Annotated in this window: 49 protein-coding genes and 1 tRNA gene (2 of these 50 only partly in view); 42 read left to right on the forward strand and 8 right to left on the reverse strand. The window is 53.3% G+C overall.

What is annotated here, in order from left to right; genetic code table 11:
• The 17 genes from KCG48_RS02410 to KCG48_RS02490 form a co-directional block, all read left to right on the forward strand.
• Positions 1–1,762: the 3' portion of a putative bifunctional diguanylate cyclase/phosphodiesterase gene (locus tag KCG48_RS02410; protein WP_211799699.1), read on the forward strand. It extends 512 nt beyond the left edge of the window; the window shows 1,762 of its 2,274 coding nt (coding positions 513–2,274); the start codon falls outside the window, past its left edge; its stop codon occupies positions 1,760–1,762.
• 150 nt (positions 1,763–1,912) lie between these two features.
• Entirely contained in the window at positions 1,913–4,189 is a 2,277-nt protein-coding gene (locus KCG48_RS14965; protein WP_211799700.1) for a putative bifunctional diguanylate cyclase/phosphodiesterase, read from the forward strand.
• A gap of 37 nt (positions 4,190–4,226) precedes the next feature.
• On the forward strand, positions 4,227–6,308 hold the full coding sequence (locus KCG48_RS02420; RefSeq protein WP_211799701.1) for a diguanylate cyclase: 2,082 nt from the start codon (positions 4,227–4,229) through the stop codon (positions 6,306–6,308).
• A gap of 222 nt (positions 6,309–6,530) precedes the next feature.
• Complete coding sequence (locus KCG48_RS02425; RefSeq protein WP_211799702.1) at positions 6,531–8,714, forward strand: putative bifunctional diguanylate cyclase/phosphodiesterase; 2,184 nt, start codon at positions 6,531–6,533, stop codon at positions 8,712–8,714.
• Between the two features lie 23 nt (positions 8,715–8,737).
• Complete coding sequence (locus KCG48_RS02430; RefSeq protein ID WP_230976962.1) at positions 8,738–9,820, forward strand: type IV pilus twitching motility protein PilT; 1,083 nt, start codon at positions 8,738–8,740, stop codon at positions 9,818–9,820.
• Positions 9,817–10,566, forward strand: coding sequence for a prepilin peptidase (locus KCG48_RS02435; protein WP_211799703.1), 750 nt, complete (start codon positions 9,817–9,819; stop codon positions 10,564–10,566). The genes KCG48_RS02430 and KCG48_RS02435 overlap by 4 nt, the downstream gene beginning before the upstream one ends.
• Before the next feature lie 416 nt (positions 10,567–10,982).
• Positions 10,983–11,411: a type II secretion system protein gene (locus KCG48_RS02440; RefSeq protein ID WP_230976963.1), complete on the forward strand. Its 429-nt coding sequence runs from the start codon at positions 10,983–10,985 to the stop codon at positions 11,409–11,411.
• Positions 11,412–11,514: 103 nt separating this feature from the next.
• On the forward strand, positions 11,515–11,913 hold the full coding sequence (locus KCG48_RS02445; RefSeq protein ID WP_211799705.1) for a PulJ/GspJ family protein: 399 nt from the start codon (positions 11,515–11,517) through the stop codon (positions 11,911–11,913).
• Positions 11,914–11,934: 21 nt separating this feature from the next.
• A complete protein-coding gene (locus KCG48_RS02450; RefSeq protein WP_211799706.1) occupies positions 11,935–12,357 on the forward strand; it encodes a hypothetical protein in 423 nt (140 codons plus the stop codon).
• Positions 12,354–13,343, forward strand: coding sequence for a PulJ/GspJ family protein (locus tag KCG48_RS02455; RefSeq protein ID WP_211799707.1), 990 nt, complete (start codon positions 12,354–12,356; stop codon positions 13,341–13,343). The genes KCG48_RS02450 and KCG48_RS02455 overlap by 4 nt, the downstream gene beginning before the upstream one ends.
• A gap of 2 nt (positions 13,344–13,345) precedes the next feature.
• On the forward strand, positions 13,346–15,010 hold the full coding sequence (locus KCG48_RS02460) for a GspE/PulE family protein (protein WP_211799708.1): 1,665 nt from the start codon (positions 13,346–13,348) through the stop codon (positions 15,008–15,010).
• A 12-nt stretch (positions 15,011–15,022) separates the two neighbouring features.
• Positions 15,023–16,219, forward strand: a complete 1,197-nt coding sequence (locus tag KCG48_RS02465) for a type II secretion system F family protein (protein WP_211799709.1) — start codon at positions 15,023–15,025, stop codon at positions 16,217–16,219.
• A 13-nt stretch (positions 16,220–16,232) separates the two neighbouring features.
• Complete coding sequence (locus tag KCG48_RS02470; RefSeq protein WP_211799710.1) at positions 16,233–17,624, forward strand: type IV pilus biogenesis protein PilM; 1,392 nt, start codon at positions 16,233–16,235, stop codon at positions 17,622–17,624.
• A gap of 26 nt (positions 17,625–17,650) precedes the next feature.
• A complete protein-coding gene (locus KCG48_RS02475; protein WP_211799711.1) occupies positions 17,651–18,355 on the forward strand; it encodes a hypothetical protein in 705 nt (234 codons plus the stop codon).
• A gap of 130 nt (positions 18,356–18,485) precedes the next feature.
• Entirely contained in the window at positions 18,486–21,551 is a 3,066-nt protein-coding gene (locus KCG48_RS02480; protein ID WP_211799712.1) for a PAS domain S-box protein, read from the forward strand.
• A 186-nt stretch (positions 21,552–21,737) separates the two neighbouring features.
• A complete protein-coding gene (locus KCG48_RS02485; RefSeq protein ID WP_230976964.1) occupies positions 21,738–22,535 on the forward strand; it encodes a tryptophan-rich sensory protein in 798 nt (265 codons plus the stop codon).
• A gap of 291 nt (positions 22,536–22,826) precedes the next feature.
• Positions 22,827–23,897, forward strand: a complete 1,071-nt coding sequence (locus tag KCG48_RS02490) for a branched-chain amino acid aminotransferase (RefSeq protein WP_211799828.1) — start codon at positions 22,827–22,829, stop codon at positions 23,895–23,897.
• 74 nt (positions 23,898–23,971) lie between these two features.
• Here KCG48_RS02490 and KCG48_RS02495 read toward each other — a convergent pair whose 3' ends face one another.
• Together KCG48_RS02495 and KCG48_RS02500 are read right to left on the reverse strand one after the other, a co-directional pair.
• The gene (locus tag KCG48_RS02495) at positions 23,972–24,529 is read right to left on the reverse strand and encodes a hypothetical protein (RefSeq protein ID WP_211799713.1); all 558 of its coding nucleotides are present in this window, start codon (positions 24,527–24,529) and stop codon (positions 23,972–23,974) included.
• A 163-nt stretch (positions 24,530–24,692) separates the two neighbouring features.
• Positions 24,693–25,385, reverse strand: coding sequence for a hypothetical protein (locus KCG48_RS02500; RefSeq protein ID WP_211799714.1), 693 nt, complete (start codon positions 25,383–25,385; stop codon positions 24,693–24,695).
• Positions 25,386–25,579: 194 nt separating this feature from the next.
• On the opposite strand from KCG48_RS02500, the gene KCG48_RS02505 reads away from it, so the two are divergent.
• A complete protein-coding gene (locus KCG48_RS02505) occupies positions 25,580–26,479 on the forward strand; it encodes an NYN domain-containing protein (protein ID WP_211799715.1) in 900 nt (299 codons plus the stop codon).
• Positions 26,480–26,529: 50 nt separating this feature from the next.
• On the opposite strand, the gene KCG48_RS02510 is transcribed toward KCG48_RS02505, so the two are convergent.
• The 3 genes from KCG48_RS02510 to KCG48_RS02520 are packed head-to-tail and all read right to left on the reverse strand — an operon-like array spanning position 26,530 to position 27,769.
• Complete coding sequence (locus KCG48_RS02510; protein WP_211799716.1) at positions 26,530–27,057, reverse strand: chromate transporter; 528 nt, start codon at positions 27,055–27,057, stop codon at positions 26,530–26,532.
• On the reverse strand, positions 27,044–27,604 hold the full coding sequence (locus KCG48_RS02515; protein ID WP_211799717.1) for a chromate transporter: 561 nt from the start codon (positions 27,602–27,604) through the stop codon (positions 27,044–27,046). Before KCG48_RS02515 ends, KCG48_RS02510 begins: the two co-directional genes overlap by 14 nt.
• 3 nt (positions 27,605–27,607) lie before the next feature.
• Positions 27,608–27,769 (reverse strand): hypothetical protein, encoded by a 162-nt coding sequence (locus tag KCG48_RS02520; protein WP_211799718.1) that lies wholly within the window; start codon positions 27,767–27,769, stop codon positions 27,608–27,610.
• 56 nt (positions 27,770–27,825) lie between these two features.
• Here KCG48_RS02520 and KCG48_RS02525 point away from each other — a divergent pair, with 56 nt between their 5' ends.
• The 8 genes from KCG48_RS02525 to KCG48_RS02560 all read left to right on the forward strand — a co-directional run bounded on the left by KCG48_RS02525 (position 27,826) and on the right by KCG48_RS02560 (position 34,832).
• The gene (locus tag KCG48_RS02525) at positions 27,826–29,139 is read left to right on the forward strand and encodes a DUF1576 domain-containing protein (protein ID WP_211799719.1); all 1,314 of its coding nucleotides are present in this window, start codon (positions 27,826–27,828) and stop codon (positions 29,137–29,139) included.
• Positions 29,140–29,194: 55 nt separating this feature from the next.
• The gene (locus KCG48_RS02530) at positions 29,195–30,406 is read left to right on the forward strand and encodes a DNA glycosylase AlkZ-like family protein (protein ID WP_211799720.1); all 1,212 of its coding nucleotides are present in this window, start codon (positions 29,195–29,197) and stop codon (positions 30,404–30,406) included.
• A 129-nt stretch (positions 30,407–30,535) separates the two neighbouring features.
• A tRNA-Val gene (locus KCG48_RS02535) sits at positions 30,536–30,611 on the forward strand.
• A gap of 103 nt (positions 30,612–30,714) precedes the next feature.
• Positions 30,715–31,182 (forward strand): methylated-DNA--[protein]-cysteine S-methyltransferase, encoded by a 468-nt coding sequence (locus tag KCG48_RS02540; protein ID WP_230976965.1) that lies wholly within the window; start codon positions 30,715–30,717, stop codon positions 31,180–31,182.
• Between the two features lie 132 nt (positions 31,183–31,314).
• Positions 31,315–32,466 (forward strand): hypothetical protein, encoded by a 1,152-nt coding sequence (locus KCG48_RS02545; protein WP_211799722.1) that lies wholly within the window; start codon positions 31,315–31,317, stop codon positions 32,464–32,466.
• Positions 32,467–32,488: 22 nt separating this feature from the next.
• Positions 32,489–33,376 (forward strand): hypothetical protein, encoded by an 888-nt coding sequence (locus KCG48_RS02550; protein WP_211799723.1) that lies wholly within the window; start codon positions 32,489–32,491, stop codon positions 33,374–33,376.
• A 74-nt stretch (positions 33,377–33,450) separates the two neighbouring features.
• Positions 33,451–34,356, forward strand: a complete 906-nt coding sequence (locus tag KCG48_RS02555) for a radical SAM protein (protein WP_211799724.1) — start codon at positions 33,451–33,453, stop codon at positions 34,354–34,356.
• Positions 34,357–34,376: 20 nt separating this feature from the next.
• Positions 34,377–34,832, forward strand: coding sequence for a hypothetical protein (locus KCG48_RS02560; RefSeq protein WP_211799725.1), 456 nt, complete (start codon positions 34,377–34,379; stop codon positions 34,830–34,832).
• 123 nt (positions 34,833–34,955) lie between these two features.
• On the opposite strand, the gene KCG48_RS02565 is transcribed toward KCG48_RS02560, so the two are convergent.
• A complete protein-coding gene (locus KCG48_RS02565; RefSeq protein WP_211799726.1) occupies positions 34,956–36,059 on the reverse strand; it encodes a cation diffusion facilitator family transporter in 1,104 nt (367 codons plus the stop codon).
• Between the two features lie 18 nt (positions 36,060–36,077).
• Positions 36,078–36,377, reverse strand: coding sequence for an ArsR/SmtB family transcription factor (locus KCG48_RS02570; protein WP_211799727.1), 300 nt, complete (start codon positions 36,375–36,377; stop codon positions 36,078–36,080).
• A gap of 314 nt (positions 36,378–36,691) precedes the next feature.
• Here KCG48_RS02570 and KCG48_RS02575 point away from each other — a divergent pair, with 314 nt between their 5' ends.
• From KCG48_RS02575 to KCG48_RS02585, 3 genes are all read left to right on the forward strand, one after another.
• Complete coding sequence (locus KCG48_RS02575; protein ID WP_211799728.1) at positions 36,692–37,804, forward strand: sugar ABC transporter substrate-binding protein; 1,113 nt, start codon at positions 36,692–36,694, stop codon at positions 37,802–37,804.
• Between the two features lie 135 nt (positions 37,805–37,939).
• Positions 37,940–39,475 (forward strand): sugar ABC transporter ATP-binding protein, encoded by a 1,536-nt coding sequence (locus KCG48_RS02580; RefSeq protein WP_211799729.1) that lies wholly within the window; start codon positions 37,940–37,942, stop codon positions 39,473–39,475.
• A 24-nt stretch (positions 39,476–39,499) separates the two neighbouring features.
• A complete protein-coding gene (locus KCG48_RS02585; protein WP_211799730.1) occupies positions 39,500–40,672 on the forward strand; it encodes a sugar ABC transporter permease in 1,173 nt (390 codons plus the stop codon).
• 31 nt (positions 40,673–40,703) lie between these two features.
• Here KCG48_RS02585 and KCG48_RS02590 read toward each other — a convergent pair whose 3' ends face one another.
• Positions 40,704–41,369, reverse strand: coding sequence for an aspartate/glutamate racemase family protein (locus KCG48_RS02590; protein ID WP_211799731.1), 666 nt, complete (start codon positions 41,367–41,369; stop codon positions 40,704–40,706).
• Between the two features lie 168 nt (positions 41,370–41,537).
• On the opposite strand from KCG48_RS02590, the gene KCG48_RS02595 reads away from it, so the two are divergent.
• The 13 genes from KCG48_RS02595 to KCG48_RS02655 all read left to right on the forward strand — a co-directional run.
• Positions 41,538–42,032, forward strand: coding sequence for an HD domain-containing protein (locus KCG48_RS02595; RefSeq protein ID WP_211799732.1), 495 nt, complete (start codon positions 41,538–41,540; stop codon positions 42,030–42,032).
• Between the two features lie 2 nt (positions 42,033–42,034).
• Positions 42,035–43,123, forward strand: coding sequence for an A/G-specific adenine glycosylase (gene mutY / locus KCG48_RS02600; RefSeq protein WP_211799733.1), 1,089 nt, complete (start codon positions 42,035–42,037; stop codon positions 43,121–43,123).
• Entirely contained in the window at positions 43,114–44,088 is a 975-nt protein-coding gene (locus KCG48_RS02605) for a macro domain-containing protein (protein ID WP_211799734.1), read from the forward strand. Before mutY ends, KCG48_RS02605 begins: the two co-directional genes overlap by 10 nt.
• Before the next feature lie 168 nt (positions 44,089–44,256).
• On the forward strand, positions 44,257–46,050 hold the full coding sequence (locus tag KCG48_RS02610) for a thiamine pyrophosphate-dependent enzyme (RefSeq protein ID WP_211799735.1): 1,794 nt from the start codon (positions 44,257–44,259) through the stop codon (positions 46,048–46,050).
• 1 nt (position 46,051) lies between these two features.
• On the forward strand, positions 46,052–46,627 hold the full coding sequence (locus KCG48_RS02615; protein ID WP_211799736.1) for an indolepyruvate oxidoreductase subunit beta: 576 nt from the start codon (positions 46,052–46,054) through the stop codon (positions 46,625–46,627).
• Positions 46,617–47,177, forward strand: a complete 561-nt coding sequence (gene thpR, locus KCG48_RS02620) for an RNA 2',3'-cyclic phosphodiesterase (protein ID WP_211799737.1) — start codon at positions 46,617–46,619, stop codon at positions 47,175–47,177. Before KCG48_RS02615 ends, thpR begins: the two co-directional genes overlap by 11 nt.
• Before the next feature lie 432 nt (positions 47,178–47,609).
• Positions 47,610–53,420, forward strand: coding sequence for a CehA/McbA family metallohydrolase (locus KCG48_RS02625; RefSeq protein ID WP_211799738.1), 5,811 nt, complete (start codon positions 47,610–47,612; stop codon positions 53,418–53,420).
• A gap of 165 nt (positions 53,421–53,585) precedes the next feature.
• A complete protein-coding gene (locus tag KCG48_RS02630) occupies positions 53,586–53,786 on the forward strand; it encodes a helix-turn-helix transcriptional regulator (protein ID WP_211799739.1) in 201 nt (66 codons plus the stop codon).
• Positions 53,783–54,256 carry a hypothetical protein gene (locus KCG48_RS02635; protein ID WP_211799740.1) on the forward strand — a complete coding sequence of 158 codons (474 nt, stop codon included), beginning with the start codon at positions 53,783–53,785 and terminating at the stop codon, positions 54,254–54,256. The genes KCG48_RS02630 and KCG48_RS02635 overlap by 4 nt, the downstream gene beginning before the upstream one ends.
• 96 nt (positions 54,257–54,352) lie before the next feature.
• Positions 54,353–54,775: a VOC family protein gene (locus tag KCG48_RS02640; protein WP_211799741.1), complete on the forward strand. Its 423-nt coding sequence runs from the start codon at positions 54,353–54,355 to the stop codon at positions 54,773–54,775.
• A gap of 162 nt (positions 54,776–54,937) precedes the next feature.
• Complete coding sequence (locus KCG48_RS02645) at positions 54,938–56,074, forward strand: AI-2E family transporter (protein WP_211799742.1); 1,137 nt, start codon at positions 54,938–54,940, stop codon at positions 56,072–56,074.
• Between the two features lie 117 nt (positions 56,075–56,191).
• Positions 56,192–56,899: a response regulator transcription factor gene (locus KCG48_RS02650; RefSeq protein WP_211799743.1), complete on the forward strand. Its 708-nt coding sequence runs from the start codon at positions 56,192–56,194 to the stop codon at positions 56,897–56,899.
• Positions 56,883–57,671, forward strand: the 5' portion of a protein-coding gene (locus KCG48_RS02655) for a sensor histidine kinase (RefSeq protein WP_211799744.1). Its footprint extends 573 nt past the window's final position; 789 of the gene's 1,362 nt are visible here — the first part of the coding sequence; its start codon is at positions 56,883–56,885; the stop codon falls past the right edge of the window. Before KCG48_RS02650 ends, KCG48_RS02655 begins: the two co-directional genes overlap by 17 nt.

Here is a 57,671-nt window from a genome sequence, read left to right on the forward strand (position 1 = left end):
CTTTCTTCAGCTGGGGATTCGGGCGGAGAAGGTTCGGGATCAGCTCAATGAGTTTGAACTCCAGCAGATCCTCGAAGAGATGAAAGCCGGAGGTGCCAAGGATGAGTTCAGTCTCCTCAATGCGGAGGGGCTGATTCTGGGCAGCACCGTTCCTGATCGCATTGGAGCCCGCATCGAGGATCCGGCCGTTCTTGCGGCCATGGACCAGAATGAAAGCTTCAACCAGCTTTTGGAATATGGGGATCAGCCCATGTACCTTACCTATATCCCACTTTACGTAAAAGGGGAAAAGTACGGAACCCTGGGGATTCTTCAGGATATGAAGGACCTCAATGCCATCTACCGGGACACCCGCATCTATGGCGCCGTGGCTCTGGTAGCGGTCCTGATGTCCTTTCTGGCCGTGCTCTTCTTCACCTATCGAAGAAATGCAAAACAGCTGCGGCCGGTCTACTATGATTCCCTCACGGGCCTTCCCAACCAGGCCTATCTGAAAGAAACCCTGGCCTTATCTTCACCGGGGATCTCCGGAAAGCGCGCTTTACTTCTCATCAACTGCAGTAATCTGAAGACGATCAATCTGTCCTACGGATTTGATTATGCCAATGAAGCGCTAAAATATCAGGCTGGGAAACTGGCCCGAGATCTTTCCGGAAAGGGCGAGCTCTTCCAGTTTACCCCGGATAAGTTTGTGTTCGTGGTGGATGGATATCATGATAGTGAGGTGCTGAAGGATCTGGCTCGCCGGGTAACGAAGAGTTTCCATCAGGAGGATCAGAAAGATGGGGAGCACCAGTTCATCAAACCGGAGATCGGCATTGCCGAACTTTCGGGAAGAGACTGGACCTCCGACGAACTCTTGACCAATGCAGCCTTGGCCCTGAGTCATGTGGATCCCTTTGGTGCAGAAAACTTTGCCTTTTTCACCGAGGAAATGCAAAAGAGCATCGCCCGGGAAGATCTTCTGGAACGGGAGATCCGGGAAGATCTCCAGCACCCGGAGAAAAACCTGATCTATATGGAATACATGCCCATGATTCAGGTGAAAACCGGCCGGATTCTGGCCTTTGAGGCCCTGGCGCGGATGAGTTCCAACTACTTTGGCGCCGTTTCCCCCGTGGAGTTCATCGACATTGCCGAGAAGAAACAGCTCATCGTTCCCCTGGGTTACCATATCCTTCGAAAGGTCTGCCAGTTCGTCAAGAAACTCCAGAATGAGGGTTTCCCGGAGCTTCGGGTGTCCTTCAATATCTCCGCGCTGCAGCTTTTCCGGGAAGATTTCGTCAGCACGGTTCTGGATATCCTTCGAGAATGTGGGGTGAAACCCCAGAGCCTTTCCATGGAAATCACGGAGTCGGTCCTCATGGAGAATCTGCGGGAACTGACCGGAAAGCTGAAGATTCTCCGGGAGGCGGGAATCCATATTGTCATCGATGACTTTGGCACCGGATATTCCTCTTTTTATCAGCTCCATGAGCTGCCCATTGATGCCCTGAAAATTGATCGCTACTTTATCAAGCGGATCACGTACACCCATGAGCAGGAAATCCTCACGGGGGATATTATCTCCATGGCCCACCGCCTAGGATACCGGGTGGTGGCAGAAGGGGTGGAAGACGAGATCCAGTATACCTATATCCGGGACAAGGGATGCGATGTTCTCCAGGGACATCTCTTCAGCCAGGCGCTCCATGAGGATGTGGCCCTGGAACGGATCAAGAGGACTCTGATTTTCCAGCCCCATGACGGGGATCAGCCTTAGCGAAAACGCCCTCAGAAGCCCAGTCTTCCGGGGGTGTTTTCATGAGAGAAGAAAGAAAAGCGGGGGCAGCCCAGGGTTTTCCTGTTAAGAATGAGGAATTTCAGCCGATAAAAAGAGCAAATGAATCTCTGGAGTAAAGGAGGTTAGACCGTGCGAAAACGCCGATACAAGGAAATATCCGTCAGCACCTTTCTGGTGCCGTTCCTGGCCATTACCCTGTCTTTTGTCGTCCTCAGCAGTCTCACGGTCCAGGCCATCCGAAACTATTTTGAACAGCATGTGGTACAGGATGCCCGGGGCTTGGCCCTAAGCTATAAAAGCAACCTTCAGAAGGCTGTGGAAGCCAAGGAGATGACCAACAGTCTCCTGGAGGATAAGCTTCTCATGGCCGGGCGAACGGTTCTCTCCACCGGAAGAGTCATGGATAATCTCGAACTGGAAAGCTTCGCCCGGATGCTGGATGTGGACGTCATCTACTACTATGACCAGACCGGGACACTCCTCAGTGCCAGCGACAGCAAAAATATCGGTTGGAAGGCCCCCGAGGGCCATCCCGTGGATCGGTTCAACCGCAGCGGGCTGGAAAAGCATGTAGAAAAGATCCGGAAAAACACGATCACTCATCTCTACTATAAGTTCTCCTATTTTCGCCGCACCGACGGAACCTTTGTCCAGGTGGGGATCCTGGCGGATAAGGTTGTGGCGTTTCTTACCTCCTTCGAGACTGAACGAATTCTTCTGGAACTGGATACTCTGAATGGAAAACGGATCGTTTCTTTTCTCGGGGATGACCTCCACGTCAGCAGCAGCACCGACAACACTCAGGTGGGCCTTCGGATCACTGATCCTGAGGCTGTAAAGGCACTGAAAGCCGGGGATGAGTACCATTCGTATCAGAAGATTCGAGGGGAATCCTATCTCCAGGTTTTTGTCCCCGTTTATGTGGATGGGTTAAAGTTAGGTTTCTTGTCGGTGATGGAGTCCATGACCAAGAATTCGGAGGTCGTGGGCGGTGTCACCACCATGAGCCTGGCCGCCATGGTGGTGGTGTACCTGTCTGTGGTATTTTCCATGCTGTCTTCTTTCCGAAAAACCCGCAGCCTTGTGCAGACGGCATATTTTGACTCCGTGAGCGGACTGCCCAACCAGGCCTATCTTCTGGAGTTCCTGGAGGAGAAAATCCTCCACGGACGAAATCGGAAAAAAGCAGTGGTCATGGTTACTGTCACGGGGATGAAGGTGATCAACCTGACCTATGGGTTGGAAGAAGCGGATCGGATCATCCGGAACATCGGTGCACATCTCAAATTGCAGGAAAAAGAAAATCTGCGGTTTTTCCGCTTCTCCGCCAGCCAGTTCATCGTCTATCTTGAGGGCTATCGGGACAAGGACGAGCTTCTTTCACAGCTTTTCGAGATTCAGCTGCGGGGCTTAGGCTATCTGCAGGACAAGAGCTGGGAACATGAGCTCTCCTTTCAAATGGGGATCGTGGAGCTCACCGGCCATTCCTCATCGGCGGATCATCTGCTAAAGGATGCGCTACTTGCGCTGGATCAGGCGAAGAGAAATCACGACCAGCTTTATGCCTTCTTTGATGAGGCCATGGAGAAGCAGCTGGAGCGAGAAAACCAGGTGGAAAAGGAAATTCGAAACGCGCTTTTTGGACATAAGCTGGCACAGCTTCATCTTCACTATCAGCCCCAGGTGGAGCTTTCCACTGGACGCATCATCGCTTTCGAGGCCCTGGCCCGGATGGAATCGGAAAAATTGGGGGCAATTTCACCCCAGGAGTTCATCGCCATCGCTGAGAAAAAAGGGCTGATCATTGACTTGGGCTACGCCGTGACCGCTCTGGCCTGCCGGTTCATTCAATCCCTGGATGATGCCGGGTATGGCGAGGTGAGGGTGGGGATTAACGTTTCCGTCATGCAGCTTCTGCGGGATGACTTTTTAGGCAAAACCCTGGAAGTGATCAAAGATTATGGCGTGGAATGCTGGCGGCTGAAATTGGAAATCACGGAATCCATCCTCATGGAGAATTATGCCCGTATCAACGAAAAGCTGGCGCAGATCCGCCAGCTGGGAATGCAGGTGGAGCTGGATGACTTCGGTACCGGATATTCCTCCTTCGCCCGGCTGGAGGAGCTGGCCATTGATGCGCTGAAGATCGATAAGTCCTTCATCGACCGTATCGCCGATGGAAGGAAGAGCAGCCTCATCTTGGCGGATCTTATCTCCATGGCCCACAAACAGGGACTGGTGGTGGTGGCAGAAGGGGTGGAAACCCCACTTCAGGAAGAATACTTAAGGGAAAACTGCTGTGACTATCTTCAAGGCTATGTCTATAGCCGACCCTTGCCCGAGGCAGAAGCTTTAGCGCTTCTGGATAAAACCGGGCTGAAGGAAAAATGGAAAATGGATGCCTGAACTTGAAGAGAAAACGACGAAAAGGAGGAAGTGAAAAATGACCCTGGAACTGTCCATTCCCTGGATTCTTGCCATCTTAAGCCTTTGCAGCCTGGGCTTTATTTTTCTTGTCCGCATTTTCTGGGGATCCTCTAGGACGGATATCAAAGCCGGGAACGGGCAGGGGGAAGATCCCCGACGCCAACGCTGTGAAATTTTGGACCAGGCGGAGGATCCCGAGAATGCCAAGGCCATCCTTCGGAACCAAATCCTTCTCGAAGCCTTCAGCCGGGATTTTGCCTCCTCCCACGATCAGCTGGACTATGTCCTGACCCAGGCTCTGGAGATCACAGGCAGCGCCTATGGCTATCTCTATCTCTATGACGAGGATAAGAAGCTCCTGACCCTGGAAAACTGGATTCGGGAAGGACAGACGGTGATGAACTCCGCCGACCAGAAGCGCACCTATCGCGGGGACCGCATGGGTCAGTGGAGTCAGGTGCTCCAGTCAAAAAAACCCATGATCATCAATGCGCTTTCCCATGGGGGCGTCGTTTCCAAAACCCCTGACGGCAATGTTTTTCGCCTTCTCACCATCCCCATTCTCATTGATGAGGTCATTGTTGGGGTAGCTGGACTGGCGAACAAACCCAAGGACTATGATGATGCGGACGTTCATCAGTTTTCTCTGCTCATGACAGGAGTCTGGAATGCGAAAATGCGTCGAGAACGGACGCTGGAACTGAAAGAGAGCAAGGAGAAGCTGGAGCTGATCCTGGATTCCGTGGCCGAAGGAATTTTCGGCATGGATGAAGAGGCGAGATTTACCTTCGTCAATGCATCCTGTCTGAAGATTTTCGGATATTCCTCTTCGGAACCGCTCATCGGAAAGTCGGTCCATGATCTTATTCACCACACCCGGCCGGATCAGTCGGCATTCTCCGCGCAAGACTGCCCTCTTCTTCGTCCCATACGGACGGGAGAAGTGATACTCACCCAGGAAAGCACATTTCTTCGGGCGGACGGCAGTTTCTTCCCCGCCCAGTTCTCCGTCCATCCCCAGTGTCGGGAAGGAAAGATCATCGGAGCGGTGGTGACATTTTTGGACATCACCGACCGAAAAAAAGCTGAGGAAAACCTGAACTATCTCAGCCGTCACGATGTGCTCACGGGCCTCTATAACCGGGCCCATTTCGAGAGCATTCTCCCTGAGGTGGATCAGCCCGAGAACTTGCCCTTATCGATCATCGTAGGGGATGTGAACGGCTTGAAGCTCAGCAATGATATCTTTGGCCATGCTGCAGGAGATGACCTCCTGCAAAGATGTGCAGAGATCCTTCAGCGGGTTGCAAAGCCCCAGGATCTTCTCTTTCGGATCGGCGGGGATGAATTCTATCTGCTTTTGAAAAACACATCAGAAGAAGAAGCGCACCGGCGAATGGAGTCCATCCGCCAAGCCATGGCTGGGGAAACCTTTCAATGCGGGAAGGGAAGCATTTCCCTGGGGAGCGACACCAAAGAAAGGATCTCGGAGTCCTTCTACGATGTGCTCAGCCGAGCCGATGAAGCCATGTACCAGGAAAAGGTTCTGGGCAAGGAGAAGACCACCAAAGCCCAGCTGGACTTTCTCCGGCAGTGGTATCGCTCGCTGCCGGGCGTGGAAGAACACGCCTTGGCCGTGGCGGATCTGGCCGCAAGCCTAGGCCAAAAGCTTTATCTCAGCCATGAGGAGCAGCTACGGCTGAAAGAAGCCGCATTTTACCACGGCATTGGGAAAATCGCCATCCGAGGAGAAGGAAGAAAAGCAAAGTCTTCCCTCACGGGATGGAAAGAGCATCCGGTCATCGGTTACCGAATTCTCCATGCTTTTGAAGAAACCATGGAGCTGGCCGATCTAGTCCTCTCCCAGAGGGAAAACTGGGATGGGTCGGGCTACCCCAAGGGGCTCAGCCAAAGCGCCATACCCCTTCTCGCTCGGGTTATTTCGGCATCAAAAGCCTACGTGGATGCCCTGGTTCCGGATTATGATGTGGAGAAAGCCCGGAAGGCGCTTCTTGACGCCCGGGGAAAAGAGCTGGATCCCTATTTGGTGGACCTCCTGCTGGATACTCTCTCCCTAAATCCGCTTCATAGCGGTTAATAGGATGAAATCCCTGGAGATCAGGCGTTGCAATTCTTCGCCGGCCTTACTATAATAATATTGAAATATTCGTACAAAGATGAATTTATGAGGAGCGGCCAGGGAGGCCTTTCTTCCGAAACCATCAGGAAAGGAAAAGACACCATGGAAGCCTACAGGACAAAACGCGATGCCCTACCCGATTTCCGGATCCGGCTTTTCCTCATTACGCTGGGATTTTTTATGGCCAGCGTTTTTTTCGTTCATCAGGCAGAAAAGCTGGTCATTCAACAAGCTGTTCGACAGTACGCCGGGATCGCGCAGCAGTATTCCCATAGCCTTCGAAAATCCGGGGAGGCCCGGGAAGCCCTGGAGTCCCTCCTGAAGGAGCGCATGCACAGTGTGGCCTGGAGCCTAGGAGATACCCCGGAAGCCCTCAGTGCCGGGGAACTGGACGAGACCGCGAAGAATTGGGATATTTACCTCATCGATGTGTTCAGCGATGAGGGTCTTTCGCTGGCGTCCAATAACAGCCGCCGCGTCGGCTGGAACGTGCCTGCAGAACATCCGCTGAAGGCATTTTTGGCAGGGGAAGAAGATCAGCAGCTTCCAAACATCCTTCGGGACGATCTCTCCGGGATGAGAATGCAGGTGGGGTTTTTCCGCTTGCCCCAGGGAAGGGTGATTCAGGTGGGCATCCTGGCGGATACCATGGAGGAGTTCCTTGAAGGTTTTGATCTGCGCCAAATTCTTCAGGAGATGAGGACGGAGGAAGGTTTGGCTGTGGCGGTCTATGCCGCCAGCGATGGAAAAGTCACCAACAGTGCTCCAGTGCTTTTGGAGGGGCGAAATCTTCCGGTGATCAACCGATTTATTGCGGAGGATCCTCTGGCTGTCCAGGGAGGGATCGGGAACAGCTTTGGCACGAAGCTCTTCCAGGTGTTTATTCCCGTTATTGCGGAAGGACAACGTGTGGGGACCTTGGGTGTCGGCTTGTCTGCGGATCCCATCCTCCACAAGGTGACACAAGTCCGTGTAGCGGGGGGCCTGGGGCTCTTTCTTCTCTTCGGGCTGACCCTGTACTTCAGCCAGAGGATCCATCGGCAGCGAAGACACAAGCAGGATCAAATCAGCCGGGATCCGGGAACGGGGCTTTACCATAGTCAGACCCTCCGGAAGGTGCTTCCCCGAAAGCTTCAAGGAAGTAAGGAGAAGCCCAAGGCGCTGCTTCTCCTCACCAGTCCCCAGGTGAAGATGGTGAACATGATCCTGGGGTACGATGCTGGGGAAGCGGTGCTGAGAGATATGGGGCAAAAGCTTGCTTTGCGCCAGAGTGCAACCCTGATTCCTTACCGGTTCACCTCAGACAGCTTTGTACTCTATGCGGAAAATTACGGAGACCGTACGGCGTTGGAAGAAGAAGCCCATTACCTCATCGGCGAACTGTCGCAGCCCTATCGGCTGAAGAACAGTCTGAAATCCCTGGATCTCCATATCGGCATTGCGGAGCAGGGGCCCGAGGAGCAGTCCTTGGAGACCCTTCTTCAGGAGGCAGCCGTGGCGCTGCACAGTCTATCCGGCACCGATTCCTCAGGTTTTGCCTTTTATGGGCGGGAGATGGCCATAAAGCTCCAGCGCATGGCGGATGTGGAGGGAGCCCTTCAAGGGGCTCTTGCGGGAAATCCGGAAATGGACTTTCATCTCGTGTACCAGCCTCTCTATTCCTTGAAGGAAGACCGAATCATGGGCTTTGAAGCCTTGGCTAGGCTTCGTTCACCCATGCTGGGCACCGTTCCACCGGAGGAGTTCATCCAATTAGCCGAGAAAACCCAGCTCATCGTTCCCTTGGGGCTGAAAGTCCTGCGGGAAGCCCTGGCTTTCCTGGGGGGGCTCACCCCGGATGAACGAAAAGGCCTCATTATGGCAGTCAACATTTCGGTGCTTCAGCTCATTCGGGAAGAGTTCCCCCAGCAGGTGGTCACGGCTCTGGCCCAGGCGGGGCTTTCTCCAAACCAGCTGGAGTTGGAGATTACAGAATCGGTCCTCTACGAGAATTATGACCTGGTGAACCGAAATCTCGGTTCCCTTCGAAAACTGGGTATCCGAATTTCCCTGGATGACTTTGGTACAGGCTACTCCTCGCTGCATCGGCTGAAGGAGCTCCAGGTGGACACCTTGAAAATTGACCGTAGTTTCATCGGGGTCATCCATGACGAGTTTGAAACCCGGATCATCACGAAAGACATCATCGCCATGGCGCACCAGCTGGGGCTCACAGTGGTGGCTGAAGGGGTGGAGGAACCCCGGCAGATGGAGTATCTGCGGATGAACCGCTGCGATATCCTCCAAGGGTATCTGTTCAGCGGTCCCTTGAAAGAAAAGGAAGCAAAGGCTCTACTTCAGGCTAACCCCAAGTGTGTGGGATAAATCCTTCCGTGGAAGGAGAAAGGATGAGCAGAATGGAACTTCAGATTATTTTTCAGGAGGCGGTAAAGCGAAGCGCCTCCGATATTCATCTGGCCCCGGCCATGCCACCCTTGGTGCGCATTGATGGACAAATGACGCGACTCACGGAAGAAACATTAACGAGTAACGAACTGCAAGGAATGCTTCGGGCCCTTCTGTCCGCCGAAGAAAGCCAGCTTCTTCAGGAGAGGGGACAGGCGGATTTTGGGTTCGAGGACCAAGGGATCCGCTACCGTGCCAATGTGTACCGTGTGGGAGAAAGCTTAGGTGCCGCTTTTCGTATACTTGGGGAATCCATTCCTCGAGGAAAAGACCTGGGGCTTCCGGAAGCGGTGGAATTGTGGGCTCAGCTGAAACAAGGGCTGGTCCTGGTCACCGGTCCCACAGGCAGCGGAAAAACCACCACCTTGGCAGCAGTGATTCAAGAGATTAATGAAACCCGAAAGGGGCATATTCTGACCTTAGAGGATCCCGTGGAGTACCGGCATGAGTCTTTGCAGTCCCTGGTGACGCAGCGGGAGATTCCCCGGGACAGCAAGGAGTTTTCCGAAGCCTTGCGGGCAGCCCTGAGGCAGGATCCCGATGTGATCCTGGTGGGGGAAATGCGGGATCTGGAAACCATCCAAACGGCCATCACCGCTGCGGAAACGGGGCATCTGGTATTGTCTACCCTGCACACCACGGGGGCAGTTTCCACGGTGGACCGCATGGTGGATGTGTTTCCTCCCCATCAGCAGGAGCAGATCCGCCTTCAGCTTTCCATGGTCCTCGAAGGGATCGTGACCCAGAAGCTTCTTCCCAAACGGGAAGGAAGCGGCCGCATCGCGGCTTTTGAAGTGCTGACGGCAACGCCAGCGGTGCGAAGCCTCATCCGAGACGGGAAGACGCATCAGCTCTACTCCCAGATGCAGATGGGTGCCTCCGCCAAAATGAGGACCATGGATCAGGATCTTCTTCGGCTTTACCGGCTAAATCGGATCGACCGAAAAACCCTGAAGGAGTTTGCGATGGATCCTGAAGGGGTGGAAAAGCAGCTCCTTCAGGGGGAGAAGGAGGGATGGCGATGACGTTTCTTTCGATGATTCTGGGGCTCTGTGTGGGCTCCTTTCTCAATGTTCTGGTGTACCGCCTGCCCCAGGACATGTCGGTGAATTTTCCGGCCAGCCATTGCCCCAACTGTGGACAGCGCCTTAAACCCCATCATCTGGTGCCGGTGTTGAGTTTTCTCTTTCTTCGGGGAAAGTGCGCTTTTTGCGGGGAGAGGATCAGCTGGCGCTATCCGATGGTGGAGCTTCTCAACGGCTTGCTCTACGGGATCATCGCCGTCTATTACGGCACGGGGGCCCTGGGGATTCTCCTCATGCTTTCGGCATCCTGTCTTCTCGCCGTTGCGCTGATGGATCTGGACACCCTGGAGGTTCACACGATCATGCTGACAGCAGGTTATGTGCTGGCGGTTCTCGTTATTATGGTTCGGGGCTATGCAGGAGAGTCTGTTTGGGGCTACATGTACACCGGGTTTCTTGGTATGGGGCTCATCATGCTCATTATCCGGCTTTCCCGGGGTGGTATGGGATCTGGGGACATCCATATTCTGGGGATCATCGGATTTCTCCTGGGGCCGGCTCTCACGGCCTTGTCCTTCTTCCTCACCAGTGTTCTGGGGGGCGTTTATGCCCTGGCGGTATTGAGTCTCGGCAAGCGAAGGGGTTCGGACGCTGTCCCTTTTGGGCCATTTCTCGTGGGGGGATTTCTGCTCAGTCTATGTTTTGGCGGAACCATCCTGGAAATCTACCGCAAGCTGCTGTTTTAGTTCCAAAATTGCTTTCAAAAAAATTATAGCAACGACAAAAATTATTACAAAATTCGACATAAATTGTTTTATTTTATTGATTTTTTAGATTAGTCGAATATATTTCTATAAATAGATTCAAGACGATAAAATGTGAATGATGTATGCACGTTAAAGGAGTAGAAGAATCGCAATATTCCTTGGCTTGCATTGCGTTGTTCATATTTTATTCATGTTAAGTGAACATTAGTCATCTTGATAATCCCGACAAATAATGCTAATATATAATGGTATTTGTTCATAGAGATGTTTCTGCTCTTGTTCATTAATATAGTCAGATTCGAAATTGAGAAGTAATATTGTCATGATTTTACGAATATTGACATTTTAGTGAAGAGTGTAGAGCATGTATGCAAAACATGAAAGGAGTCGAAATTATGATTAAAATCGCTAAAAAACAAAAAGGATTCACCCTGGTTGAACTGCTCATCGTCATCGCCATCATCGCCGTTCTGGCAGCAGTCATTGCTCCTGTTGCTGTAGGTGCTCTGGAGAAGAGTAAGGCTACGGCTGTTGTTGCCAATGTTAAGTCATTCCAGACTGCAGAGCTGACCTATTATGCTACAGAAGCGAAACTTCCTTCAGACACTCAGCTGGAGATGAATATTAAACTCGAGTCAGCGGCTGATAAAACAAATGCATTTAAAGCTAATGGAGTTGAATACAAGTATACCAAAGGGGTCTTGTCTTTTACTGTAGACAATTCAAAGTTGACTGATTTGCTTAAAGAAGCTGGTTTTGTTGATGGAGATGCCGTTACAGCAGGCTATCAGATTGAACTCAACCCCGGAATCCCAAAAAAGTAATAACAGAAAATGTGGCTAAGACCACTTCGAGAGGTAGCACTTAGCGAAGTGGTCTTTTTGTAAATCTGAAAGAAAGAGATCTATGGAAGAAGGAGAGTGAACGATGAAACTGAAAGGATCAAGCCTCATTGAGGTATTGGTGGCCATGGTCATCGTCTCACTTCTGGTGGTGGGGTTTTCTAGTATTGCCTATTCTTCCATAACAACCCGTAACAAGAATGAAAAGTCCCGGGAAGTCCTGCAGCAAACCCAGTCTCTCATGGAGGATACCCTCTACCGTCTAGGTTTGGGGGAAGTTTTACCGCCGGAGACAAAGCAGGAGCTAAAAGGCTATACCTATACGGTCCATGTAGCCCTCGATCAGGATGGCGCTCAAACAAAATCCTTCAAAGATCCAGCCACGGGCAAAGTAGTGGGAAACCTCTACAAGGTGATCGTAATTGCGACGAAAACAGGGATAGAAGTACTGAAGTTAGAGACCCGGTACTATGTCATGAAATAACCGATAAAGGTGGGATGAACCATGAAGATGGAGAAGAAGCAGGGCGGGTACGCCCTATTAGTCGTTCTCCTGGTCATGATGTTCGTCATGGTCACAGGAGTGACCATTTACACCAAAATCAACAGTGACACCCAAACCCGTATCCAGGAGGAGCGCAGCGCAAAGATGCGCTATCTGGCGCAGGCTGGGGTGGAAGAGGGCATCTATCGCCTTCATCAGGCCCTGACAGAAAAAAAAGACTTGCCAGTAGGTCCGCAAACCATTGAAGTCTCAGGGAAGCCAGTCACCTATTCTGTGAAGACAAAGGGTGAACTTTACGTGGTTACCGCAGAAGTTGCTGATGGCAAGGGGACAACCCGGATACAGGCCCAGGTTAGGATTTCCAAGACCGGCACGCAGCAAAAACTCGAAATCCTGGACTACCAAAGGAGTGTTGGACCATGAAGAAACGATGGAAGGGAATAACCCTGGTGGAGGTTCTTCTGGCGGTGTCCATGAGCGCCATTGTGGTGGCTGTAGCCTATACTGTGCTGCAAAGCGCGTTGCAGCAGGTGGGCACGACGACAGCTGATGTGGACCTTCGGGTGGAAAAGCGGATTCTTCAGCAGACTCTCCAGGCGGACCTCCAGTACAGCAGCGTCTTTACCTCTTTGGAGGGAGGAAAAAGCTGGTCACTGAAAAGCGAGAAGGGAACGGAAATTATTTGGGCTTACGATGAGAATAAAGACACCGTCACCCGGAAAGAAGGGATAAACCAACGGGATTTCCTGTCGGGCGAAGTGGAGACTTTTAGCCTTACCCCCGAGACTACGGTATCCTCAAATGGCCAGAAATATACCGTCACGCTTAAAGTTCAAGGAAAATCCGAGAGTTCTACGATTTCCTCTCGAAATCGCACATTGGTAAGAAGTGTTGTGGAAACCTTAGATACCATAACACTCGGAAATGAACTGATCTATTTCGACCTCCTTACTGGGGGGATCAAATTCAATGATAATTTGATTAAAAAATACTATTATTGGGAGAATTCTGCTCTAACCCAGGTAGATCTCAAAGCTGTGAAGTGGATTCGCATTGCAAAGAACGGCAATCAAGATGATATTGATATTTTCTTTTATGATGCTGAGTCGATGAAGGGGAAAACCTTGCCGATTACCAATGGACATTATCCTCCATACTACAAGCGAATTGTTTTCGACCTCAAACCTAAAAAGGAATTAGAAGAAATGCCTTTATATTTTCAACAAAGCGGGGGAAATGAGCCCTTTCTCTATTTTCTCAATATGTCACCAACACAAACCAATCCCTGGACCTTTGCTGTGATCAATGATACTCAAAATGACCTTGTCGTGAAGTTCCAAAATGACAAGACGAAAACCATCAGCAAAAATCAAAACAATTTTATCTATGTCACTGCAGGAGGGAATTAACCATGGCATCAAGAAAACGACTGGGAGAGATCCTGGAATCCGAAGGCCTGCTCAGTGCAGCCCAGACCCAGGAAGCCCTAGAGATTCAGCGAAGAACCGAAGAAAAGCTGGGCGATATTCTCGTGAGTCAGGGCTGGGTGACCTATGAGGAAATCCTGCAGGCGATCAAACGTCAGCTGAATATTCCCCTCGTGGACCTGGATGAGATCCACATCAAGCAGGAAATCATACGCCTCATGCCGGAGAAGCTGGCACGAAAGTACAGCGCGCTTCCGGTTCGTCTGGATAACGGTCAGCTCTTGGTGGCCATGGGGGATCCTTCCAACTACTTTGCCATCGATGATCTGCGTCTGGCCACGGGTTACGTGGTAAAACCAGCCATTGCTGCCCAGGATCAGGTGTCCCGGCATATCGATAAGTACTATGACAAGGAAAAAGCGCAAAAAGCGGCAGAAGTCTTCCAGCGCTCCGTTGTCATGTCCCGGAATCAGCAGGAAAAATTGGAGACCGAGCTCAATCAGGATGCGCCCATCATCCAGTTCATCAACACCGTGCTGGAAAATGCCATTCTCTACAAAGCCTCGGATATTCATATCGAACCCGAGGAAGAGAAGATCCGCGTCCGGTACCGCATCGACGGATACCTGGAGGAGGTCCTCCGCTCCGATATTCAGCTCATGGACCCCGTGGTCAGCATCATTAAGATCATGTGCAACATGAACATCTCGGAAAAGCGCGTTCCCCAGGACGGGCGCTTCCTTTATCGGACCGGAGCCAAGGATGTGGATATGCGCGTATCCATCGTGCCGACCATCAATGGAGAAAAGATCGTTCTTCGACTTCTCAATAAAGACGAAGCCCTCCTGGATCTGGGGAAACTGGGTTTCTCGGATCGGGATGGGGAGATCATCCAGAAGATCATCCGCCGGCCCTACGGCATGGTTCTTCTTTGCGGCCCCACAGGCAGCGGAAAAACCACCACCCTTTATTCCTTCATCAAGGAAGTCAACGATGAGCGAAAAAACATCGTCACCATCGAGGATCCCGTGGAGTACAACCTGGACGGGGTCAATCAGATGCAGGTGAACAATAAGATCGGCTTCACCTTCGCCGAAGGGCTTCGAAGCATTCTTCGCCAGGATCCGGACATCGTGCTGGTGGGCGAGATCCGCGATATGGAAACGGCGGAGATCGCCATCCGGGCAGCGCTTACGGGTCACCTAGTGTTTTCCACGCTCCATACCAACAATGCCGTCTCCACCATCTCCCGACTGAAAGACATGAACATCCAGCCCTTCCTCTTAGCCTCCACCTTGGGAGGGATCATTGCCCAGCGCCTGGTGCGCAAGGTTTGTCCCCACTGCGCCGTGGAGGAGAAGACGAGTCCCGTGGAGCAGAAGATTCTCGGTCTCCCGGAAGCCGTGACGATCAAAAAGGCCACAGGGTGCCCAGCCTGCAACATGAAGGGCTACAAGGGAAGACTGGCTATCTACGAGGTCCTGGTCATGGATGAGGAAATTCAGCGGATGATCGTCGAAGACGAGTCCGATCAGACCATCGAGACCTATGCTCGGCAGCAGGGCATGATCAGCCTCCGGGAATCCTGTGTGGAAAAAGTCCTGTCGGGAGAGACCACTCTGGAAGAGCTTGTTCGAACGATATTGTAAGGTGGGATTACCATGCCAAACTATAAGTACAAGGGCTGGGACGAGAAACAGCAAATCGTACGGGATGTGATTCTGGCCCCCGATGAGGTCACTGCGGCCGAGCGGATCCGCATGAAACGGATCACCCCCGTGACCATCGAAGCGCTGAAATCCAGACCCGAGCGCCTCACTTCTGCGAAGAAGATGAAGAACCAGGAGCTGGTGAGTTTCTGCGGTCATCTGGCGCTTATGCTGAAGGCTGGGGTCAACATTATGCACAGCCTGGAGATTCTCGAGGATCAGGCCACCAATGGCGCCATCCGGAAAATCATTCGCAAAATCCTGGAGAATGTGGGAAAGGGCGAGTCCCTGTCCACGGCCCTGGAAGTGACGGGGGAATTTCCCCAGCTCCTCATCGACATGGTGAAGGTGGGGGAAACCTCCGGAGAGCTGGATGGGGTACTATTCAACATGGAAGAGTACTACCAGAAGGAAATGGTCATGAAGAGTAAAGTGAAAACCGCCTTGGTTTATCCCAAGATCCTGGTTTTTGCCACCTTGGGAACCCTGGTCTTTTTCTTCTTCTTTGTGATTCCCACCTTCCAGGACATGTTTTCCACCATGACCAGCTTGCCTCTGGCCACACGGATTCTCCTGGGCGTTTCCGCCTATGTGAAAAACCACGCCTTAGGTATAGGAGGCGTCCTGGCTGCCCTGGTGCTCCTTTACGTTCTCCTTCGGCAGCAGGAAGAATTTCTCCTCCTGGAAGATCGGATCCTCTTAAAGATTCCCATGGTGGGTCGATTAAAGAAGCAGGTGATCATCGGGCGCATGGCACGAAGTCTGGGGGTTTTTCTCCACAGCGGCGTCCCGGTCCTGGGGGCCCTGGAGGCCACCAAGAATATCCTGAACAGCCGCTCCATGGAAAAGGGGTTTGAGAAGGCCACTAAGAGCATCATGAACGGTAAATCCCTCACGGAAGCCTTCGAAGAGGAGAGACTCTTTGAACCCATGGTTTACGGACTCATGCGCGTGGGGGAGGAGACTGGAGCCCTTGATGAGATGCTGAAAAAGCTGGCCCAGATCTACGACCGGGAAGTGGACTTTGGCCTAGGCAAGCTGGTGGCGCGGCTGGAACCCACCCTGATCCTCCTCATCGGAGGTATCGTGGGCTTCATCATCATCGCCATCGCCGTACCCATTTTGTCCATGTCGCAGACCATCGGATAGTGAGGAGAAGAGTATGAAAGAACTGATCATCCATTTTTCCCCCCAGGCAACCAATGCCTATGTCATGGCGCGACGGGGCAAATCTTTAGCTGTGGTGGAAGTTCTCCGCGTCGGGGAAGAATCAGCCTTCCGGCAGCTTCTCCAGCGGCATCGGCTGAAGAAAGGCCGGGCTGTTATTGAAGACCTGTCCACCGTCGTCAAGGGAATACAGATTCCGGATTTGCATGAAGATGAGGTGGAAAGCTTCGTCAAAAATAACATCAACGAGTATTTTGTGCTGGATCCCCAGGAGTATCTGGTGGATTACCGGGTGACCACTCGATCCCGAAAAACTAAGGATATGCATTTGCTCCTCAGTGCGGAGAAGAAGACGAAGATTCAGGAAATCCGGAGTTTCTTTGAACACTATAGGATCGGAATTGAACAGATTACCGTGATGCCGGATATTCTCCAGCGGGCCCTGTGCTGTTTTCCCGCCAAGAGTGTGGCTCTTCTCCGAGTCATCGGAAATACCGCCAGGATCCATATTCAGCGGGATCAGAATCTCTTTCTCCACACGGCCTTTGAGTTCGAGATGAAGGATGGCGCCATCAGCGAAAGTACCCTGGAAAATATCAGCTACTATTTGAGTTTTTATTCCCGCCAGTATTTCGGAGAGGTCATCGAAGCTCTGGTGCTCCAGGTGGAGAAGCGTTATGAGCTTCCCCTGAAGGAAGCGCTCCAACGCATTCATGAAAACCCGGTCATCGTGCTGCCCCCCGTGGAAACCAAGGGATTGGGCATCCTCCTCCTGCCGGAAGAAACCTGGCTCCATGGGATGAAGCGAGATGGGGAAAAGGAACTGAATTTCGGGCTTTCCCGGGGCGACCAGCTGAAAAACCGGCGCCAGGGAACCTTACGGCGCATGGCGCTCAGTTATACCCTCTTTACCCTGGTTCTGGTGCTTCTCTTTGGGTTCTGGCGCGGTTACTTGGGATCGCTTTATTCTGTCACAGCACCAGGTGCCGCAGGAGAAAAGCTGAGTCAGGTGGAAAGCGAGCTTTCCGAGCTCAAGAAAGAGGAATCTCTTCTGCTGGGCCAGGCCGAGATCCTCACCAAGATACAAGGGGAGAGCCTCCCGGTGGTGGAAGATCTGGAAGCGCTGAAGAAAGCCCTTCCCCAGGGGGTATTCCTGGAATCTGCATCCTTTACGCCGGAAGGCATACAGGCCCAGTTTCAGCTTTCGCCCACAGGTACCCGCACCCTGGATGCCCTGAGGCTCATTGCAGCCATTAACGAAACCCAGCAGTTCCTGCCCATTGGCGTGGATACGCTTTACCTTAACGAACAGCAGGAAAGCCTTCAGCTTCTGCTTCAAAAAGCCGGTGCTGCCCCTGAAGGGCTTTCGCCGGAGACCCCCAACTAAGAAAGACGAAAGGGAGGAAATGGATCGTGACGACAAGAATCAGCAAAACCACCCAGTGGAAACTCCTCATCACCTTTTTCTTTCTTCTCCTCAACGGGGTCCTGATCTTCACCCTGTCCCAGGGCGTATTGGCAGAGACCCGGGCCCTGTCCGATCAGCAGGATCGGGAGCTCCAGGAAGCTCAGCTTCTCCTCATTAAAGAGAAGGAGCTGGAAACGGGGAAACTCAGTTTGGTGAAACTAAAGGAAGACGTGAAAGACTTTGAGCAGCGGGTACCCCTTGAGCTGGATACCCCGCAGCTGGCCCTGGATGTTTACCAGTTTACCCTGGACCATGGGCTGACCCCGGAAGTGATTTCCTTTGGCGATGTCCTGGCTATCCCTACAGGGGATGACCCCAAGGATTCATCAAAGGAAAATTCGGAGAAGCTCTTTGCCCTGGATGTGGAATATCGCTTAAGGGGATCAGCGGAAAAGGCGGAAGCCTTTCTCCAGGATCTTTCCCAGATGACCCCTGTCCAGCTGGCCCTGAAAGGCGTAGAGATGAACCAGGCGGAGAATGGGGAACTGGAGCTTCGACTCACCCTTCGGCACTACAGCCTGAGCCCAGAGATACGCCATCGCACCTATGAGAGCTACAGCTTTGGCGACGCTTTAAGCCGTCGGGAAACCCTTCAGGATTTGTTCAGTGCCTTCACCCCAGGATCGACCCTGACTTTACCCCAGCCCTAGGGGGAAAATCCGATTTATTGTGGTAACCTTAAGTCCTATCCCCTATAATGGGGAATAAATCCTTGAACAGGAAAAGAATCCGGACAAACATCCCCCAGGGGGATGGAATGAAATGCAAGGGAGAGTCGCCATGGAAGCAAGAAAAAATCGAACGACAGATACTTTTCGGGGGACGAATCCGGTGCTCGCCAAGATCATCGCCCAATCGGTGGATCTTGAAGGAAAATTTCATCATGTCAACGGAACCTGGGCCGATGCCTTTGGCTATACGACCACGGATCTTTCCCATCTCACGGTGTTTGATGTGCTGGATCCCTTATCCCGCTCAGCTTATGAAGAAGTCCTCCAGGATCTCCTCCATGGAGGAGAAGGCGGACTGGTGGAACTGCAGTACGTGACCAGGGATCGGCAGCGCTTTGTCGCCGAGGTGAACATCACCCCACTGTTCAATGGGGAAGGGGTTCTCATGGGCACCTGCGAACTGCTGGCCATGACCCTCTACATCGACGGCGAACTGCAGCGCGGATCCACCAAGGAAGTTCCGGAGTATCCAGCCCGGGTTTTTGAAGCGCAAAGCGCCTATCAGGGCTCCATGCTCCAGGCCCTGGAGGATCCCCACAGCCCCATGAATATGTTTTTGGACTCCATCCATGATCTGGTGTTCTACAAGGATCTGGAAGGGGTTTATCGGGGCTGCAACAAGCATTTTGCCCAGCTTTTGAAACTGCCCAAGGAAAAAATTCTTGGTCGGACGGACTATGAGCTCTATCCGAAAGAGGTGGCGGACTTCTTTGTCACCCGGGACCGGATGATCCAGGAGGATCTTCTTCCCCGGCGCAATGAGGAATGGGTCACCCAGGAAGACGGCACAAGAAGCTATATCGAAACCATGAAAACACCCTACCGGGGACCCGATGGGGAGCTTCTCGGGTATCTGGGCATCAGCCGGGATATTACGGAACGCAAAATCGCGGAAGAAAAACTGGTGGACAACGAGAAATGGCTGAACATCTATTTCAGCCAATCCCTCAACGCCAAATATTTCATGATGCTGGATGAGCCCCAGGTCTGGGATGATGCCGTGGACAAGGAAGCGCTTCTGGAGAGGATTTTCCAGAACATGCGCATGACCCGGGTGAACCAGGCCATGCTGAATCAGTACGGCATGACGGAGGAAATGATGCTCCGCTCCACCCCGCTGGATGTTTTTAAGGGAAATCCCCATAAAAGCCGGGAAATCTGGCGAGAGCTCCTGGATCAGGGCCATGCCCATGCCATCACCAAGGAGCTGAAGGCCAGCGGCGAGGAAATCTTTGTGGATGCAGACTACATGTGCCTTTATGATGAAGAAGGCCGCATCATCGGCGCCTTCGGCACCCAGCGGGATATTACCCGGGAGACGGTGACGGAAGCCAAGATGAGGGAACGGGAAAAGTATCTTCGAACCATCATTGAGACCACCCAGGATGGCTTCTTCGTCGTGGATGGAGATCGAAACATTATCGACGTCAATGAATCTTACTGCCGAATGTCCGGTTACTCCAAGGAGGAGCTCCTGGGCATGCGGTTCAGCGATCTGGACGGCCAGTGGCCGGCGAAGGAACTGCGGATGAAGATCATGGACATCATCGTCAAGGGTTCCGAGATTTTTGAGTCCCGCCATGTACGCAAGGACGGTACCCTTTTGGATGTGGAGATTTCCGCCACCTGGCTGGGGGACAAGGAACATACTTTAGTCTGCTTCTGCCGGGACATCACGGAGCGAAAGCAGCTGGAAAGCTACTTCCTCATCGAGAAGGAACAGTTTAAAAATACCCTCCATGCAGCGGCGGATGGCCTCATCTCCACGGACCGGGAGGGGAAGATCATCATCATGAATCAGATTGCCGAGGAGCTCACGGGAGTGTCCTACGAAGACGCCCTGAACAAGCCCCTGGAGGACGTGCTTCCCGTGGTGGACGAGACCACAGGCCAGCGTATGGCCAGTCCTGCCCTGGCGGCCATGGCCTCCGGAAAAACCCTGGAATTTAGCAAAAATCACCGTCTCCTGGTCAAGGGGGGAGAGCCCATCTATATCGAATGCAGTGTGGCACCCATCAAGGGAACCCAGGAGGAGATCACCGGCGCTGTGGTGGTCTTCAAGGATGTGACCCAGCGGCGGGAAGAGATGCGAAACATCGAGTTCCTCAGTTTCCATGACCCCCTGACGGGACTCTACAACCGGCGCTACATGGAGGAGACCTTTGAAAGGCTTCGTGAGGAGAAGAGTCTTCCCCTGACGGTGATGGTCATTGACGTCAACGGGCTGAAGCTCACCAATGATGCCTTCGGGCATTCCAAGGGCGACAGTCTCCTGAAGAATGTGGCCCGGATCTGCAAGGAAGTGTCCCGCACCGACGACATTATCTGCCGCACCGGCGGGGATGAGTTTGTCCTGATCCTGCCCAACACGGACCGGGCCCAGGCCAAGGCCTTGAAGGACCGAATCGTCACCAAGGCCGGCAAGACCGAGTATGACATCATGTTTATCTCCTTGGCCATCGGGTTCTCCGTCATGACCAGTCTGGAGCAGAATATTCAGGAGATCTATGAGGAAGCGGACACCAGCATGTACAAGAACAAGGTGAAGTACGGCAAGATCATGCGACGCCGTACCATCGACCTGCTTCTGAAGAAGCTTAACGCCAAGTATGACGAATCTGAAAGCCATAACCGGATTGTGGCGGAGTATGCGGAAGGGTTAGCCCGAGCACGGAATCTGAGCAAGAAAGATGTGGAGGATATCATGACGGCAGCCCTTATGCACGATATCGGCAAAGTCATGATCCCCTCGGAAATCCTCATGAAAGCCGACAGGCTGACTCCTGGGGAGATGAAGGAGATTCGGAAGCACCCGGAAACGGGATACCAGATCCTGAAGGGAGTGGATGATTTCTCGGCTCTTTCGGAGCTCATTCTCTGCCATCACGAGCGCTGGGACGGCAAGGGTTATCCCCGGGGTCTCAAGGGCACAGAGATTCCTCTGGGTGCCCGGATCATTGCCGTGGCCGATGCCTTTGAAACCATGACGGGAGACCGCTCCTACCGGATGAAGAAAACCGTGGATGAAGCGGTGGAGGAGCTTCAGCGCATGCGGGGCACTCAGTTTGATCCGGATATGGTGGATCTCTTCATCGCCAAAGTGCTGAAGCGCTAAGGAAAGCGTCTAAAACCCCAAATCCATGAACCTGCAGGAGTCTTTTCGAAAGGAAAGACTCCTTTCTTTCGCGAAGGATTGACGGAATATTCACGGAATTCCTGGGTGAGCCTCTGGTCAGGGGAGGGTTCTTTAGCTATACTGAGAATAGAATATCGATGAAATACAGTGGAAAAGAGGCGATCAATGATGAAAAACGGCGAAAAGAAAGGATTTATTCCAGTTCTAGTCCTCATCACGTATCTGATCATGGTGGTCATGAATGCCTTGGCGAATCTGGTGCCCTTGAATGGCATCACCACGGGGGAGGTATCGGATTCTTATCCCAATCTCTTTGCTCCGGCAGGGATAACCTTTGCCATCTGGGGTCTGATCTATATTCTGCTGGGGCTTTACACCCTCTATCAGTGGGGGTTTTTCCAGGGAAGCCGAGAGAGGCGCACGGACCGGCTTTTGGGCAAAGTAGGCGTCCTCTTTGCCTTGACGTCCCTGACCAATGCCCTGTGGATCATCGCCTGGCACTATCGGTGGATCCCCATTTCCCTGGGACTCATGCTTTTTCTTCTGGTTCTTCTCATCGCCATTAACCTCATTCTGGTGAAAGCCGTCCTCACGGGTCGGGAAGCGGTGTTTATCCGGCTGCCGTTCCAGGTCTACTTTGGCTGGATCACCGTGGCCACCATTGCCAATGTGACGGTGTTTCTGGTGGATTACGGCCTGCCCCGAACTTCAGTGTCGGAGTCCCTTTGGACCATCGTCGTGATTCTGGTGGGGGCCCTCATCGGGATTCTCACCATGCTGCGCATTCGCAGCAAGGCTTACGGCATCGTTCTCATCTGGGCTTACATGGGGATCCAGATCAAGCACACCTCCCCCACGGGGTTTGATCAGGGGTATCCATCCGTCATCATGGCCACCCTCATCAGCATTGTGCTGTTTACCCTGACGGAGGTTTATCTCTTCTTTTCCAAGAAAAAGGATTAAGTATAAGAAACAGAAATACTGCGGAGGATCCAACGCATTGTAGCGATCCTCCGCTTTTTTTTATTCCTTTTTTGGGGATATGGCAATTTTGCAAAATGACAGGTTTTCATTGAAGAAGGTGCCAAGGGTTTTTCATGGATCCTTGGCAATGCCTTAAAAATATTACGATTTTTGAAGAATCGGAGTCGTTTACACTGACTTTAGCCCCTTGCCCTTGTCTTTCTATCCCCTTTGGATTACGGTATAATGAAATCAGCAAACAGTTTTCAGAAAAAGGGGTGTTGATTTTTGATACAGGACATCAGGATTGAACGGACGACCCAGCCACGGCAGAAGCCGGATATGGCGACGGTGCGATTTGGACGGAGCTTTTCCGACCACATGTTCCTCATGAACTATGACAGCAAAAACGGCTGGCATGACGCGCGGATTGTGCCCTACGGACCCATTCCCATGGAAATGGCCTCCATGGTGTTCCATTACGCACAGGAGATATTTGAGGGGCTGAAGGCCTATCGGACGGCTGCCGGAAAGATTCAGCTTTTCCGTCCCGAGGAGAATATCCGCCGCATGGCCCAGTCGGCTGACCGCATGGGGATGCCCGCCGTGGATGAGGATATGTTCCTGGAAGCCCTGAAGACCCTGATCCGAGTGGATGAATCCTGGGTCCCGGAGATGAAGGAAACCTCTCTCTACATCCGACCCTTCATGATTGCCACGGATGTGGCCTTGGGTGTCCACGCCTCGGACAGCTATCTCTTCTGCATCATCACCTGCCCCGTGGGCAGCTATTACCCGGAAGGCATCAATCCCGTGAAGATCCTCATCGAAAGCGAGGATGTCCGGGCGGTGCGGGGCGGCACCGGTTACGCCAAATGCGGCGGAAACTATGGCGCTTCCATCCGGGCTGGGGTCAAGGCCACCCGTCAGGGCTTTTCCCAGGTCCTTTGGCTGGATGGGGTAGAACGCAAGTACATCGAAGAAGTGGGAGCCATGAACATCATGTTCAAGATTGAAGGGAAGATCCATACCCCGGCCCTCAACGGCTCGGTCCTTCCGGGAGTCACCCGAAAATCCAGCATCGAACTTCTCCGGGCCTGGGGCTACGAAGTGGTAGAGCGGCAGATCAGCGTGGAGGAAATCCTGGAAGCTGCACGGGATGGAAAACTGGAGGAAGTCTGGGGTACAGGCACCGCGGCAGTGATTACTCCCGTGGGATCCATGACTTACAAGGACGAAACCCTCGTGATCGGTGGAGGAAAAATTGGAGAGGTCACCCGGAGACTCTATGACGGTCTCACGGGAATTCAATGGGGAACCGTGGAAGATCTGTTCCACTGGACCGTTCCGGTAAGCAAATAAAAGAGCAAGAAAAATGCCTGCGGAGTGAAATCCGCAGGCGTTGCTTTATAACCTAATAATTGCTGATGAGGATTTTACATGGCCTGATCCTTGCAGGAGGACTGGCCATAGGTGGCGGCATAGCCTTCATAGAGATGCTCCAGATTGTCCAGAGCGTAGAGATCGTCGGTGCCGATGAGTTCCGGCTCCTTGAGAAAGTCGTAGATCTCGCTGTTCATGAGAAGCTCGGAGACGAATTGGGAGCAGAAGTAGTGGTAGGGACGTTTGATGGGAATGCCCACCTTGACGCCGATGAGCCCGAGGAGATTATACCGGTACTTCTCTTTTTCCTTCTGAAAGCGCTCCACTTCCGCCTGAAGGGCTGTATACTGGGAAGGGGTGACCTTGATCCTGTAGATGCTGCATTTGGCATCGGAGAACTTCTTAAAGACTCCGCCTTTCAGGTTTTCCTCCACGAAGCCCCCGGAAAAGGGGTTATCGGGATTGGTTCGTCCGAAGGAGTACATCCGGGACAGGGAGCGGTCAAAGCTTAGCGAAGCATGGACATACTCCATTTCGCTGAAGGTGCCGATGACCCGGGAAAGCCATGTGCCAGTGCGGGTGAAGACGAGATAAATTTCCTTTTGTTTCATTGCTGTTCTTGCCTTTCGTTGTCCTGGAATCCATTGGGAAAGGTATCCTTGAGGAAACCTTTGAGTATCTTACAAATATTCCCTTATTATAGCCTGATTTCGGGGAAAATGGAATGACTTCCCGCGAAAGAATCCAGGAAATGAACGGAGCGAGGAAGTCCCATCATGGAGAAAAACCGTTCAAAGTTTTCTGGAGATGGGGAAGAAAGGCAGACCAGCCAAAAAGATAGACAATCCAAGTGAGGAGGAGTCCGGTCTCATAGACACCCTGGGGAACGGGAACATAGAGACCCAAGCCCACCAGAAGATCGCAAAGAAGCATGGCGAAGGTGGCGGAGAAGGCGCTCTGGAGGAACGGTCTTCTCGGGGTCTCTTCCTTCCAGAGGGTATAGGCCGAGATGTTCAGCACAAGAAGAGCCCCCAGGGTACAGAAGGCCAGGGGGAGGCCAGGGGACGGGGAAAAGCCCAGGAGGAGAAGAGCAGCGCAAGGGAGCAGGATGGAGACGCTCCGTGGGAAACTTTTCCTCAAGCTCTTGACTTGGATCAGCGTCCAGGTGAGAAGCAGATACGAAAGAAGAAAAGAAAGCTCGCCGCCCAAAGGAAAGCCCGGACGCTGGAGGGCCAGGGGCAGGTAAAGAAAGCCATCGCCCAGGGCAGCCAGGAGATACGCAGCGGCCCCGATGAAGGGCATCCTCCCCTGAAGGGCGAAGAAGGTGGCCCATATCCCCAGGGAGAGGATAAGAAAGAACCGGATCCCCCAAAGAAAGCTTTGGTCGGGAAAGAGAAGGTCCAGAAGACCCAGGCCCAGAGCCAGACCCACATACCAAAAAATGAAATTTTGCTGCCGTTTGATCATGGGACACCGCCTTTTCCGCTGGATTTGCCCTCATTGTACGAAGAAACCGTGAAGAATATCTGAACAAAGGAGGGGAAAGGAAAAGAAAGGTTCATTTTCCCGCGGATTTCATGCTATGATAACAGGAGAAGCCTCCGCTGAGGCTGTGGGCCAAGGAAGCGGAGATGCCCCCTAAATGGGGATGGAGGAAGAAGATGATCGAGGAAAAACGGTTTGCGGTACTCATCGATGCCGATAATGTTTCCGCAAAGTATATCAAGTATATTCTGGATGAAGTGTCCAATTATGGGGTGTCCACCTATAAGCGAATTTATGGAGACTGGACATCTCCCGGCACCGCCTCCTGGAAAGAGATCCTTTTGGAGAACTCTGTGACGCCCGTGCAGCAGTACAGCTACACCGTGGGCAAGAATGCCACAGACTCCGCCATGATCATTGATGCCATGGATATCCTATATTCGGGCAATGTCGAAGGGTTCTGCATCGTGTCCAGCGACAGTGACTTCACCAAGCTCTCCTCCCGGCTGCGGGAATCGGGGATGCTGGTGGTGGGCATGGGGGAAAAGAAAACCCCAAAGCCCTTCATTGCCGCCTGTAACCAGTTTAAGTACCTGGATGTGCTGCTGGCCACGGATGTGAAGAGCCAGGGGCTGAGCCAGGAAAGCAAAGTGAAAACCGAGCAGCCTAGTTCCGCCGAGACCAAGAAGGATCCCGCAGCTGCGGTGAACGGCATCGGAAAGAAACCGGTAAAAGTTGAAAAACCCGAGGAAACCAAGACCATGACGGATCTGGAGGTCATCAAGGCCACGGTGCTGAAGATGATGAACGAAGTGGATTCCCAGAGCATGAACATGGGGGAGATCGGCAATCGACTGGTGAAGCGCTATCCGGATTTCGACGTGCGCAACTACGGCGACACGAAGCTGTCCAAGTTCCTGAAGAAGTTTGACTTCCTCGACTTCAATGTCAAGGGGAAGGACGGCACCTCCATGTGGGTTTCCCTCAAGGGAGAAGGCAAGGAGCCCGCACCGGTGCATCAGCAGCCGGTCCAGACCCGCAAGAAGAGGAGCTACCGCTTCAAAACCAAGAAATAGCAAAAGGATACCCTCCCGTTCAAAAGAACAGGAGGGTATTTTTGGGTAAGCTATGCGAGAATCAGGCCCAGCACGGCGGCGATCAGGATAAGTTTGGGAACACTGAGCTTGAACTTAAAGAGGAGAAAGGCGATGATCGCTCCCACTACAAGGCTGGGAAACTGAACCATACCTTCGGTGAAATAGTTCGCCTGGGATAGGGTCACCACGGTGGCCGCCACCAGCCCAAGACTCACCGGCCGGATGCCGTAGAGCACCGATTGCATGAGGGGGCTGTCTTTAAACCGCTTGAGAAACATGGCGGCTAAAAGGGTGGTGGTGAGGGCGGGAACCAGGACCCCGAAGGTTGCCACCAGAGCGCCAGGGATTCCCGCCACGCGCATGCCGGCGAAGGTGGCGCTGTTTACCCCTAAAGGTCCCGGCGTCATTTCCGCAATGGCCACAATGTCCGAAACCTCAGCGGAGGTCATCCACCCGTGACGGAGCATCTCGGAGTTGATGATGGGGATCATGGACAGCCCGCCAAAGCTGGTGAATCCGATGAGGAGGAAGGTCAGAAAGAGATCAAGATAAACCATGATTCACCCCCATGAGGAGAAGACCAGCCATGGCGCCGAGAAGAACAATGAACACATTGTTGACGCCCAGGACTAAAGAGAGAAGTACAGCGGATGAGGCGATGAGGATCCCCGCCTTATCCCGGATGGCACTCTTTCGGAGCTTCAGCGCCGCGGAGAGGATGATGGGAACCACGGAGGCCCGGATGCCCACCAGTACCTTGGCCACATAGGGGTTCTCCCGGAACTGGGTGTAGAAGAGGGTGACGACGCTAAGGATCAGAAATGAAGGGAGGGTGATGCCCAGCACGCTGAGCACAGCGCCCAGGACACCGCCCATGTGGTAGCCGAAGATGGAGCAGATGTTGGCGATCATGATGCCTGGAAGGGAGCGACCCACGGAGGTCATGTCCAGGAGTTCCTCGCTGGTAATCCACTGGCGTTTTTCCACAAATTCCTTCTGCATTTCCGCCAGGATGCTCCACCCTCCGCCGAAGGTGAAGAAACCGATTTTGAAGAAGAAGAAGAAGATGGTAATGGCTTTGTTTTGTTTGGATGGATCCGTCATGGTTCACCTGTCCTTGGCCTTTCCCCGCAAGGAAAAGCTGTTTTCTCTAAATACTGCCTTTTCATTATAAGCCCTCATTTTGGCCTTTGCCAAGGCGCGGGCGGGTTCCGGCGAAAAAAGCAGAGAAAACACAAAGAAAAGAAGAGGGAAAACTGTGGTCTCCATTGGGATTCCCGTGCTATAATCTCACAATAAGAAATTTGAGAGGATGAATGATGGCCATGCCTACAGCAAAGCAACCTTTTCTGCGACTGACCAAATACACTGCGGAGGAAATCCTCACCTTTCTCCTCTTTTTCACCAGTGGATATCTCTTTCTTGCCGCTCTCTTTTTAGCCTCCCCAGGGGAACTCTGGCGTGGTTTCACCAAAATCCTCGTCTCCCCGGCGGGACTGGTTACGGATTACTTTGAACTGGTGGGCATCGGCTCCGCCATGCTCAATGCTTCGGTGATCACCCTCCTGACCCTTCTTCTCATCAGAGGGGTCAAGGCCAAGCTCAGCGGGGTCATGGTGGCGGCGGTGTTCACCATGGCCGGATTTGCCTTCTTTGGGAAGAATCTCTATAACTCCACTCCGATCATCTTGGGAACGCTGATCTATGCCAAGAGCGTGAAGCAGCCTTTTCGGAATCATCTGGTTGCCGCGCTTTTCGGCACCTCCCTGGGCCCTTTAGTCAGCGAGATATCCTTCAGCATGGGTCTTCCCCTGGGAAGAGGGGTTTTCCTGGGCTGCCTCATGGGCTTAACCATCGGGTATATCATTCCCGTAGCTGCTGTCCGCTCCATGGCTTTTCACAAGGGATTCAATCTCTACAACATCGGATTCACCGCAGGAGCGGTGGGCACCATGGTGGTTTCCGTCATGCGGGGCTTTGGCGTGACCTTTGAACCCCAGGCTATTATTGCTGCGGGAAACAATCTTTCCATGGAAAGCTATCTCTTTGTCTTCTTTGGACTCCTCTTGGGTCTGGGGATTCTCCTCAACGGCGGAACCCTTGATGGTTATGGTCGAGTGCTCAAGGAGAGCGGGAAAGCGGGAACTGATTTTCTCGATTTGGCGGGACTGGGACTCACCCTGGTGAACATGGCCTTCCTCGGTGCCCTCATGACGGCCTATATTCTCTTTGTGGGGGGAGAACTCAATGGTCCGGCCTTTGGCGCCATCTTCACCGTTCTGGGGTTTGGAGCCTATGGAAAGCATGTGGCCAACGTCCTGCCGATCACGTTGGGGGTCTTCTTCATGGCTCGCATCGGTCATTATGATGTGACCACCACGGCCGTCATCTTCGCCGCCACCTTTGGAACCGCCCTAGCCCCCATCGCGGGCACCTTTGGTCCCCTGGCGGGGTTCCTAGCCGGTATGGTCCATCTGAACCTGGTGGCCAATGTGGGGTATCTCCATGGGGGGATGAACCTCTACAATAACGGCTTTTCCGCAGGGATGGTGGCAGCCTTCCTCGTACCGGCCTTGGAATCCTTGCACCTTTCGCGTAAAAAGGGGTTGAACCGAGATACTTTGGTGCCGCCCCGGTAGTCTGATCACCGAAGACCACGATGAACCCGTCCCATGGTCATACAGGAGGAGAATTATGCATAGCGGTGTGTCATTATCCCTGGAGGAAGCCCGGCGGTTTCTCCTCCTTCGTCACGGTTTTTACGGCGCCAAGCGGTTTCATGGTAAAGCCGGAGTCCTTGATGTGGTGAGGAGTCTGGGGTGCATACAGCAGGATCCCCTGGATATCTGCGGTACTAACCCGGAACTGGTTCTCCAGTCCCGGGTGGAGGGTTTCGAAAAAACCATGCTCTGGGAACTTCTCTATGAGGAGCGGAGCCTCCTGGATCATTTTGACAAGAATCTGGCCATCTACCCCCGGGAGGACTGGCCGAAACTGGCGCGGCTTCGAGCCAGCCTCAATCAGCGGGAGGATACGCAAAGGCTTTTGGCGGAGCGGGGCGAAGAGTACCTCACCCGGGTGAAAGTCCTGGGCCAGGCTTCCAGTGCCCAAATGAACTGCAAAGAAACCGGTACGGGAGATTGGGGGAGACGGGCGCAGATTTCCACCATGGTCCTGGAGGCTCTCTATCATCAGGGAGACCTTCTTCTTCACCATAAGGATGGAAAGCGCAAGATCTACGCTTGTCCCGAGGATCTGCTCCCGGCAGAACTTCTTCGGAGGCCGGATCCCTTTCCCCAGGGGGAAGGGTATACGAAGTGGCGGGTGAAGCGGCGCATTGCCTCCGTGGGGCTTCTCTGGTGCAGACCTTCGGATGCCTTCCTCATGATCCGAAATCTCACGGGGACGGGGAGAAGGGAGGCTTTTCAGTCGCTTCTTCAGGAGGGCGACATCTGCGCGGTCTCCGTGGAAGGGGTGAAGGATCCCCTGTACCTTGTCCGGGAACATCTTCCTTTCTTGGAAGAAGCGAAGGCGGGAGTCTTGCGGCCTCAGCGCTGCGAGTTCCTCGCCCCTCTGGATAATCTCCTCTGGGACCGGAAGCTTATCGCCGCGCTTTTTGGCTTTGACTACAAGTGGGAAGTGTATACCCCATTGGCCCAGCGAAAGTACGGCCACTATGTCATCCCGGTGCTTTGGGGCACGACGTTTATGGGCCGTCTGGAAGCCGTGGTGGAGCGAAAGACTCAAACCCTTTGCCTCCGGAATCTCTGGCTGGAACCGGGTGTGGTCATGACCAAAGAGCTGGAGGAAAAGATGAGGGAAGCTGCTGAACGTTTCAGTCTCTTTAACGGGTGCACTGTCGTGGATGAGACAGGACTTCGTTCGCCAAAGGTCAGGGAGACATAATATCTGAAAAATATGCCTAGTCTGACCCATATACTTTGTCATTTTTTGCGAAAAAAACCGCCCAGGGCCTTACATTCCGGGGGTCAGGTGTGCTATAATCATAGAGCAGTCCAGTACTGCTGAGTATTTGGGATGATAACTCAGCTGGGAGAGTGTCACCTCGACAAGGTGGAAGTCGCAGGTTCGAGTCCTGTTCGTCCCACCATTGAACCTGAATCCGAAAGGATTCAGGTTTTTTGTTTTTAGCCACGTGGATTTTCTCCTCTTATTCCCGTATAGTTGGAGCTAGAGAGAAGGAGGCGATGAAGTTGAAAACCATCTGCACATTTAACTCCCCCTTAGGGCCGGTGAGCGTCGTGGAGTCGGAGGGCGCCCTGGTGGAAGTCCTGTTCGGCATCCCGGAAAAAAGCGAGGCAAAAACCGGGACCAGTCCTTTGCTTCAGGAAGCGGAAAAGCAGCTTCGGGAGTATTTTGACGGAGTTCGGACTCAGTTTGATCTGCCGCTACAACCTGAGGGTACAGAGTTTCAGAAAAAAGTCTGGCAGGCTCTCCTGAGCATCCCCTATGGGGAAACCCGAACCTACAAGGAAGTGGCGGAGCTGGTGGGTAATGTCAATGCCACCCGGGCCGTGGGGGGTGCAAATAACAAAAATCCTTTGGGCATCGTGGTTCCCTGCCACCGGGTCATTGGAGCCAACGGGAAAATGGTCGGGTATGCCGGAGGGGTGGAGTTTAAAGAATATCTACTTCAGCTGGAAAAGTCTCATAAAAAATAAAACGTAGAAACGGAAAATCCAAAGGGGTTTTCCGTTTTCATATCTGGAATTCCCGCTACTGCTCCTGGGGAAAATAAGGTAGAATAGAGAAAAGACTGGAAAGGATTTCAGAGAGGAAGGAGGAGAAGAGTCATGGAGAATCATCAGGCCGGGACAGCCTTGATCATGCCGCGGGATACCACGGCGGTGCTGGAGAGTTTTCTTCTCCGAAATTTAGGGCGAAAGCGAATTCTTTTCCTTCGCCATGGCGGAAATACGGAAGGAATCCGCGAGCAGCTCATGCTCCTGGGACAAAGCCGGGGCTTTGCCTATGTCTACGCTTCTGCAGAAGAGACCGACCTGAGGAAAGCTCTTCCTCCGCTTTTACGGGACAAGTTTCCCCAGCTGGTGGTTCTGGAGGGTATTCGAAAGTCCTCCGAGAGTTCTTCCTGGGAGAAAATTCACGGCCTATGCCGATGGATCCTGGAACTGGTCGAGGAGGAAGCAAAAGCGTTCCTCCACGGGGACACGACCCTGGTACTTCTGGCGGATGAGGACTTTCCCCTGACGGAATTCTCCCGACAGAGCCTCACCTGGGCCACGGAAGCCGCCCTTTTGGATCTTCGGGATTTCCAGCAGCGGGTGGAAGCCCGCCTGGCTGTATACCGGAAGAAAATTTTAGGCATTGATGCTCCTGGGAGTGCCGGTCAGCTTCCGGAAAAACACCAGCTTCGCAACTATTCCATGGAGGTTCGGGATGATCTGCAAAGCTCTCCATATCTGATGGATATTACCCAGGAAGAGCTATCCTCGCTGAAATCTCCCCGGGTCATGGCGGTGAACTTCTTCTATCCGCTTCTTCGGCGCCATGCCCTGGAGCGTTTCTTCCAAGCTTTGGGGGTATCTGCGGGGCTTTCGGAAAATCTGGAATCCCTGGAGCTGGACGGCGAATATGCCGGACAGCCGGTGGTAAAGATTCCCCTGGGCGACGGAAGCTGTGCCTGGATCTTTTGCCGCTACGCCGAAGAGGATTTTCTCCCTGGGGCCTTCCCGAATGAAAAGGTCTGGGAAACCCTTCGGGGCACCCTTCATTCCCAAGATCGGATTATCCTGCTTTACCCCCGGGGGAATACCGCGCTGCAGCAGGCTGCGAGACAGGCAGAGGTCAGCATGGGGAAAGATTCGCCCATGATTCTGGCCATGAGCTGGGAAGAGCTCATCCTCCGAATGCTGAGCCTGAAACGGGATAATCGTCTGGCATATTACTACAAAGAATGGTTTTCCATCAAATATCTTCGCTACTAAGCTCATCGAGGAGGAAAAGAACATGGAAATAAAGAAGAAGGATGTGGAACAGATCCGGACCTGGATCTACCGGAATGCCCGGCCCTTGACCATGGCCCGCTGGAAGGTTCATTTCGAGGGAGGAAGCCGGGAGGAAGTGGTAAAGATTCTGGGGTATTACCAGAATCCCGATGGGGGATTTGCCCATGCCTTGGAAGCGGACTCCTGGAGTCCTTATTCCACGCCCATCCAGACCAACCATGCGGTGGAAATCCTCCGGGAGATTCACTTCATGGATAAGGACCATCCCCTGATCAAAGACATTCTCCGGTATCTGGGAAGCAAAAGCGCCTTCCGGGACAACCGATGGCTCTTTGCCGTACCTTACGGCAACGGGTATCCCCAGGCGCCCTGGTGGAATGCTCCCGAGGAAGGTGTGCCTTCCCGGTTCAACCCCACCGCATCCCTGGTGCGGTTCATTCTGGATGCCGGGGACTATGACAGCGAGCTCTATCTCCTGGCCCTGAATCTGCTGGAAGAGATCAAGAAAGAGTTTTTCCAGAATCCCGCCCTCTCCATGCATGACCTCATCAGTCTGGAAACCCTTCGGGAGTACCTGGATGAAGAGTTTCTCAATGAAGCCGTGGATCGGGTCATTGAAAAGGACCCGGAAAAATGGTCCGAGTATGTGGCCAGGCCCTCCCATTTCATTACCTCCCCCCTTCATCCCTTCTATATGGAGCACAAGGAACTGGTGGGACTGGATCTGGATCAGGTCATCACCAGCCGCAATGAAGAAGGCATCTGGGACATCAACTGGTCCTGGGGGGATTATCCGGAAGCCTTTGCCCTGTCCAGAAACTGGTGGAAGGGTGAACTGGCTATGCGCAATCTGCGCTATCTGCAGCACTTTGGTCGCGTGCGAGAGTAGGAAAGTATTTTTGACCGGAACTCGTTTCCTGCCCTATAATGGGAAAAGATGAAAAGCGAGAAAGGAAACGGATCATGACACTGATGAACTTATTTGACCACTGCACCCTTTGCCCCCGGGAATGCGGGGTAAATCGCAATAAAGGGCAGCGAGGGTACTGTCGAACCGGAGCAGAGCTTCTGGTGGCCCGGGCAGCCCTCCATATGTGGGAAGAACCCTGCCTTAGCGGCAAGAGAGGGTCCGGCACCGTGTTTTTTGCCGGCTGCGCCATGGGCTGTGTTTTCTGTCAGAATCATGACATTGCCCGGGGAGAGCGGGGGAAAATTATCTCCGTGGAGCGTCTGGCCGCCATTTTTATGGAGCTCCAGGAAAAGGGTGCCCATAACATCAATCTGGTGACCCCCAGCCATTATGTGCCCCCCATTGCTTTAGCCCTTCGGCTGGCCAAGGCCCAAGGGCTCAATATTCCGGTGGTCTTTAACAGCAGCGGCTATGAGAAAAGGGAAACCCTGGCTCTCCTGGAAGGCCTGGTGGATATTTACCTCCCGGACTTCAAGTATTGGGATCCAGCCATCGCCCGGCGTTATTCCCAGGCTCCGGACTATGCGGCAGTGGCCAAGGAGGCCCTGGCGGAAATGCTTCGTCAGACCGGTACGCCACAGTACGATGAGGAGGGAATGCTCCTTCGAGGGACCATCGTCCGCCACCTCAGCCTTCCCGGTTCTTTGGGAGACTCCAAGGATATTCTGGAGTATCTGAAGGATACTTATGGCGGGAAAATCACCATCAGCATCATGAACCAGTATACGCCCATGCCCGCCATGGCGAACTTTCCGGAGATTAACCGAAAAGTAACCCCGGAGGAATACGAGGAACTGGTGGGTTATGCCCAGCTTCTGGGACTGAAGAATGCCTTCGTTCAGGAAGAAGGGACCCAAAGCGACAGCTTCATCCCGCCCTTTGACCTGGAAGGGGTGTAGCGGATTTTAGGAGGTAGGACATGAATCTTTTGGAAAAACTCCAGGGAAAAGGGAAGAGCCGGCTCCTTTTGTGGGGAGCTCCCGAAGCGTTTGCACCTTTGCAGAAAGACCTGGAAGAAAGTCTTCCGGTGCTACCTTGGAAAGCAGGGGCAACTTCGGACTTTCTCCTGGTTTTCTGCATCAATCAGGCCGCGCTGGAAAAAGCTCTTTCGGAAGTGGGGGATATCCTTCAGGAGGATACGCTGCTCTGGATGGCTTATCCGAAAAAATCCTCAAAAGCCTACAAGTCAGACCTTAATCGGGACGCTGGCTGGGGGCCCTTAGGCCAGCGGGGTTATGAACCCGTGAGACAGATCGCTCTGGATGAAGACTGGTCTGCCCTGCGGTTTAAACCAGCAGGCTCCATTACCCGGCTCAGCCGCAGTGCAGAAATGCTGCTCTCTGATGAAGGTAAAACCCATCGAACGCGCAAATAGAGAGATCCTCCCCGGTGCCAGAAAATCTGGACTCCAGGGAGGATCTGTTTTTTACCTTTACGCATGGTCGTGGGGAGTCATCTGGAGAGGGATGGGATGGTTCGTCTAGAGGATTTACTTCCTTTAGGGAGCAGGCTTGATGACTTTGTCGACGTCTGTCACCACTTCGATGGTGGAATGACTTACCCGGAGCTCATGGCCCAGTTTTCGGATCTTGTCCTTCAACTCTTCGATGTCCTGAGGTTCGGCCAGGGTGGTGAAGACTGTCGCGGTCATGGCGTTTTCTTCTCCATCGATGGACCAGACATGGAGATGGCCCAGGGCATGCACCTGAGGGATGGCGAGAATATCCGCCTCCACCCGGGACAAGTCCACCTCTTTCGGCACGCCCTCCAGGAAAATATGCAATGTGGAGACGAAAAGGGGAAGGGTCCGGATCATGATGAAAAGAGACAGAGCCACGGACAGGAGGGGGTCCAGAATCATCCAACCCGTGAATCGGACGAGGATGCTGACCAGGAGGACGCCCACCCAGCCCAGGACATCTTCCAGCATGTGGAGATTCAGCACTCGCTCATTCATGGAGGTTCCCTTGCTGAGTCTCCAGGTGGCATAACCGTTGAGGGCGATGGCAGCCAGGGCCAGGAGAAACATTCCCTGGGCATCCACGGGTTCTGGCTGGAACAGCCGGGGGATGCTGCGGGTCAGAAGAAGGCCTGAACCCAGAAGGAGGATCACAGCGGTGATTAGGGCCCCCAGGAGGGAAAAGCGTTCATAGCCAAAACTGTAGCGGCTGGAGGCTTCCTTCTGGGAGACTTTCTGGAAATACCAGGAAAGACCCACGGAGAGGGAGTCGCCGAAATCATGGACCGCATCGGATAAAATGGCCATGCTGTTGAAGAGCAGCCCAAAGATCACCTCAACGAGTGAGAAAAGAAGATTGAGGAAAAAGACTACACTGATATTGCGCATGGCCTGGTCGCCATGGGAATGTCCGCTGTGGGGAGGGTGGGAGAACGTTGGTTTTGATTTCAGCTGAAAGGCAGTGACGGATTCCTGAATCAGGATCTTCCGCACTTTTTCCCGATCCAGGCCGTCGGGAAGATACAGCACTCCGCCGTCATAGTCCACGACCACTTCCTCGCCGTGTTCCAAAGCCCGGAGCTTCGCCTCCAGCCTCTCTCCGCAGTTTTCGCAGTGGATTCCCTGAAACTGATATTGTCGCATGGGGTTACCTCCTTAAGGTCAGATTTCCCGGACGTGTTCCAGGAGCTGGGTGAGAATCCGCTGAACATGTTCATCCGTAAGACTGTATACCCGGGACTTACCCGCCACTTGGGATTTAATCAGACGAGCTTCCTTGAGGACCCGAAGCTGATGGGAAAGGGCGGACTGCTCCATGGCCAGTGCCTGAGCCAGCTCCCCCACATTCCGGGGCTGCTGGTGCAGACAATAGAGGATCTCCAGCCGCGTGTCATCGCCGAGGGCTTTAAGAAGTTTCGCCGCATGGGCGATACGGGTTTTCGAAGGGGGGAGAGTCATCATGGCCACATGCCTCCAAATCTTGAATTTTGTTCATATGAATATTATATCATGCTTGAATTTGAATGAACATCATCAAATGTGATAATTTTATGACCGCCCTATGAATATATGGTGAATTTGCTTTGGTTTTGTCCATATATTTTTTCAGAATATGAATCTTTGAGTCCCTTGGTTGACAACGTTTCCACAATTGATTAGAATGTAGCTGTGACATACTATTCGATATAGTTGTCAAATCGTCCAACGCGCAAATTCAATCATGGGGGAAAAACTCTAGAGAGGGCTTGCGTAAGGATAGAAAGCGAGGGGAAACTATGAAAAAAAACCGCAGACTCATGATTCTGTCATCGTTGCTTGCCGGGCTTATGTTGCTCTCCATCGGATGCTCCGCGAAACCCGCAGGAGACGGAAAAGTTGATATCGGTATTGTTTTGCCCACCAAGGACGAACCCCGCTGGGTTCAGGATGAAGCCCGCTTCAAAGAAGCACTGGCAGGCACGGATTACTCCGTGGAAATTCTTTTCAGCCAGGGAACATCTGCTAAGGAAAAAGAAAATGTTGAGTCCTTGCTGACCAAGGGCATTAAAGTGCTCATCATCTGTCCTCAGGATGGCGATGCTGCCGCTGCAGCCGCAGAAGCTGCTGCAAAAGAAGGCGTGAAGGTCATTTCCTATGACCGTCTGATCACGGGAACAAGTGCCGTTGACTACTATGTAACTTTTGACTCCGTGGCCGTGGGCGCAGCCCAGGGACAGTACCTCATCGACAAGGCTTCAGGAAAAGGCAATCCCCTTTATCTGTATGCCGGAGCTGCTTCCGACAATAACGCATTCCTGTTCTTTGAAGGCGCATGGAGCGTTCTTCAGCCCAAAGTGGCTGATGGCACCTTCGTCATCAAGAACTCCCCTGAAGCTGTAGCTCTTCAGGCTAAGGCTAAGCTCACCCGTGACGAAATGTCCAAGATCATCGGACAGATCACCACTAACTGGGATTTTGCCGAAGCCAAGAACAAGGCTGAATCTCACCTCACCGCAGCTGCCAAGGCTGACAAAGGTGACGTATTCATCCTGGCACCCAATGACGGAACAGCCCGTTCCATCGCTGACGTATTTGCTTCCGACAGTGATGTGACCAGCTATGTGGTTACCGGACAGGATGCCGAAAAAGCTTCCGTTCAGTACATCATCGATGGAAAGCAGTCCATGACCGTATTTAAGGATGTTCGTACCCTGGTGAAGGATTCCATCGCCATGGCCGTTTCCATCCTGAAGAACGAAAAGCCCGCCACCACCGGATCCTACAACAACAAGAAGATTGATGTTCCGGCTAAGCAGACGGAAGTTATCACCGTGGATCAGGCCAATGTGAAGGCTGCGCTCATCGATTCCAAGTACTATTCCGCATCGGACTTCACTGGACTTAAATAACCGGAGTTGAAATCCGTGTCTTATCAAATAGTGAAAGCCCTCGGGCTTTCACTATTTGTGATATGACGGGAAAGCGCAACAATCCGGGCACCGCCCCATCAAACACGACGCGACAATGAGAAAGGGATGATTTGCATGGAGAAAGCCCTGAAGACTGATTACATTCTGGAGATGCGAAACATCACCAAGGAATTCCCCGGGGTAAAAGCCCTGGATGATGTGAATTTCCAGGTCAAAAAAGGTGAAATACACTGCCTGGTGGGGGAGAACGGAGCGGGAAAATCCACCCTCATGAAGGTGCTTTCGGGCGTGTATCCCACGGGACACTACGAAGGCGATATCCTGATCAACGGCGAAATTCAGCGTTTCCATGGCATTCGGGACAGTGAGCGCAGCGGCATCGCCGTCATTTACCAGGAGTTGGCACTGATTCCTGAGCTGTCCATTTACGAAAATATTTATCTGGGTCATGAACTGAAAAAAGGCCGGGTCATCGATTGGAACGAAACCATCCGGCAGTCCCAGGAAATGCTCAAAAAAGTTCGACTCAACGTGAATCCGGAAACGAAAATAAAGGACTTGGGTGTCGGGAAGCAGCAGCTCATCGAAATTGCCAAGGCCTTCAGCAAAAATGCCAATCTCATCATTTTGGACGAACCTACGGCAGCCCTGAATGATCTCGATTCAGAAAATCTGCTGAACCTTCTTCTTGAACTCAAAGCGGAAGGGGTAACCTCCATCATGATTTCCCACAAGCTCAAGGAAGTCATCAAGGTTGCCGATACGGTGACAGTCCTTCGGGACGGCAAGACCATCTGCTCCCTTACTGCAGAAAAAGGTGAAATCACGGAGCCTGTGCTCATCCGAAACATGGTAGGCCGGGCCATTGATGATATTTTTCCCAAGCGGGAAAAGAAAGAGTTTGGGGACAAGGTTCTGGAAGTTCAAAATCTCAGTGCAGTGGACCCAGCCTCGGGCAAACACCTCCTGAAGAATGTGAACATCCATGCCCGCAAGGGCGAAGTGGTGGGGATCGCCGGACTTATTGGCGCAGGTCGGACGGAACTGGCGACCAGCATCTTCGGGAATCCTCGGGGATACCGCCTGGAGGGTCAGATTATGCTCGATGGCCAATTGGTTCGTTTCCATCACCCCAAGGATGCCATTAAAGCCGGCATCGCCTATGTCACGGAGGATCGGAAAGGCGATGGATTGATCCTTCTTCAGGATATCAAGAGCAATATCTCCTTGGCGAATCTGAAGGAACTTGCTGCTGGCGGAGTGATCAACAAGAATGAGGAGATTCATGTGGGTGAACATTACCGGGGTTCCCTCAACATCAAAACCCCTTCGGTGGAACAGCTGGCAGTGAATCTCAGCGGAGGAAATCAGCAAAAGGTTTCCCTGGGGAAATGGCTATATACCAAACCCCGGGTGCTGATCCTGGATGAACCGACCCGCGGCATTGACGTGGGGGCGAAATTTGAGATCTACACCATCATCAACGACCTCATCGCCCAGGGTATGAGCATCATCATGATCTCTTCGGAACTGCCGGAAATTCTCGGCATGAGCGACCGCATCTATGTGGTGGCGGAAGGAAGGGTCACCGGAGAGGTGGACGTGAAGGATGCCACCCAGGACAAAATCATGGAACTGGCTACGCAGTAACCGGGCATAAAGGAGGAAAAGTATATGGAACTCTTCAAGGATCTCAAAACCATGCTTAAGAAGAATATCCGGGAATACGGCATGTTCATCGCACTTTTTGCCATCATGCTGGTATTTTCCTACTTGAGCGACGGGGTGTTCATGTCTCCCCGTAACATCAGCAACCTCATCAACTCCATGGGCTATATTGCGGTGCTGGCCGTGGGCATGACCCTGATCCTCATCATTAAGCACATCGACCTGTCGGTGGGTTATGTGGCAGGATTCCTCGGCGCTGTGGCTGCCATGCTCATGACAGCCTACAAAATGCCCGTCTATGCCGTCATCCCCATCATTCTCGTCCTGGGTATGCTCATTGGGCTGTTTAACGGCTTCATGGTGGCCCAACTGAAAATTCCGGCCTTCGTGGTTTCTTTGGCGGGCATGCTGATCTTCCGCGGTGCCCTTCTTCAGGTGACAGTGAAGACCGGTACCATCATCGTCCCCGACGATGCCTTCAACGCCATCGGCATTGGGTACATCCCCGACATCAAGCTCATTCCGGGGTATCATACGATCACCCTGATCCTGGGCGCTCTGGCCATTGGGCTCTTTATCTATTTCCAGTTCCAAAATCGCCGAAACAAGAAGAAGTACAACTTTGAAGTGGTCCCCATCAAAATCTTCTACATCAAACTGGTCTTCATCTCCCTGCTCATTGCCTATGTGACCTGGATTCTGTCGGACTACAATGGACTGTCCTGGACCGTGGTCATCGTGCTCATCGTCGTGGGCCTTTATAACTTCATCCAGACGAAAACTGTCCTGGGCCGTCATATTTATGCCGTGGGCGGCAATGGAGAAGCGGCAACCTTAAGCGGAATTGACGTGAAAAAGGTCACCCTCTTTGTCTTTGCTTCCATGAGTACACTGGCAGCGCTTTCCGGAATTCTCTTCACGGCCCGTCTCCAATCGGCGACGGTTTCTGCCGGCACCGGATTTGAACTGGATGCCATCGCCTCCGCCTATGTGGGGGGCGTATCGGCAGCCGGCGGTGTGGGCCGCGTGACCGGATCCATCATTGGTGCCCTGGTCATGGCATCCTTGACCAGTGGCATGAACCTCCTCAACGTGGGGGTATCCTACCAGTACATCATCCGCGGAGCGATTTTGATCTTGGCTGTCGTCTTTGACGTTCAGACCCGAAACAAGAAATAACTGCACGAAGAAAAAAGACGGGATCGAAGTTTTAGTCTTCGATCTCGTCTTTTTCGTCGCTTTCCAGAAGTCTCTGGAGCATTTTCTCGGCAGGATCCACCAAGGGGAGAGGGCTGATCAAGGAGAGGGCTCCGTGGAGATAGGAGAAATGGGTACAGCCCAGGATCACCGCCTCACATCCGTTTTCCCGGTAGAAGTGGAGGAGCGGAAGCAGGGAAGCTTCCCGGATAATCTCTTCCGGCGCTTTCTTTTTTTCGATGGCGTTGACCAGTTTCAGCATCCCCGTGCCAATGACCTGGGTATGGGGGCTGTGGGTCTGGATGGCCCGTTCGATGCCGTGGGTGCTCTGATTGTTCGCGGCCAGAACGCCCAGACAGGAGAATATTTTGCCCATGTCAATATAGACATGAAGCGGGGTCACCACAAAGATCTGGTGCTTTTTCCCCAGGATATCCATATCCACAGCAGCGGAGATGGAGTTGCAGTAAACAAAGACCGCGTGGGCGCCATCGCTCTTCATGGTGCCCAGAAGAGTGTCCACCTCCTGGGTGAGGCGCTCCGGATATACCACCTGGAGGAGACTCTGCTCCTCAGGGGTGCGGGAAACGGCATACCCCTTCGCCGCATATCCTTTCCCTTGAATAAAATCTACACCCATGGCGGTGTCAATGGGTGTGCCTGCCAGTACTGCAATCATGGGAGTCCTCCTCTTTTGTACAATGATTATTCCTTATCTTACCGCAAATTTCCATCTCTGAAAACGGAAGAGCAAGGTTTTTCTCTGCCTTTTTCACAGCGGAAAGTTTTTGGCAAGGGAAAGGGAATAAGGTATGATAAAGAAAAGGGAAGAAAGGAGGGAGACGGGATGAACAATCAGCTATGGACAGAGTTTCTGGAGATGGCCGAGCCCACGCTCACCCATGAGGCCGTGCAGCAGATGAAAAACTACATCCAGCATGGGCGGGTCACCACCTATGAACACTGTGTCCAGGTGGCGTTCCTGAGTTTTACCTTCGCCCGGAGGCTGAGGCTTCGCATCGATGAAGTAAGTCTCGTTCGCGGTGCACTCCTCCATGACTTCTATCTCTATGACTGGCATGTGCCGGATCTCCAGCGAAAAAGATTCCATGGCTTTCACCATGCCAAGACAGCGCTGAAAAATGCGGAGCGCCATTTTGCCCTTAGCCCCGTGGAACGGGATATCATCAAGAAACACATGTGGCCCATGAACTTGCCTTTGCCCCGCTACCGGGAGAGCGTTCTGGTTTTGGTGGCGGATAAAACCGTGAGCCTCCTGGAGACCTTTGGATGGAAAAGCCCAACCTTTAAGTTCCCGGATGATCAAAAAGGAGAAATCTGACTTTGGATAGAAACGCAATACTCGATTTTCAAGACCATCTCTTGCAGTGGTTCTGGGCAAACCGGCGAACCATGCCCTGGCGGGAAGTGCCCAGTCCTTACCGCATCTGGATCTCCGAGGTCATGCTCCAGCAGACCCGGGTGGAGACGGTGATCCCCTATTTTCAGCGATTCCTCGCAAAATACCCCACGGTGGCGGACCTGGCCCAAAGTGATGAAGAAGAGCTCTTAAAGCAGTGGGAAGGTCTGGGGTACTACTCCAGGGCCCGGAATCTTCGCCATGCTGCCCAAGAAATCCTGGAAAGATTTCAGGGGGAAGTTCCCCAGACCTTTGAGGAACTGCGCACGTTAAAGGGCATCGGGGAATACACGGCAGGCGCCGTGGCCTCCATGGCCTTTGGCCAGCGGGTTCCCGCCGTGGACGGCAATGTCTACCGGGTCATGGCCAGGGTTACGGGATGCCGGGAGGATATCGCCCAGGGAAAAACCCAGAAACTGCTGAAGGCAGAGACCCTCAATGTTCTTCCGGATCACCATGTGGGGGATTTCAACCAGGCCCTCATGGAACTGGGAGCCACCGTCTGTATTCCCAAAGGAGTCCCCAAGTGCGGCCAGTGTCCTGTAAAGGACCACTGCGAGGCTTTCCGGGAAACGCTCCAGGAGGAGATTCCGGTGAAGGGGAAGGCCAAGGAGCGCCGCCAGGAAGAGCGCACGGTCCTCATCCTGGAGCAGGCGGGGCGCTATGCCGTGAGACGGCGGGAAGAGCCGGGGATTCTCCATGGCCTCTATGAACTGCCCAATGTCAGCGGATACTATAGTAAAGAGGAGATCCAGGCCATGCTGGCGGAAAAGGGAATGACCGCCTTGGCCATGACCGCCCTGCCGGAACAGAAAATTGTCTTTTCTCATCTGGAGTGGCATTTGGAAGGGTATCAGGTGAAACTGAAGGAAGAGGGGGGCGGTTACCGCTTTGCATCGCTTCAGGAAATCCGGGAGAGTTTTTCCGTGGCATCGGCATTCCAGGGTTACCTGACCCTCTTGGAAAATGAAGAAAACGCGCTAAAGGCAGAAGGAGGAGAAACATGCCGCTGAACATCATTCAAGGAGACATCACCACCTTAAAGGTGGATGCCATTGTCAATGCCGCCAATGAGGATTTGGCCATGGGGGGAGGCGTTTGCGGAGCGATCTTCGCTGCAGCAGGAAAGGAGGAGCTGAAGACTGCCTGTGCGGGACTTGGTCCCTGCAAAGTGGGGCATGCCGTGATGACCCCGGGCTTTAAGCTTCCGGCAAAGCATGTCATCCATGCTGTGGGACCCATCTGGCGGGGCGGTAAGCATCAGGAGGAGGAGCTTCTTCGTCAGGCATACCTGTCATCCCTGCAGCTGGCGGAAGGGGCAGGGCTCGCTTCTTTGGCTTTCCCCCTGATTTCCTCGGGGATCTATGGCTATCCCAAGGATGAGGCCCTTTTGGTGGCCGTCACCGCCATTGGGGACTTCCTGAAGGAATCGGAGATGCAGGTGACCCTGGTCATCTATGACCGGAAGTCCTTCTCCCTGGAACCCACCATGGTCTACACCCTGCAGACGTATCTGAAGAAACACTTCACCGAAGACAGCGATGTTCCGCTTTATGCCCAGCTGGAATCCTACCGGCTGCGCCAGTCCGTGGCGGCAGAGTCCTTAGTTCTGCCCTTGGAAGATCGTCTGCACCAGCTGGAAGAAACCTTTTCCCAGACGCTGCTCCGGCTCATTGATGAGAAGGGGCTCAGCGACACGACGGCCTACAAACGGGCGAACATCGACCGAAAGCTGTTTTCCAAGATCCGGTCCGATATCCACTACAAACCTAAGAAGTCCACGGCGCTGGCCTTCGCCATTGCCTTGGGGCTGGATCCGGAGGAAGCGGACGATTTCCTCATGACGGCTGGCTATCGCCTTTCCCCATCCAGCAAATCCGATGTGCTCATCCGGTTCTTTCTGGAACAGGGAAATCCGGACATCCATGCCATCAATGAAGCCCTCTTTTACTACCATCTCCCTCTTTTGGGAGCCTGACGGCCATGGGCCGTCTTTTCTTTTGGTGAAAATTCCCGGAGAAGATGCCCTAATTATTGTGGAATCAAAAATGATGAGAAAAACCATCCGGGGCAATCTTCGTTATAATATTCTAAATCTTCCGTTTTGATGTTAAGATAGGGACAAGAAATGCAAGGAGGGAAACGCATGGAAAACACAAAAACTGTACTGACCGGAAATCAGGCCGTGGCCCGGGGGTTTTACGAAGCGGGAGGGCTATTGGCCTCCAGTTATCCCGGATCCCCCACGGTGGAGCTTTTGGAATCGGTGAAAGAATATCCGGAAATTTACGCGGAATTTTCCGTGAATGAAAAAGTTGCCCTGGAGACCGCCATTGGCGCATCCTTCTATGGCGCCCGGGCCATGGTCTCCATGAAACATGTGGGGGTCAATGTGGCCATGGATCCCCTCATGACCTTCACCCAGACCCCCATGAACGGGGGATTTCTTCTGGTGACCGGCGATGATCCCGGCATGGCCAGCTCCCAGAACGAGCAGGATAACCGGATCCTGGGTAAATTTGCCCACATGGGCATTCTCTATCCCGGAAGCAGCGAGGAAGCCAAGGAGTACACCCGCCTGGCCTTTGACCTCTCGGAAGCCTTCGAAACGCCTATGATGCTGGACATTACCTCCCGGATTTGCCATGGCCGAGGGATTGTGGTAGAGAAAGCTCGGGAAGAACATCGGCCCAAGGGCTTTACCCCGGACAACACCAAGTACACCATGCTACCGCCCTATACCCATGCAAGGCAGCATGCCATGAAGAAACGGATCCAGGATTTGGAAGAGTATGCCTATGACGCCCCCATGAATCTGCTTAAGGAAGTTCCCGGTGCCCGGGTGCTTCTGGTGGCCACGGGCCTGGCCTATCATAATCTTCAGGAGCTGTCACTGCCCTACAGCATTTACCGTCCGGGTCTTGTTTACCCCTTGAGCAAACGGCGCATGATGGAGCTGAAGGAGTCCTATGACCGGATCCTCGTGGTGGAAGAGATGCAGCCCTTCCTGGAAAATGAGCTGAAGCTCATGGGGGTGGACTGCGAAGGGAAGGAGTGGTTTTCCTTCACAGGAGAACTCCATACGGAAGTCATCGCCAAGGGGCTTCGGGAAGCTGGACTCCTGACTTCACCCGATCTTCCGGAAATGGAGAGGGAACCTGTGGTTTCCCGACCGCCCATGTTCTGTGCAGGATGCCCCCATCGCCCGGTGTTCGACATTCTGAAAAAGATGAAAGTCACGGTCATGGGGGATATCGGCTGCTACTCCATGGCGGTGCTCCCCGCCTTTGAGGCGGCCCATACCATGATCAGCATGGGGGCAACTTTAGGGATCACCAAGGGGATGATGAAGGCCATGCGGCTATCCGGAGACGAGAAACCGCTGGTGTCCGTCATCGGCGATGGAACCTTCTTCCATTCGGGGATGACGGGGTTTGCCAATCTTCTCCATCAGACGGATCCCCGGGACAATATGACCTTCATCATTCTGGAAAACGGCACCACAGCCATGACCGGAGGCCAAAGCAACGGTTCTTCCGGAAAGTATGATGTTCACGATGATATGCACATGGACATCAAAGCGCTCCTCAACACCATGGGGATCGACAATGTCCAGTATGCGGATCAGTTCGACTACAACCGCTTCCGGGACATCCTCAAGGAAGAGGTGGCAAAACCAGGCATTTCCGTCATCATTGCCACCCGGCCCTGTGCCCTGAAGTTCAAAATCAAGGAACCGAATTTCTATGTGGACCCGAAAATCTGCATCGGATGCCGAACCTGTGTCAAAACCAACTGTCCGCCCATCCGGATGAAGCAGTATCCCGGCATCGATAAACTGAAATCATCCATTGATCCGGACATGTGCGTCGGCTGCAGCGTCTGTGCCCAGGTTTGTCCGGTGAATGCGATCAAACGCACCCAACGGGGAGGAGAGTAGTATGGAGACCATGAATATCATCATTGCCGGCGTTGGCGGTCAGGGCCTGGTCCTGGCCACGAAAATCATCGCGGAAGCGGCGTTTCAGGCTGGCTTTGACGTGAAGACCAACGATGTGGTGGGCCTCTCCCAGCGGGGAGGCACGGTCTGGGGTTCGGTGAAGTTTGGGGATCAGGTCCATTCCCCCAACGTTCTGCCGGGGACGGGAGATCTTCTCCTTGGCATGGATCCCCTGGAAGCCCTTCGCTGGAGTCATTTGCTGAAAAAAGACGGACGGATCATTCTAAACACCCGCAGGGTCTATCCTACACCGGTTCTCCTGGAGAAGGAGGCGTATCCGGAGGAAGCGGTGGAAAGTCTTCCCGAGCGATTTGCCGTCACGTCGCTGGATGCCGCGAAGGAAGCCAAGGAGTCGGGAAACGCCAAGGCGGCCAATACGGTGCTCCTGGGTGTCTTGTCTGCCCATCTGCCCATCGCTGAAGAAATATGGATGAGAGTGCTGAAGGCCAATGTGCCGCCAAAAGCTGTGGAGGAAAATCTCCGAGCTTTTGCCCGGGGGCGGGAATATGACCACTGAGAATGCAAGGCTCTTCATCGGCATTGGACTGCCGAAGGAACACCAGGATCGTCTGGCGGAAATGGCGCAGCGGCTTTTGGGGGAGCTCTCCCAGGGGAATGTGACCCGGACGGGAAACTTCCATCTGACGCTGAAATTTCTGGGAGAGACCCCAAGGGACAGAATCCCCCAGATGAAGGCGGCGATCCAGGTCGCCGCAGAGAAATCGGACGCCTTCGTCCTCACCCTTGGAACCTTGGGGTACTTTTCCAAGGGCCGGGAGCGGATTTACTGGCTGGGCGGAGAGCCCTCAAGGGCCTTAAGCCAGCTGAAGGAGAATCTCGACCAGGCTTTGGGGGATGAAGGGGAACCAGCGGAAGAGATCTTCACGTCCCATGTCACCCTGATCCGCCGGGGAATCCCGGCAAAGGACAAGTCCTGGAAGGAGGTTCAGGAGCGAATCAATCCCCAGGAGCTCACCCATGGGGTGGACCGGGTGGTCCTTTTTGAAAGCACCCGGATTAACGGATTGATCACCTATGTTCCGCTAGCAGAGTTTCAGTTGAAATGATCCTTTAAAGAATTGAACACCCGACGGAAGTCGTTCCGGATCCGCGAAAGTCATGGCGGATCCGGATTTTTTTGCTGTTTTTCAAAAGTATCGGATTTTGGCGAAAGATCGGAAGAAAAAAGAACGGGAATCTTCGACATAGATTCGACAATACCTTGTAAATATTGTGAAGGTTGGGTAAAATAAGAGTAGCATAACGTTTACAATTCTTAATTATCTGCCATCCTCTGAGGTCCATTTCGCTTGAAATGGCTTTTTTTCGCCCAGTGAACTTCCCCTAGAAGACCTAACCTTTCCATTACCTGGAATTAACCGGGGGAAGGTATGCTGACAAGGGAGAAGAGAAGCCGTGGGAAGAGGAAAGGGACCTGATGTCCGTCGCTGTCTCATCTGCTTCTCATTATTTCATCATGAACAACGAGGAGGAAAACCATGAAGAGAATTCGGACCCGAAAAATCGCTGCCTGGCTTCTGGCCATCATGTTCCTTTTGACCATGATCCCCGGACAGAAAGCTCGCGCAGCCATCACTGATGTGGGCAAGGGCCCTGTCATCATTTATGAAGCTTATGGCGGAGGAGGGAATACAGGCGCGATCTACAAGAATGACTTCGTCGTCCTGAAAAATATCTCCAACGCAGCGGTGGACCTTAGCACCTGGTCACTCCAGTATGCGTCCGCTACAAATCCATTCAGTAATGTTGTCCCACTCTCTGGGACCATAGAGCCAGGAGCGTACTATGTCATCAAGGGCGCTCCGGGAGCAAATACGACCTTGCCTGATCTCCCAAGGGCAGATGTCGAAGCGCCAAGTCTTACCATGGGCGCAGCTAACTTTAAACTGGCCCTTTCCAAAGATCAAACAAAGATCGAAAGCAGCCAAATGCCCAGTGTCATCATCGACACGTATCCCAACCTGGTGGATTATCTGGGTACCGGTACAGCATCTGCTTATTTGGGCACTGCTGCCGCATCGGCACTCTCCAACAGCACCTCCGCCATCCGTATGGCGACAGATGGTAACAATGCCACCGATTATGTTTCCCACACCCCGGAACTCAGCTATCTGGGTGCAGTTCCTCCTCCCCCTCCACCACCAGAACCCACGATGATGACCATCGCCGAGGCTAGGGCTATGACCTCCGGCGCCGTGACCACCAAGGGTGTGGTGACCTTCATCGATGGCCGCAATGTGGTTATTCAGGATGCCACGGCAGGCATCAATCTTTATCTGTCCGCAGCGGATGCCACCATCGCCCTGGGCGATGAGATCACCGCCACGGGAACCCGAAGCGCTTACAAGCTTTTGGAGCAGATTGCCGTGTCCTCTTTCACCAAGGGCGAGAAGAAGGCCCTGCCTGCTCCGCAGGCCGTGACCCTTGAAACTCTTCTTGATCCCGTGAAAGCTGTGGACTATGAATCTGAAAGGGTTGTGATCCGAAAGGTGACTTTGGGAGCCATCGTTCCCACAGGAAACACCGTCATCACCTCTGGCACCTCCAGCTTCAACATCTATAAAATGCCTGCACTCACCGGCATCGTCGAAGGCGATGTGGTGGACGTGACAGCCGTACTTAGCCGTTTCACGAACTTCCAGCTTCGCGTGGTATTAGGCACCGATGTGAAGCTGTACTCCAATGACCCCATCAGCGATGAGATGGCCGCGGGGCTTACCACCCTGGACCAGGTTCTGGCTGGTGGAGCAGGGAAGACCGTCACCACCATTGGACAGGTGGCGTATACCTTCGGTGGAAACACCATCATCCTGCAGGATATCATCGGCGGCGAAATCATCGGTCTTCAGGTGTATGATTTCACCAATTTCAGCACTTACAAGATCGGGGACATCGTAAAAGTCACGGGACCCACTTCCCTCTATGGCGGCGTTCTTCAGGTGAACAAACCCACCGCCGTAGAAGTTGTAGGAAGTGCAGAACCCTTCGCACCCCAGGAAGTAACGCTGCTGGAACTGACGACAACGCCCGACAAATACATGTCCGAGTTTGTGAAAATCAAGGACGTGACCCTGGGCACTTACAGCAGCTCAGCAGGAACCCCCATCACCGATGCCACGGGTTCCCTGACCATCTATCGGGGACCTGCATTCCCCCTGGGCGTCACCGCCGGATCCAAAGTGGATCTTCTGGCCGTCATGTCCAAGTACAACACCACCCTGCAGCTGAGAATGGGCCAGACTTCCGACTACATCATCACGGAAGATCTCCTCAGCCCCTCCATCACCCTGCCCACCTTCCTGCCGGCCAAGGTTCTCACGGACTACAGCGTCGCCATCGAAGTGGTGGACAATGTGGGGGTGGAATCCGTCACCATGACCTACACCATCGGCAGCGTGGAGTCCGCTCCTGTGACCCTGGTGAAGAATGAGACCAGCGGAAAATATCAGGCCACAATTCCCGGGGACAAGATCCACTCTGCCTCGGAAATGATCCTGAAGTTCACCGCCCTTGACGCCAAGGGCAATAAGGGCGAGGCCACGGGCACCGTCGTCATCGACAATCGTCCCCAGGTGGTCAGCGTTGCCCCCGCAGCCAACACCGCCACCGGCGCTGACAAAATGCCCCAGTTCGTGGTGGAGCTGGCCAATGCCGGCGACAACCCCAAAGTCGAACTGACCCTCAATGGGGGAACCCCCATTCTCATGAGTGTTTTCGGCAGCACCGCCACCTACAAGCCAGCAGCGGCCATGGCCGACGGCAAGGTGGAAGCTTCCGTCCTCATCACCCGCACCGACAATGTGGTTTCCGATCCCTATGTCTGGAACTTCTACATTGGCGAACCGGTGTACAAATACTACTTCGGCCAGCTCCACGCCCATACCAATTACTCTGATGGCGCAGGCACGCCCGACCAGGCGCTGACCTATGCCCAGAATGTGGAGCAGATCGACTTCCTGGCCCTGACGGACCACAGCAACTACTTTGACTCTTCCACCAATCTGGGCACCTTCGACAATGCCAACTCCGGCACGGCGTCCACGGTGGATGCGACCATGAGCAAATGGGCCTACTACAAGAGTATTTTCGAAAAATACACCACTTCGGACTTCCTGGCCCTCTACGGCTTTGAAATGACCTGGAGCGGACAGTACGGCCATATCAATACCTTCGGCTCCGACGGATTCGTCAGCCGAAATAACCCGGCGCTCTCCGCTAAAAACGGCGACGGCCTCAAGGCTTACTACGAGCTGCTGAAGGGCCAGACGGGCACCATCTCCCAGTTCAATCATCCTGGAGCCACCTTCGGCACCTTCCAGGATTTCGGATATTACGATGTGGCCATCGACAACAAGATCAACCTCATCGAAGTGGGCAACGGCGAAGGTCCGGTCCGCGGATCCGGTTACTTCCCCAGCTATCAGTACTATACCCAGGCATTGGACAAGGGCTGGCATCTGGCGCCCACCAACGGCCAGGACAACCATAAGGGAAAATGGGGAGATGCCAACACCTCCCGTACCGTTATCATTGCGGACTCCCTGACCAAGGAAGCTCTCTTTGAAGCCGTGGACAACCTCCAGGTTTACGCCACGGAAGACAACAACTTTGAGCTCTACTACACCGCCAACAACATGCCCATGGGCACCATCTTCACCACGGATCCCGACAAACTGGATATCCTGGTGGAACTCAATGACCCGGATGCTGCCGATGTCATCGGTAAGGTCAGCGTCATCGTCGATGGCGGGATCGTGGCCCATACGGAAACCATCAACACCAATTCCGGAAAAATGGCCGTGACCCTCAGCAACGACTATTCCTACTACTACATCAAGGTGGAGCAGGGCGACGGCGACATCATCGTCAGCGCACCGGTCTGGACCGGAGAAGTGACCCAGGTGGGGATCAACGAACTCACCAAGGACACCTCCATGGACACCAAGGGCGAGACCACCAAGCTTTCCGCCTCCCTCTACAACTTTGAAGCCAGCGACCTTCAGCTGACCAAGGTCAGTGTTTATGTCAACGACGTGCTGCTGGAAAGCCTCACCACCGGTCTTCCTTCCGTGAAAGCCGGCACAGAAATGGACTATGTCTACAGCTATGTGCCCTCCAAGATCGGCAAGCAGACCATTCGCATGGATGTGGAAGCCACCATGGGAGGAACTCCCTTTGCCTTCACCAAGTCCATCGATCTCAACGTCTATGACAACAACAGCGTGGTGGACATCGCCATCGATGCCGCCCATGACAACTTCTATGTCTCCGGCGATTACGCCAACAATGACTCCTATATCACCACCGTGGCTGGTCAGAAGGGTGCCCGTGTAAGGCGTATCACCACAGCCATCACTGCAGAGAGTCTGGAAGGCGTGGAACTGCTGATCCTCACCGTTCCTTACCTGGGCTTCGGAAAGATGCCCAAGACTTATACTGCCGAGGAAATTGCCGTCATTAAGGCCTATGCCGAAAAAGGCGGAAACCTCATCCTCACCTCCAAGTCTGACCGCGGAAATCCCGGCGGCTTAGGCAATGCCGATGTCATTTCCAACGAGATCCTCACGGCCATCGGAGCCAAAGCCCGTATCGGCGGCGGCATCGTCGTGGACAATGTGATGAAGTCCAATGAAGCTTATCGCCTGTCCTTCAAGGATGCGGAAAACTTCAATGACAACACCACCTTTGGCGCAGGCATTCTCGACAAGACCAACAAAACCTTTAGTGCATACAATGCCGCACCGGTTATCCCCAACGGGGCCACCACCATCGTCCGCGGCTATGCCACCACCTGGGCAGCCAGCTACACCGCGAATTTCACCGGTTCAGCTTATGTGCCAAACTATGACACCGACAAGGTCGTTGTCCCCATGAACGAAGTCAGCGTCGTCACGGAAGAGACTCTTCCGGGCGGAGGTTTCCTCGTCACCGCCGGTGTCACGTTCTTCTCCAACTTCGAAGTCACGGTGGAAATGCTCATTGAGGAATCGGTGCGCAACGCCAACTTCATGATCGTCAACAACATCATCGATGAGATCAAGGGTGACCCCGTGATCACGCCCATCAGCGACGTCCAGAAGGCCGAAGAGGGACTGCCCTTCACCATCGAAGGCATCCTTACGTCCAATGCCAGCGGTTTCGACCGCAGCACTGCCTTCTTTGACAGTGCCTATGTTCAGGATGCCACCGGCGGCATCAATATTTTCCCCATCGCCGGAAATTACCAGGCCGGACAAAAGGTCCGCATCACCGGTACTACCTCGTCCTATCAGGGCGAGCATCAGCTCAACATTGACACCATCGAACTTCTGGATGCCACGATCAATCCCATCCTCCCGCTGCCCGTCCTCACCAAGGATGTTCCGGCCAACCTGGGCCGTCTGGTGTCCGTGGAAGGTCTGGTGCTGGAGATCCAGCGCAACCTGGGAGTTGTGGAATCCATCCTGATTCAGGACGCCAGCGGTGTTCCTGCCCGCATCTTCATCGACGGTTATATCGGTACCGATGTGGTCATGCCGGAAATCAAGGTAGGCGATACCGTGAAAGCCATCGGTCTCTCCTCCATCGATCCTCTGGGAAGCCGCATCCGCGTCCGTGACCGCGCAGAAGTCACCCTGGTGAAAGCCGGAGCGGACAAGACCGCTTTGGCCAGCCTCCTGGATCAGGCGAAAGCCACGTCCACCGCAGGCATGACCGTCGCCTCTGCCAAGGCTCTCGCTGATGCCATGGCTGCCGCAGAAAAAGTTCTCCTGGATGAAAAGGCTGAACAGGCTGCTGTAGATGCCGCCAAGACTGCCCTGGAAACCGCCCTTGCCGGACTTGTGGCCGATCCTTCCGTCTATGTCCTTGTGGATGAGGCCACGGGGGTAAAGGTCTATGTTCCTGCCGGTGCTTTCACCACAAAGCCTGTGCTGAAGGTGACGAAGGTGGAGTACAAGATCAAGGACTTCACCACATCCGCCTTCGACATCAGCTTCCTGGTCAATGGTGTGCGCGTACAGCCCAAGGTCAAGGTCACCGTATCGCTGCCCCTGGGAAGTCTCGATGCCGCCAATCTCTACCTGTTCCATGTCCTGGCAGACCAGAAGCTCGCTGCCTACAAGTTCACCGTCAAGGGAACCCAGGTGGAGTTTGAAAGCAAATCCTTCTCGGTCTATGTCCTGGCCAGTGGCACAGGAACCCTGCCGAAGACCGGTCAGACCAGCACCACCGTCTTCTACCTCTTTGGTCTCCTGACCATGGCCGGAGGATGGGTGCTCCTCACCAAGAAGAAGTCCATGCTGAACTAACCCTAATGCATAAAATCTTTAGGAGGAAGGGAAACCTTCCTCCTTTTCCCATGGAACCCAAAAGTAAGACACTGCCTTGAAAGTCAGAAATAGCATTCTTTATGTAAGATATAGTCGACAAAATGACGGGTAAGATGTACTCTTTCGGTAAGGAGGGGAGAGAAGATGAAGAACCTCAAACTAAAGCTGGCCCGGGTGGCGAAAAATCTTTCCCAGGAGGATCTGGCGAATCTGGTGGGGGTGACCCGGCAGACCATCAGCCTCGTGGAATCGGGAAACTACAATCCAACGCTGAAGCTGTGCACGGAAATCTGCCTTGTTTTGGGAAAAACCCTGGACGACCTATTTTGGGAGGGAGAAAAATGAATCCTGAACGTTTACGAAAAAATGCTTACCGAGACGGCTGGGGAGTGATGATCCTCTCAGCGGTGATCCTTTTGACGGGAATACTCCTGAGCAGCCAGGGGCAAGGGGCCCTGGGAAAAGCCCTGACCGGACTATCCTTCGTTCCGGCTACGGTGGGGGGGATGCTGCTCTATAAAGCCCATAGACTAAAGAAGAATCCGGAAGGGATCCGGTCCATCATCATCGAGGAAAGCGACGAACGTCTTCTTCGGCTAAAAGGGGAAGCGGATTCCCGGGCTTTTGCCCTGACCCGCAGATTTATCTTTCTTGTCTACATGGGCTACACCTTAGCGGTTCCTGCAGATATCTTTGAAGCTCCGGGCTGGTGGCTTATTCTGCTCATTATGGTGATGGCCTTTTTCTCCCAAGGGATCCTATGGAAACTTACCCTGGATAAGGAAAAAGGATCTGCTCCTCCAGAGGAAGAATGATGGGTTGTGATTTTCATAAAAATGAAACAGATTGGACATGTGAAATCCCCATTTTCTTGATACAAGGGAAATAATCTGATTTAAGGAGGAGAATCCATGAGTGTTCAAATTTTTGTCAATTTCGACGGAAACTGCCGGGAAGCGGTGGAATTCTATGCCTCAGTCTTTGATCATGAGCCGCCAAAGTACATGACCTTCTCGGATAATCCGGATCAGTCCCAACCGTTGCCAGAAGAGGCGAAAGACCGGATCATGTACACGGATCTTCGCATCGAAGGCGATCTCGTCATGTTCTCCGACACCTGGCCCGGCATGGAGTTCATTGTGGGAAACAACATGAGTCTCACGGTGGTGACGCCCGACATGGACAAGACCCGGAGCTATTTCGAAAAGATGAGCACCCGGGGCAAGATTGATATGGATCTTCAGGAAACCTTTTGGAGTCCCCTCTACGGCTCCATCAAGGATGACTTTGGAGTGTATTGGCAATTCAGCACGCAGCCTCCAAAGACCGAATAGTCTAGGCCCAGACCCCCTGAAATGGGGGTTTTTCTTCGTTTATCTCTATTTTTTCATCCTCCTTTAAGGGGAATCAAGGTATAATGTAGGGAAATGAACGGTCCAATAAGGAAAACCAAGGCCCTGGGCATGGTTTTGAACGGACCCCAAGGAGTGAGGACCATGAGTACGAAAGATACCCTACGCCGCGTCACCTATATTGCCCTGGGCACTGTCCTGTTTGCCTGGATTCTTCAGAATCTGAGCTTTGTGGAGGGAACTATCCTCCGAATCCTGACCCCGCTGAACCCCCTTTTCCTGGGTTCTGCCGTGGCCTTCATCCTGAATATCCCCATGAGCGCCCTGGAGCAGCGGCTGAAAATGAAGAACAAGAAGCTGAAACGCGGACTGGCGCTTCTCATCACGCTGCTGGGCATGATTCTTCTTCTGGTTCTGATTCTTTTCATCGTCCTTCCGGAAATTGGACGGACCTTTGAAAATCTGGCCTCCATGCTGCCGGGCTTTGTGGAGAAGATCACCCTTTGGGCGGAGAATCTGTCGGTGAATCTACCCTCCATCCAGAAGTATCTGCAGGAGATGGATATCACCCTGGAGTCCATCAGTCAGGATCTTCTAAACCTCCTGAAGGTGGGGGGAACCAATATCGCCAACTATACGCTGACCCTCATCAGCCGGCTGGTCAGCGGCACGGTGACGGTCTTCATCAGCTTTGTGTTTACGGCGTACATTCTTCTGGATAAGGAGAATCTGTCCCGCCAGGGACGCCGGCTCATTTATGCCTTCCTGCCGGAGAAACGGGCGGACTGGGTCATGGAGACTTTAGCCTTCACCTCCGACGTCTTTTCCAAGTTCGTCACAGGACAACTGACGGAAGCCGTGATTCTTGGGCTGATGTTCTTTGTCTCCATGGCCATACTGGGCTTCCCCTATGCCATGGTCATTTCCGTCCTTGTCAGCATCACCGCTCTGATTCCCCTCATTGGGGCCTTTGTGGCCACGGCCGTGGGTGCTTTCCTCATCCTCATCACCAACCCCCTCCAAGCCCTGTGGTTTGTGATCCTGGCCCAGGTCCTCCAGCAAGTGGAGGGAAACCTGGTGTATCCCCGGGTGGTGGGAAACTCCGTGGGGCTTCCTGGCATCTGGGTGCTGGCGGCCATTCTTCTGGCCACGGGTCTTTTCGGCATCGTGGGGATCCTCCTGTCTGTCCCCGTTTGCTCCGTACTCTATACGCTCCTCAAACGCCATGTGGCTAGCCGTCTGGCGGTGAAGGAGAAGGAGAAGTCCGAAGCACAGGTGTAGTGCGGGAACATTCCCGAAAACCCAAGCGATTCTTTTATTCTGCCGATGGAGTTGCGGCAGTTTTGCGTAAATCTTTCTGGAATTTTCCCGTATACTGAGAGCAAAGGGAGGTGCGCCATGGGAGAGAGAATCTATATTGCCGAAGATGAAGCCAGTATACGGGAAACCGTGCGGGCGTTTTTGGAGAGCGAAGGGTATCAGGTGAGAGACTTCGAAAATGGAGATCTCCTCTTTGAGGCGTTCCTTCAGGAAGCCCCGGACCTCATCATCCTGGATGTACTCATGCCGGGATCTTCGGGTTTTGACATTACACGAAAAGTTCGAAGCATAAGCAGTGTACCCATCATCATCCTCACCGCCCGGGACAGTGATCTGGATTATGCCACGGGGATCAACCTGGGCAGTGATGACTACTTCACGAAGCCCTTCAGCGCCATGTCCCTGGTTATGCGGGTAAAGGCCATACTTCGAAGGGTGCGTCTGGATCAGGAAAATCTTCATAAAAAAGAAGGGGAGCTGCTGCAGTTCGGGGATCTTGTCCTGAACAAGAAAACCATGAAGGTCACCAAGGGAACCCAGGAGCTTGAACTCACCCCCACGGAATACAGTCTTCTTCTGTATCTCACGGAAAATGCCGATCGGGCCGTTTCCCGGGATGAACTCCTGGATGAGATCTGGGGTTATGGGAAGGACATCGAAACCAGGGCCTGCGACGATACGGTGCGAAGACTGCGAAAGAAACTCGTCGCCACAGCCGTCCGCATCGAGAATATCTGGGGTTTTGGCTTTCGGGTGAAGGAGGAAAGCCATGGCGAAGAAGCGTAGCCTAAAACATCGTCTGCTGTTCCAGGTCACAGCCCTGGTACTGGGCGTTCTCCTGGTGATTCTTCTGCTGTTCAAGATCCTCATCACCAGCTACATGGAGCGCAGCGCCGAAGAGGTGCTGACGGCTTCCCGGCAGTTCACCATCCGCGATGACACGGTGCCCCAGGACCCCGGAGCCCTAAAAGACAAGCCTCGGAAGATTCCTTCCGGCGAAGCGCAGCATCTGGTTCTTACGACAAATTACCAGGTGGTGAGTAAATTCCTGCCCCCCGTGGAAGTGGAAGGAGAGGAAAGCTACCTTACCTTTGCCGAAGCGGCCAAAACCCAGAAAATCAGCCTCACGGGGGAAGACATCGGAAAGCTCACCACGGGGGAAAGACTCTACTACTATACGGCGGTGCCCTTTGAGGGAGACTACATGGTCTTCTACATCAATATGACGAACCTCTACGGGTTTGAGCAGAATCTGTCCAATACGCTCATGCTGATCATGGCCATCGCCCTGGCGGTGACCTTGGTGGTCATTTCCCTCATCAGTCAGCGCATTGCCGAACCGGTGAAAAAACTCAGCGAGTTCGCCCAGAGCATCGGGGAAGGGCACTACGAACCCCTGGAGATGGAAGCGAAAGATCAGGAAGTGGCGGAACTGAAGTCTGCCATGAATGAGACGGCGAAAAAGCTCCAGGAGTATGATCGGGAGCAGCGGACCTTCTTTCAGAATGTCTCCCATGAGCTGCGAACGCCCCTGCAGATCCTGAAGACCAGCGCGGAA

Source organism: Proteiniclasticum sediminis, from assembly GCF_018128025.1.
GTDB lineage: Bacteria > Bacillota > Clostridia > Clostridiales > Clostridiaceae > Proteiniclasticum > Proteiniclasticum sediminis.

What these genes read in the sequence shown, in the direction of transcription:
- KCG48_RS02420 (WP_211799701.1), top strand. Translation starts at nt 4,227, where the DNA reads ATGACCCTGGAACTGTCCATTCCCTGGATTCTTGCCATCTTAAGCCTT.
- KCG48_RS02425 (WP_211799702.1), top strand. Translation starts at nt 6,531, where the DNA reads ATGGCCAGCGTTTTTTTCGTTCATCAGGCAGAAAAGCTGGTCATTCAA.
- KCG48_RS02430 (WP_230976962.1), top strand. Translation starts at nt 8,738, where the DNA reads ATGAGCAGAATGGAACTTCAGATTATTTTTCAGGAGGCGGTAAAGCGA.
- KCG48_RS02435 (WP_211799703.1), top strand. Translation starts at nt 9,817, where the DNA reads ATGACGTTTCTTTCGATGATTCTGGGGCTCTGTGTGGGCTCCTTTCTC.
- KCG48_RS02440 (WP_230976963.1), top strand. Translation starts at nt 10,983, where the DNA reads ATGATTAAAATCGCTAAAAAACAAAAAGGATTCACCCTGGTTGAACTG.
- KCG48_RS02445 (WP_211799705.1), top strand. Translation starts at nt 11,515, where the DNA reads ATGAAACTGAAAGGATCAAGCCTCATTGAGGTATTGGTGGCCATGGTC.
- KCG48_RS02450 (WP_211799706.1), top strand. Translation starts at nt 11,935, where the DNA reads ATGAAGATGGAGAAGAAGCAGGGCGGGTACGCCCTATTAGTCGTTCTC.
- KCG48_RS02455 (WP_211799707.1), top strand. Translation starts at nt 12,354, where the DNA reads ATGAAGAAACGATGGAAGGGAATAACCCTGGTGGAGGTTCTTCTGGCG.
- KCG48_RS02460 (WP_211799708.1), top strand. Translation starts at nt 13,346, where the DNA reads ATGGCATCAAGAAAACGACTGGGAGAGATCCTGGAATCCGAAGGCCTG.
- KCG48_RS02465 (WP_211799709.1), top strand. Translation starts at nt 15,023, where the DNA reads ATGCCAAACTATAAGTACAAGGGCTGGGACGAGAAACAGCAAATCGTA.
- KCG48_RS02470 (WP_211799710.1), top strand. Translation starts at nt 16,233, where the DNA reads ATGAAAGAACTGATCATCCATTTTTCCCCCCAGGCAACCAATGCCTAT.
- KCG48_RS02480 (WP_211799712.1), top strand. Translation starts at nt 18,486, where the DNA reads ATGGAAGCAAGAAAAAATCGAACGACAGATACTTTTCGGGGGACGAAT.
- KCG48_RS02485 (WP_230976964.1), top strand. Translation starts at nt 21,738, where the DNA reads ATGATGAAAAACGGCGAAAAGAAAGGATTTATTCCAGTTCTAGTCCTC.
- KCG48_RS02495 (WP_211799713.1), bottom strand. Translation starts at nt 24,529, where the DNA reads ATGAAACAAAAGGAAATTTATCTCGTCTTCACCCGCACTGGCACATGG.
- KCG48_RS02500 (WP_211799714.1), bottom strand. Translation starts at nt 25,385, where the DNA reads ATGATCAAACGGCAGCAAAATTTCATTTTTTGGTATGTGGGTCTGGCT.
- KCG48_RS02505 (WP_211799715.1), top strand. Translation starts at nt 25,580, where the DNA reads ATGATCGAGGAAAAACGGTTTGCGGTACTCATCGATGCCGATAATGTT.
- KCG48_RS02510 (WP_211799716.1), bottom strand. Translation starts at nt 27,057, where the DNA reads ATGGTTTATCTTGATCTCTTTCTGACCTTCCTCCTCATCGGATTCACC.
- KCG48_RS02515 (WP_211799717.1), bottom strand. Translation starts at nt 27,604, where the DNA reads ATGACGGATCCATCCAAACAAAACAAAGCCATTACCATCTTCTTCTTC.
- KCG48_RS02520 (WP_211799718.1), bottom strand. Translation starts at nt 27,769, where the DNA reads ATGGAGACCACAGTTTTCCCTCTTCTTTTCTTTGTGTTTTCTCTGCTT.
- KCG48_RS02525 (WP_211799719.1), top strand. Translation starts at nt 27,826, where the DNA reads ATGCCTACAGCAAAGCAACCTTTTCTGCGACTGACCAAATACACTGCG.
- KCG48_RS02530 (WP_211799720.1), top strand. Translation starts at nt 29,195, where the DNA reads ATGCATAGCGGTGTGTCATTATCCCTGGAGGAAGCCCGGCGGTTTCTC.
- KCG48_RS02545 (WP_211799722.1), top strand. Translation starts at nt 31,315, where the DNA reads ATGGAGAATCATCAGGCCGGGACAGCCTTGATCATGCCGCGGGATACC.
- KCG48_RS02550 (WP_211799723.1), top strand. Translation starts at nt 32,489, where the DNA reads ATGGAAATAAAGAAGAAGGATGTGGAACAGATCCGGACCTGGATCTAC.
- KCG48_RS02555 (WP_211799724.1), top strand. Translation starts at nt 33,451, where the DNA reads ATGACACTGATGAACTTATTTGACCACTGCACCCTTTGCCCCCGGGAA.
- KCG48_RS02560 (WP_211799725.1), top strand. Translation starts at nt 34,377, where the DNA reads ATGAATCTTTTGGAAAAACTCCAGGGAAAAGGGAAGAGCCGGCTCCTT.
- KCG48_RS02565 (WP_211799726.1), bottom strand. Translation starts at nt 36,059, where the DNA reads ATGCGACAATATCAGTTTCAGGGAATCCACTGCGAAAACTGCGGAGAG.
- KCG48_RS02570 (WP_211799727.1), bottom strand. Translation starts at nt 36,377, where the DNA reads ATGATGACTCTCCCCCCTTCGAAAACCCGTATCGCCCATGCGGCGAAA.
- KCG48_RS02575 (WP_211799728.1), top strand. Translation starts at nt 36,692, where the DNA reads ATGAAAAAAAACCGCAGACTCATGATTCTGTCATCGTTGCTTGCCGGG.
- KCG48_RS02580 (WP_211799729.1), top strand. Translation starts at nt 37,940, where the DNA reads ATGGAGAAAGCCCTGAAGACTGATTACATTCTGGAGATGCGAAACATC.
- KCG48_RS02585 (WP_211799730.1), top strand. Translation starts at nt 39,500, where the DNA reads ATGGAACTCTTCAAGGATCTCAAAACCATGCTTAAGAAGAATATCCGG.
- KCG48_RS02590 (WP_211799731.1), bottom strand. Translation starts at nt 41,369, where the DNA reads ATGATTGCAGTACTGGCAGGCACACCCATTGACACCGCCATGGGTGTA.
- KCG48_RS02595 (WP_211799732.1), top strand. Translation starts at nt 41,538, where the DNA reads ATGAACAATCAGCTATGGACAGAGTTTCTGGAGATGGCCGAGCCCACG.
- KCG48_RS02605 (WP_211799734.1), top strand. Translation starts at nt 43,114, where the DNA reads ATGCCGCTGAACATCATTCAAGGAGACATCACCACCTTAAAGGTGGAT.
- KCG48_RS02610 (WP_211799735.1), top strand. Translation starts at nt 44,257, where the DNA reads ATGGAAAACACAAAAACTGTACTGACCGGAAATCAGGCCGTGGCCCGG.
- KCG48_RS02615 (WP_211799736.1), top strand. Translation starts at nt 46,052, where the DNA reads ATGGAGACCATGAATATCATCATTGCCGGCGTTGGCGGTCAGGGCCTG.
- thpR (WP_211799737.1), top strand. Translation starts at nt 46,617, where the DNA reads ATGACCACTGAGAATGCAAGGCTCTTCATCGGCATTGGACTGCCGAAG.
- KCG48_RS02625 (WP_211799738.1), top strand. Translation starts at nt 47,610, where the DNA reads ATGAAGAGAATTCGGACCCGAAAAATCGCTGCCTGGCTTCTGGCCATC.
- KCG48_RS02630 (WP_211799739.1), top strand. Translation starts at nt 53,586, where the DNA reads ATGAAGAACCTCAAACTAAAGCTGGCCCGGGTGGCGAAAAATCTTTCC.
- KCG48_RS02635 (WP_211799740.1), top strand. Translation starts at nt 53,783, where the DNA reads ATGAATCCTGAACGTTTACGAAAAAATGCTTACCGAGACGGCTGGGGA.
- KCG48_RS02640 (WP_211799741.1), top strand. Translation starts at nt 54,353, where the DNA reads ATGAGTGTTCAAATTTTTGTCAATTTCGACGGAAACTGCCGGGAAGCG.
- KCG48_RS02645 (WP_211799742.1), top strand. Translation starts at nt 54,938, where the DNA reads ATGAGTACGAAAGATACCCTACGCCGCGTCACCTATATTGCCCTGGGC.
- KCG48_RS02650 (WP_211799743.1), top strand. Translation starts at nt 56,192, where the DNA reads ATGGGAGAGAGAATCTATATTGCCGAAGATGAAGCCAGTATACGGGAA.